At 45.6% G+C, this 53,466-nt stretch carries 69 protein-coding genes, 1 tRNA gene and 1 riboswitch (2 of these 71 only partly in view); of the genes, 18 read left to right on the forward strand and 52 right to left on the reverse strand.

Features of this window, described 5'->3' with window-relative positions:
• The 14 genes from accC to NQS30_RS04820 all read right to left on the reverse strand — a co-directional run.
• On the reverse strand, positions 1–392 hold the 5' portion of the coding sequence (accC, locus tag NQS30_RS04755) for an acetyl-CoA carboxylase biotin carboxylase subunit (protein ID WP_007408348.1). The gene continues 961 nt to the left of window position 1, outside the view; only the first 392 of its 1,353 coding nucleotides appear in the window; its start codon is at positions 390–392; its stop codon lies off the left edge, out of view.
• A gap of 14 nt (positions 393–406) precedes the next feature.
• Entirely contained in the window at positions 407–886 is a 480-nt protein-coding gene (gene accB / locus NQS30_RS04760) for an acetyl-CoA carboxylase biotin carboxyl carrier protein (RefSeq protein ID WP_007408347.1), read from the reverse strand.
• 153 nt (positions 887–1,039) lie between these two features.
• On the reverse strand, positions 1,040–1,690 hold the full coding sequence (locus NQS30_RS04765; protein ID WP_025284989.1) for a SpoIIIAH-like family protein: 651 nt from the start codon (positions 1,688–1,690) through the stop codon (positions 1,040–1,042).
• A gap of 3 nt (positions 1,691–1,693) precedes the next feature.
• The gene (spoIIIAG, locus tag NQS30_RS04770) at positions 1,694–2,386 is read right to left on the reverse strand and encodes a stage III sporulation protein AG (protein ID WP_033574142.1); all 693 of its coding nucleotides are present in this window, start codon (positions 2,384–2,386) and stop codon (positions 1,694–1,696) included.
• Positions 2,379–2,999 (reverse strand): stage III sporulation protein AF, encoded by a 621-nt coding sequence (gene spoIIIAF / locus NQS30_RS04775; RefSeq protein WP_218791294.1) that lies wholly within the window; start codon positions 2,997–2,999, stop codon positions 2,379–2,381. Before spoIIIAF ends, spoIIIAG begins: the two co-directional genes overlap by 8 nt.
• 16 nt (positions 3,000–3,015) lie before the next feature.
• Positions 3,016–4,224, reverse strand: coding sequence for a stage III sporulation protein AE (gene spoIIIAE, locus NQS30_RS04780; protein ID WP_003153145.1), 1,209 nt, complete (start codon positions 4,222–4,224; stop codon positions 3,016–3,018).
• A gap of 33 nt (positions 4,225–4,257) precedes the next feature.
• Complete coding sequence (gene spoIIIAD / locus NQS30_RS04785; protein ID WP_071392571.1) at positions 4,258–4,647, reverse strand: stage III sporulation protein AD; 390 nt, start codon at positions 4,645–4,647, stop codon at positions 4,258–4,260.
• Between the two features lie 12 nt (positions 4,648–4,659).
• A complete protein-coding gene (gene spoIIIAC / locus NQS30_RS04790; RefSeq protein WP_003153142.1) occupies positions 4,660–4,866 on the reverse strand; it encodes a stage III sporulation protein AC in 207 nt (68 codons plus the stop codon).
• Between the two features lie 22 nt (positions 4,867–4,888).
• Positions 4,889–5,404: a stage III sporulation protein SpoIIIAB gene (gene spoIIIAB, locus NQS30_RS04795; protein ID WP_007408343.1), complete on the reverse strand. Its 516-nt coding sequence runs from the start codon at positions 5,402–5,404 to the stop codon at positions 4,889–4,891.
• Entirely contained in the window at positions 5,398–6,321 is a 924-nt protein-coding gene (gene spoIIIAA / locus NQS30_RS04800; protein WP_007408342.1) for a stage III sporulation protein AA, read from the reverse strand. The genes spoIIIAB and spoIIIAA overlap by 7 nt, the downstream gene beginning before the upstream one ends.
• A gap of 77 nt (positions 6,322–6,398) precedes the next feature.
• A complete protein-coding gene (locus tag NQS30_RS04805) occupies positions 6,399–6,680 on the reverse strand; it encodes a YqhV family protein (RefSeq protein WP_003153124.1) in 282 nt (93 codons plus the stop codon).
• A 145-nt stretch (positions 6,681–6,825) separates the two neighbouring features.
• Entirely contained in the window at positions 6,826–7,383 is a 558-nt protein-coding gene (gene efp / locus NQS30_RS04810; RefSeq protein WP_003153123.1) for an elongation factor P, read from the reverse strand.
• A gap of 24 nt (positions 7,384–7,407) precedes the next feature.
• Positions 7,408–8,469 (reverse strand): M24 family metallopeptidase, encoded by a 1,062-nt coding sequence (locus tag NQS30_RS04815; protein ID WP_003153122.1) that lies wholly within the window; start codon positions 8,467–8,469, stop codon positions 7,408–7,410.
• A gap of 131 nt (positions 8,470–8,600) precedes the next feature.
• Positions 8,601–9,131 (reverse strand): YqhR family membrane protein, encoded by a 531-nt coding sequence (locus NQS30_RS04820; RefSeq protein ID WP_003153121.1) that lies wholly within the window; start codon positions 9,129–9,131, stop codon positions 8,601–8,603.
• A gap of 221 nt (positions 9,132–9,352) precedes the next feature.
• Between NQS30_RS04820 and NQS30_RS04825 the strand changes: the two genes are divergently transcribed.
• Both NQS30_RS04825 and NQS30_RS04830 read left to right on the forward strand, forming a co-directional pair.
• Positions 9,353–10,309 carry a DUF1385 domain-containing protein gene (locus NQS30_RS04825; protein WP_007408341.1) on the forward strand — a complete coding sequence of 319 codons (957 nt, stop codon included), beginning with the start codon at positions 9,353–9,355 and terminating at the stop codon, positions 10,307–10,309.
• A 34-nt stretch (positions 10,310–10,343) separates the two neighbouring features.
• Positions 10,344–10,739 carry an SA1362 family protein gene (locus tag NQS30_RS04830; protein ID WP_015240198.1) on the forward strand — a complete coding sequence of 132 codons (396 nt, stop codon included), beginning with the start codon at positions 10,344–10,346 and terminating at the stop codon, positions 10,737–10,739.
• On the opposite strand, the gene NQS30_RS04835 is transcribed toward NQS30_RS04830, so the two are convergent.
• The 3 genes from NQS30_RS04835 to NQS30_RS04845 all read right to left on the reverse strand — a co-directional run bounded on the left by NQS30_RS04835 (position 10,736) and on the right by NQS30_RS04845 (position 13,090).
• A complete protein-coding gene (locus NQS30_RS04835) occupies positions 10,736–11,611 on the reverse strand; it encodes a patatin-like phospholipase family protein (protein WP_012117971.1) in 876 nt (291 codons plus the stop codon). The two genes, NQS30_RS04830 and NQS30_RS04835, sit on opposite strands and share 4 nt — an antisense overlap.
• A 114-nt stretch (positions 11,612–11,725) precedes the next feature.
• Positions 11,726–12,154, reverse strand: coding sequence for a transcriptional regulator MntR (mntR, locus tag NQS30_RS04840; RefSeq protein ID WP_007408338.1), 429 nt, complete (start codon positions 12,152–12,154; stop codon positions 11,726–11,728).
• Positions 12,155–12,253: 99 nt separating this feature from the next.
• Complete coding sequence (locus tag NQS30_RS04845) at positions 12,254–13,090, reverse strand: lipoate--protein ligase family protein (RefSeq protein ID WP_167340752.1); 837 nt, start codon at positions 13,088–13,090, stop codon at positions 12,254–12,256.
• Positions 13,091–13,283: 193 nt separating this feature from the next.
• On the opposite strand from NQS30_RS04845, the gene NQS30_RS04850 reads away from it, so the two are divergent.
• A complete protein-coding gene (locus tag NQS30_RS04850; RefSeq protein WP_007408335.1) occupies positions 13,284–13,664 on the forward strand; it encodes a rhodanese-like domain-containing protein in 381 nt (126 codons plus the stop codon).
• A 52-nt stretch (positions 13,665–13,716) separates the two neighbouring features.
• Here the strand turns inward: NQS30_RS04850 and gcvPB are convergent, their stop codons facing one another.
• Genes gcvPB through gcvT form a run of 3 tightly spaced genes read right to left on the reverse strand, consistent with a single transcriptional unit; the run spans position 13,717 to position 17,646 of the window.
• Positions 13,717–15,192 carry an aminomethyl-transferring glycine dehydrogenase subunit GcvPB gene (gene gcvPB, locus NQS30_RS04855; RefSeq protein WP_007408334.1) on the reverse strand — a complete coding sequence of 492 codons (1,476 nt, stop codon included), beginning with the start codon at positions 15,190–15,192 and terminating at the stop codon, positions 13,717–13,719.
• Complete coding sequence (gcvPA, locus tag NQS30_RS04860; RefSeq protein WP_059368121.1) at positions 15,185–16,531, reverse strand: aminomethyl-transferring glycine dehydrogenase subunit GcvPA; 1,347 nt, start codon at positions 16,529–16,531, stop codon at positions 15,185–15,187. Before gcvPA ends, gcvPB begins: the two co-directional genes overlap by 8 nt.
• A 14-nt stretch (positions 16,532–16,545) precedes the next feature.
• A complete protein-coding gene (gcvT, locus tag NQS30_RS04865) occupies positions 16,546–17,646 on the reverse strand; it encodes a glycine cleavage system aminomethyltransferase GcvT (RefSeq protein ID WP_025284994.1) in 1,101 nt (366 codons plus the stop codon).
• 178 nt (positions 17,647–17,824) lie between these two features.
• Positions 17,825–17,925, reverse strand: a riboswitch (glycine riboswitch).
• A 144-nt stretch (positions 17,926–18,069) separates the two neighbouring features.
• Between gcvT and NQS30_RS04870 the strand changes: the two genes are divergently transcribed.
• The 4 genes from NQS30_RS04870 (at position 18,070) to sinR (ending at position 21,275) form a co-directional block, all read left to right on the forward strand.
• On the forward strand, positions 18,070–19,740 hold the full coding sequence (locus NQS30_RS04870) for a DEAD/DEAH box helicase (RefSeq protein WP_132105375.1): 1,671 nt from the start codon (positions 18,070–18,072) through the stop codon (positions 19,738–19,740).
• 21 nt (positions 19,741–19,761) lie between these two features.
• Positions 19,762–20,556, forward strand: coding sequence for a YqhG family protein (locus NQS30_RS04875; protein ID WP_208480294.1), 795 nt, complete (start codon positions 19,762–19,764; stop codon positions 20,554–20,556).
• 176 nt (positions 20,557–20,732) lie between these two features.
• Positions 20,733–20,906, forward strand: a complete 174-nt coding sequence (sinI, locus tag NQS30_RS04880) for an anti-repressor SinI (RefSeq protein ID WP_003153105.1) — start codon at positions 20,733–20,735, stop codon at positions 20,904–20,906.
• A gap of 33 nt (positions 20,907–20,939) precedes the next feature.
• Positions 20,940–21,275 carry a transcriptional regulator SinR gene (gene sinR, locus NQS30_RS04885; RefSeq protein ID WP_003153104.1) on the forward strand — a complete coding sequence of 112 codons (336 nt, stop codon included), beginning with the start codon at positions 20,940–20,942 and terminating at the stop codon, positions 21,273–21,275.
• A 47-nt stretch (positions 21,276–21,322) separates the two neighbouring features.
• On the opposite strand, the gene tasA is transcribed toward sinR, so the two are convergent.
• The 3 genes from tasA to tapA all read right to left on the reverse strand — a co-directional run bounded on the left by tasA (position 21,323) and on the right by tapA (position 23,400).
• Positions 21,323–22,108, reverse strand: coding sequence for a biofilm matrix protein TasA (gene tasA / locus NQS30_RS04890; protein WP_007408329.1), 786 nt, complete (start codon positions 22,106–22,108; stop codon positions 21,323–21,325).
• 64 nt (positions 22,109–22,172) lie between these two features.
• Entirely contained in the window at positions 22,173–22,757 is a 585-nt protein-coding gene (sipW, locus tag NQS30_RS04895) for a signal peptidase I SipW (protein ID WP_015240205.1), read from the reverse strand.
• Entirely contained in the window at positions 22,729–23,400 is a 672-nt protein-coding gene (gene tapA / locus NQS30_RS04900; protein ID WP_124692843.1) for an amyloid fiber anchoring/assembly protein TapA, read from the reverse strand. The genes sipW and tapA overlap by 29 nt, the downstream gene beginning before the upstream one ends.
• 258 nt (positions 23,401–23,658) lie before the next feature.
• Here tapA and NQS30_RS04905 point away from each other — a divergent pair, with 258 nt between their 5' ends.
• Positions 23,659–23,988, forward strand: coding sequence for a DUF3889 domain-containing protein (locus NQS30_RS04905; protein ID WP_012117979.1), 330 nt, complete (start codon positions 23,659–23,661; stop codon positions 23,986–23,988).
• Positions 23,989–24,027: 39 nt separating this feature from the next.
• Here the strand turns inward: NQS30_RS04905 and NQS30_RS04910 are convergent, their stop codons facing one another.
• The 9 genes from NQS30_RS04910 to NQS30_RS04950 all read right to left on the reverse strand — a co-directional run bounded on the left by NQS30_RS04910 (position 24,028) and on the right by NQS30_RS04950 (position 29,326).
• Positions 24,028–24,207, reverse strand: coding sequence for a YqzE family protein (locus NQS30_RS04910; protein WP_003153093.1), 180 nt, complete (start codon positions 24,205–24,207; stop codon positions 24,028–24,030).
• Positions 24,208–24,263: 56 nt separating this feature from the next.
• Positions 24,264–24,641, reverse strand: a complete 378-nt coding sequence (gene comGG / locus NQS30_RS04915; RefSeq protein ID WP_015240208.1) for a competence type IV pilus minor pilin ComGG — start codon at positions 24,639–24,641, stop codon at positions 24,264–24,266.
• Entirely contained in the window at positions 24,642–25,142 is a 501-nt protein-coding gene (comGF, locus tag NQS30_RS04920) for a competence type IV pilus minor pilin ComGF (protein WP_256994853.1), read from the reverse strand. It lies immediately after the preceding gene.
• The gene (gene comGE, locus NQS30_RS04925) at positions 25,051–25,365 is read right to left on the reverse strand and encodes a competence type IV pilus minor pilin ComGE (RefSeq protein ID WP_012117982.1); all 315 of its coding nucleotides are present in this window, start codon (positions 25,363–25,365) and stop codon (positions 25,051–25,053) included. The genes comGF and comGE overlap by 92 nt, the downstream gene beginning before the upstream one ends.
• On the reverse strand, positions 25,349–25,786 hold the full coding sequence (gene comGD, locus NQS30_RS04930; RefSeq protein WP_015240210.1) for a competence type IV pilus minor pilin ComGD: 438 nt from the start codon (positions 25,784–25,786) through the stop codon (positions 25,349–25,351). Before comGD ends, comGE begins: the two co-directional genes overlap by 17 nt.
• Positions 25,776–26,084, reverse strand: a complete 309-nt coding sequence (comGC, locus tag NQS30_RS04935; RefSeq protein WP_003153087.1) for a competence type IV pilus major pilin ComGC — start codon at positions 26,082–26,084, stop codon at positions 25,776–25,778. Before comGC ends, comGD begins: the two co-directional genes overlap by 11 nt.
• A 4-nt stretch (positions 26,085–26,088) precedes the next feature.
• Entirely contained in the window at positions 26,089–27,126 is a 1,038-nt protein-coding gene (gene comGB / locus NQS30_RS04940; protein ID WP_218791295.1) for a competence type IV pilus assembly protein ComGB, read from the reverse strand.
• Entirely contained in the window at positions 27,113–28,183 is a 1,071-nt protein-coding gene (gene comGA, locus NQS30_RS04945) for a competence type IV pilus ATPase ComGA (RefSeq protein WP_124692840.1), read from the reverse strand. Before comGA ends, comGB begins: the two co-directional genes overlap by 14 nt.
• Positions 28,184–28,375: 192 nt before the next feature.
• Positions 28,376–29,326 (reverse strand): magnesium transporter CorA family protein, encoded by a 951-nt coding sequence (locus NQS30_RS04950; RefSeq protein WP_007408319.1) that lies wholly within the window; start codon positions 29,324–29,326, stop codon positions 28,376–28,378.
• 145 nt (positions 29,327–29,471) lie between these two features.
• Here NQS30_RS04950 and NQS30_RS04955 point away from each other — a divergent pair, with 145 nt between their 5' ends.
• Positions 29,472–30,773 (forward strand): hemolysin family protein, encoded by a 1,302-nt coding sequence (locus NQS30_RS04955; protein WP_012117986.1) that lies wholly within the window; start codon positions 29,472–29,474, stop codon positions 30,771–30,773.
• A gap of 37 nt (positions 30,774–30,810) precedes the next feature.
• On the opposite strand, the gene NQS30_RS04960 is transcribed toward NQS30_RS04955, so the two are convergent.
• Positions 30,811–31,641: an STAS domain-containing protein gene (locus NQS30_RS04960; RefSeq protein WP_007408317.1), complete on the reverse strand. Its 831-nt coding sequence runs from the start codon at positions 31,639–31,641 to the stop codon at positions 30,811–30,813.
• A gap of 71 nt (positions 31,642–31,712) precedes the next feature.
• Between NQS30_RS04960 and NQS30_RS04965 the strand changes: the two genes are divergently transcribed.
• Positions 31,713–31,783: transfer RNA gene (locus NQS30_RS04965), tRNA-Gln, on the forward strand.
• Positions 31,784–31,847: 64 nt separating this feature from the next.
• Here NQS30_RS04965 and NQS30_RS04970 read toward each other — a convergent pair.
• On the reverse strand, positions 31,848–32,228 hold the full coding sequence (locus NQS30_RS04970; protein ID WP_003153079.1) for a Spx/MgsR family RNA polymerase-binding regulatory protein: 381 nt from the start codon (positions 32,226–32,228) through the stop codon (positions 31,848–31,850).
• 237 nt (positions 32,229–32,465) lie between these two features.
• On the opposite strand from NQS30_RS04970, the gene NQS30_RS04975 reads away from it, so the two are divergent.
• Positions 32,466–32,711, forward strand: coding sequence for a DUF2626 domain-containing protein (locus tag NQS30_RS04975; RefSeq protein ID WP_003153078.1), 246 nt, complete (start codon positions 32,466–32,468; stop codon positions 32,709–32,711).
• A gap of 38 nt (positions 32,712–32,749) precedes the next feature.
• Here NQS30_RS04975 and NQS30_RS04980 read toward each other — a convergent pair whose 3' ends face one another.
• Positions 32,750–33,388, reverse strand: a complete 639-nt coding sequence (locus NQS30_RS04980) for an MBL fold metallo-hydrolase (protein ID WP_015240215.1) — start codon at positions 33,386–33,388, stop codon at positions 32,750–32,752.
• 153 nt (positions 33,389–33,541) lie between these two features.
• Between NQS30_RS04980 and NQS30_RS04985 the strand changes: the two genes are divergently transcribed.
• Positions 33,542–33,715: a DUF2759 domain-containing protein gene (locus NQS30_RS04985; RefSeq protein WP_003153076.1), complete on the forward strand. Its 174-nt coding sequence runs from the start codon at positions 33,542–33,544 to the stop codon at positions 33,713–33,715.
• A 32-nt stretch (positions 33,716–33,747) separates the two neighbouring features.
• Here the strand turns inward: NQS30_RS04985 and NQS30_RS04990 are convergent, their stop codons facing one another.
• From NQS30_RS04990 to NQS30_RS05010, 5 genes are all read right to left on the reverse strand, one after another.
• Positions 33,748–34,062, reverse strand: a complete 315-nt coding sequence (locus tag NQS30_RS04990; protein ID WP_003153073.1) for an MTH1187 family thiamine-binding protein — start codon at positions 34,060–34,062, stop codon at positions 33,748–33,750.
• Positions 34,063–34,067: 5 nt separating this feature from the next.
• Positions 34,068–35,105: a YqgU-like beta propeller domain-containing protein gene (locus tag NQS30_RS04995; protein WP_072589382.1), complete on the reverse strand. Its 1,038-nt coding sequence runs from the start codon at positions 35,103–35,105 to the stop codon at positions 34,068–34,070.
• A 72-nt stretch (positions 35,106–35,177) separates the two neighbouring features.
• The gene (locus NQS30_RS05000; protein ID WP_218791296.1) at positions 35,178–36,305 is read right to left on the reverse strand and encodes a M14 family metallopeptidase; all 1,128 of its coding nucleotides are present in this window, start codon (positions 36,303–36,305) and stop codon (positions 35,178–35,180) included.
• An 82-nt stretch (positions 36,306–36,387) separates the two neighbouring features.
• Positions 36,388–37,350 carry a glucose kinase GlcK gene (gene glcK, locus NQS30_RS05005; protein WP_003153068.1) on the reverse strand — a complete coding sequence of 321 codons (963 nt, stop codon included), beginning with the start codon at positions 37,348–37,350 and terminating at the stop codon, positions 36,388–36,390.
• A 34-nt stretch (positions 37,351–37,384) separates the two neighbouring features.
• Entirely contained in the window at positions 37,385–37,594 is a 210-nt protein-coding gene (locus tag NQS30_RS05010) for a YqgQ family protein (RefSeq protein ID WP_007408313.1), read from the reverse strand.
• 197 nt (positions 37,595–37,791) lie between these two features.
• Here NQS30_RS05010 and nhaC point away from each other — a divergent pair, with 197 nt between their 5' ends.
• Positions 37,792–39,156: a Na+/H+ antiporter NhaC gene (nhaC, locus tag NQS30_RS05015; RefSeq protein WP_021494320.1), complete on the forward strand. Its 1,365-nt coding sequence runs from the start codon at positions 37,792–37,794 to the stop codon at positions 39,154–39,156.
• A gap of 75 nt (positions 39,157–39,231) precedes the next feature.
• Here the strand turns inward: nhaC and NQS30_RS05020 are convergent, their stop codons facing one another.
• From NQS30_RS05020 to rpmG, 3 genes are all read right to left on the reverse strand, one after another.
• Entirely contained in the window at positions 39,232–39,405 is a 174-nt protein-coding gene (locus NQS30_RS05020; protein WP_007408311.1) for a hypothetical protein, read from the reverse strand.
• A 70-nt stretch (positions 39,406–39,475) separates the two neighbouring features.
• Positions 39,476–40,030 (reverse strand): 5-formyltetrahydrofolate cyclo-ligase, encoded by a 555-nt coding sequence (locus NQS30_RS05025; RefSeq protein ID WP_085342193.1) that lies wholly within the window; start codon positions 40,028–40,030, stop codon positions 39,476–39,478.
• A 78-nt stretch (positions 40,031–40,108) separates the two neighbouring features.
• Positions 40,109–40,258, reverse strand: a complete 150-nt coding sequence (rpmG, locus tag NQS30_RS05030) for a 50S ribosomal protein L33 (RefSeq protein WP_003153056.1) — start codon at positions 40,256–40,258, stop codon at positions 40,109–40,111.
• 346 nt (positions 40,259–40,604) lie between these two features.
• On the opposite strand from rpmG, the gene NQS30_RS05035 reads away from it, so the two are divergent.
• Positions 40,605–40,958: a hypothetical protein gene (locus tag NQS30_RS05035; RefSeq protein ID WP_003153047.1), complete on the forward strand. Its 354-nt coding sequence runs from the start codon at positions 40,605–40,607 to the stop codon at positions 40,956–40,958.
• Positions 40,955–41,419, forward strand: coding sequence for an endolytic transglycosylase MltG (locus tag NQS30_RS05040; RefSeq protein WP_007408308.1), 465 nt, complete (start codon positions 40,955–40,957; stop codon positions 41,417–41,419). Before NQS30_RS05035 ends, NQS30_RS05040 begins: the two co-directional genes overlap by 4 nt.
• A gap of 98 nt (positions 41,420–41,517) precedes the next feature.
• On the opposite strand, the gene pstB (NQS30_RS05045) is transcribed toward NQS30_RS05040, so the two are convergent.
• The 9 genes from pstB (NQS30_RS05045) to NQS30_RS05085 form a co-directional block, all read right to left on the reverse strand.
• Positions 41,518–42,300 carry a phosphate ABC transporter ATP-binding protein PstB gene (gene pstB, locus NQS30_RS05045; protein WP_003153040.1) on the reverse strand — a complete coding sequence of 261 codons (783 nt, stop codon included), beginning with the start codon at positions 42,298–42,300 and terminating at the stop codon, positions 41,518–41,520.
• A gap of 11 nt (positions 42,301–42,311) precedes the next feature.
• Positions 42,312–43,118 carry a phosphate ABC transporter ATP-binding protein PstB gene (gene pstB, locus NQS30_RS05050; protein ID WP_032870592.1) on the reverse strand — a complete coding sequence of 269 codons (807 nt, stop codon included), beginning with the start codon at positions 43,116–43,118 and terminating at the stop codon, positions 42,312–42,314.
• An 18-nt stretch (positions 43,119–43,136) separates the two neighbouring features.
• On the reverse strand, positions 43,137–44,021 hold the full coding sequence (gene pstA / locus NQS30_RS05055) for a phosphate ABC transporter permease PstA (protein WP_025285004.1): 885 nt from the start codon (positions 44,019–44,021) through the stop codon (positions 43,137–43,139).
• Positions 44,021–44,950, reverse strand: coding sequence for a phosphate ABC transporter permease subunit PstC (pstC, locus tag NQS30_RS05060; protein WP_085342194.1), 930 nt, complete (start codon positions 44,948–44,950; stop codon positions 44,021–44,023). The genes pstA and pstC overlap by 1 nt, the downstream gene beginning before the upstream one ends.
• A gap of 48 nt (positions 44,951–44,998) precedes the next feature.
• Complete coding sequence (locus NQS30_RS05065) at positions 44,999–45,901, reverse strand: phosphate ABC transporter substrate-binding protein (RefSeq protein ID WP_007408304.1); 903 nt, start codon at positions 45,899–45,901, stop codon at positions 44,999–45,001.
• A gap of 155 nt (positions 45,902–46,056) precedes the next feature.
• On the reverse strand, positions 46,057–48,204 hold the full coding sequence (gene pbpA / locus NQS30_RS05070; RefSeq protein WP_015240224.1) for a penicillin-binding protein 2A: 2,148 nt from the start codon (positions 48,202–48,204) through the stop codon (positions 46,057–46,059).
• A gap of 101 nt (positions 48,205–48,305) precedes the next feature.
• A complete protein-coding gene (locus NQS30_RS05075; RefSeq protein ID WP_012118002.1) occupies positions 48,306–49,595 on the reverse strand; it encodes an MFS transporter in 1,290 nt (429 codons plus the stop codon).
• Between the two features lie 119 nt (positions 49,596–49,714).
• On the reverse strand, positions 49,715–50,320 hold the full coding sequence (gene sodA, locus NQS30_RS05080) for a superoxide dismutase SodA (RefSeq protein WP_003153025.1): 606 nt from the start codon (positions 50,318–50,320) through the stop codon (positions 49,715–49,717).
• A 165-nt stretch (positions 50,321–50,485) separates the two neighbouring features.
• On the reverse strand, positions 50,486–50,968 hold the full coding sequence (locus NQS30_RS05085; protein WP_015240226.1) for a DUF456 domain-containing protein: 483 nt from the start codon (positions 50,966–50,968) through the stop codon (positions 50,486–50,488).
• Between the two features lie 158 nt (positions 50,969–51,126).
• On the opposite strand from NQS30_RS05085, the gene NQS30_RS05090 reads away from it, so the two are divergent.
• The 3 genes from NQS30_RS05090 to ispG all read left to right on the forward strand — a co-directional run.
• Positions 51,127–51,891, forward strand: coding sequence for a DUF1189 domain-containing protein (locus tag NQS30_RS05090; RefSeq protein ID WP_014418394.1), 765 nt, complete (start codon positions 51,127–51,129; stop codon positions 51,889–51,891).
• 91 nt (positions 51,892–51,982) lie between these two features.
• Complete coding sequence (locus NQS30_RS05095) at positions 51,983–52,285, forward strand: LysM peptidoglycan-binding domain-containing protein (RefSeq protein ID WP_007408299.1); 303 nt, start codon at positions 51,983–51,985, stop codon at positions 52,283–52,285.
• 132 nt (positions 52,286–52,417) lie between these two features.
• Positions 52,418–53,466, forward strand: the 5' portion of a protein-coding gene (ispG, locus tag NQS30_RS05100; protein WP_169510269.1) for a flavodoxin-dependent (E)-4-hydroxy-3-methylbut-2-enyl-diphosphate synthase. The gene runs 70 nt beyond the window's last position; the window shows 1,049 of its 1,119 coding nt (coding positions 1–1,049); the start codon lies at positions 52,418–52,420; its stop codon lies beyond the right edge, outside the window.

The following is a 53,466-nucleotide window of genomic DNA, read 5'->3' on the forward strand; positions in this document are numbered from 1 at the left end:
ACAATCGGCACGCCCGCCAGCTGCATCGTGTCGCGCGCGATATCTTTTGTTCCCATTTTTGAAATGGCGTCCGCCGTAGGGCCGACAAACGTTACGTTTAATTCCTCGCACAGCTCGGCAAAGTCGGCGTTTTCAGCTAAAAACCCGTATCCCGGATGAATCGCATCCGTGCCGGTCAGCTTTGCGACGCTGACGATGTTCGTTACATTTAAATAGCTTTCTTTTGATGTTTTCGGCCCGATACAAAAAGCCTCATCGGCCATTTGGACATGCAGGGCGTCTTTATCTGCCTCAGAATAAACGGCTACAGTTTCAATGCCCAGCTCTTTGCAGGCCCGGATGATTCTGACGGCGATTTCTCCTCGGTTGGCGATCAATAGCTTTTTAATCATAATAGCAGGTCTCCTTACTCAGCTTTTACAAGAAATAGAGGTTGTCCGTATTCGACCAGCTGGCCGTTTTCAACTAACACTTCAACGATTTCTCCTTTTACTTCGGCTTCAATCTCGTTAAAGAGTTTCATTGCTTCTACGATACAAACAACTGTATTTTCGCTCACTTTTGAACCTTGGTTTACGTAAGGGCCGGCTTCCGGCGATGAAGAAGCATAAAACGTTCCGACCATCGGAGACGTAATTTTGTGCAGGTTTTCGTCTTGTTTCGGCGCTTCCTGAGCAGGAGCGGCTTCACTCGCTTCCGGTTTTGCAGCCTGCGGAGCAGGTGCGTAAGCGGCGGGAACGGCTTGGGCTTGTCCCGTTACATTCACTGCCGGCGCTTCATTTTTTTTCAGTTTGAGGCTTACGCCTTCAATTTCGTAAACAAATTCGTCGATGGAAGATTCATCGATTCTTTTTATCAGTTCATGAATTTCGTTGATTTTTAACATCAGTTTCCACTCCTATGTATAAAAAATAGAAATTTATGGGTTGCTACTAAAAGTACATACTATGTTTATCTTACAGGAGCGCTTGTGTAAATTCAACACTGATCTAAAATGACATCAGAAAAGCCCGCAGCGGGTGCGGGCGGTTCAGGTCTCTTACTTTGTCGGTTCAAACGTGACGGCGACGTCTTTCATCGTCTTGATTTCTTTTTCCACCAGGTCAATGATAGCGGAAGCTTTTGCGTTTGAATGTTTGTCAGACATGACGGTAATGTTGATTTTGTCTCCTTCAGCATCCACGAGCGCATCTTTGTAGCCTTGTGTTTTAATCAGCGTTTCCAGCTGTTTTTCCGTCCCTTCAGCATTGCTCAGCGCCGTCATTTTATCGTAGGCTTCGCTTTTTTCCTTTGCGGTCGCATCATCGCTTGAAACAATGCTGTTTAACTGTTCCCTTTCTTTGCTTCTCGCGTCTTCAAGCTCCATGCGGTATGCGGTAAATAAGTTTTCATCAGCTGTTTCTGTGGCGATCGTTCCGTCTTTGTCCGATGCTTCGGCTGATGTTTCTTTATCCTCTTTTGTGCCTTTAGAATCTTTCGTTCCTTTAGTGCCGTCTTCTTTTTCCGTGCCGCTTCCGCTCTTATCTTTCGTTTCAGGAGCCGGCGTTTTTTCAGTGGCGACTTCTCCGCTGCTTTTTTCGCTTTTCATCTGCACGGCATTTTTGCTTTCCGGCGACATAATATAATAAACACTTAATACCACGACGAGACTGAGCATTGTTAAAAGCCAAACCGTTTGTTTTTTCAGCATGATTTATGAATCCTCCTTGATTTTTTTAGGGGCAACCGCTACACGATAGCTCGGAACATCGAGCACCCTTGTGACGGCATCAATGATGGTTTTTTTTATTTGAACGTTGTCCACTCCCTGAGCGACAACGAGTACACCGCGGATATCGGGCTTTTTCGTCTGGACGACGACCGGGGTTTCCTGGTCCCCGTTTCGAATCATGACAATTTGTTCTTCAGAGGTTTGATCGGTTACGCTTCTTTTGCCGCCTTCTTTATCGGTTTCTTCAGTGGTGGTGTCTTTTTTCGTTTTATTTTTCTCAAACACTTTCAAAGATGTTGCGTCTACGTTTACGACAATTGAGACATCCTCCACACCGATAATCGTTTCAAGGATTTCTTTCAGCTGGTTTTCATAGTCTCTTTCGTAATCATCGATCGTGGTTTTTGCGCTGCCGTCTTTCGATGCCTTAAAAACGGGTGCGCTTTTTTGCCCGCTTTTGTCTTCCGTTCGGCCGGACATGACGGTCTGCACCGCTTGGTCCTTCCCGGTTTTCTCCGGTGAAGAGAACAGCTGGCTGACCAGCATAAAAGATACCCCGAGCACAAACACGAACAGAAAGTAATGATATTTTGTCAGTTTTGGTTTTTCTCCGTCTTTCGCCTGTCCGATCATCAGCTGTTTTTTGAGTATGGTCCATAGTCCGTTTTTATTCATGGCCGTTTTTCTCCCCGCCTTCCATATAAACCGTAATTTTCTCACTGCCGATTTCCCATATATCCGCAAGTTTTCCTTTGATGTCTGCGGCCTCTTTTTTGTCGGCTGCGCCTTCCGGTTCGTATTTGCGGTCTGTGCGGATGTCGATCGGTGCGACGGTTTGCACGGTTTTTTCAGAAGATGGGGCCATATACACGCTGATCGTTTTTACATCTTCTTCTGAACGAACCTGTTCTTCCGCTGTAAGGCGGATGTCGTCTATTTTGTATTCGTCATGACTGAACATCTCCTCCGCTTTCTTTTTTAGTTGGACAGCCATTTCTTCTAAAACATATGCGCGGTTTGATGCTTGTATTTCTTTTTTTTCTGATTTAATTTGATTTTTTATATCAGCGGATTGAGATTGCTCTTGTTTTGTCAAATAATCGAACATGATTTCCGGGTCTGTTTTGAAAAGTTTGAATATCGGGTTGAGCATGACAATGATTAACAGCAGGCTGACAACCATCTTGGCGTATTTTTGCATACTGGAGCTGGGCAGCAGCATGTCGATGACGATGGCGAATAAGATAAATAAAATAATGCTTGTCAGCCATTCTGTTAAAAAGCTCATATCCAATGGGCCTCCTTTATTTCATCATCATGGTGAGGTTGCCTGCTGTAATAATGACTGTGATGCTGAGGAAAAACATGAGAGAGACGATGGCGAGCGCCGCGAAAATATACAGTACGCTTCTGCTGATGACGCCGAGGCACGTAATGACGGGCCCGCCTCCGAGCGGCTGCAGAATAGCGGCCGCGAGCTTATAAATAAAAGCGAGCGAGAGCACTTTGATCGCCGGAAACGCGGAGATGCAGATCAAAATTCCGACTCCGAGGATTCCCACGGTGTTTTTTAATAGGAGCGAGGCGCTGATGACCGTATCCGTCGCATCCGTAAACATCCGGCCGAGCACGGGAATAAAATTGCCTGTTATAAATTTTGCAGTCCTGAGCGTAATCCCGTCTGTCACGGCAGCCGAAGCCCCCTGAACGGAGATGACGCCGAGAAACACGGTGAGGAATACGGCAAGCGCGCCGATCGCGATATTTCTGAGCAGATTGGCAAGCTGCGTGACTTTATATTGATCCGTCATCGTGCTGACGATGCTTAAAATCGCTGACAGGAAGATAAGCGGCATGACGATGTTTTGAATGAGAAGGCCGCTCGTATTCATCAGAAATAAAATAACGGGGTGAAAAAAAGCTGCGGAGACGGCTCCCCCGGAAGACGCCAAAAGCGCAAGTAAAAGCGGGATGAGCGCGAGAATGAAGCTTGTCATCGTCTGGATCGCTTCACTGGCATAATTGACGGCAACATGAAAGCTGTTTAAAGCGAGAATAATCAGCACCATGTAGACGATTGCATAAGCCACTTTGCTGACGGTGCTCTGCTGGAACGCATTTTGCAGGAGCTGCAGAATGACACAAAAAATGGTGAGAAGAATCAAAGTTCCCAGAAGCTTTCCGTTTGCGAGCACTTCATGAAACAAGTATGAAAATAAAGCCTTCAGCCATGCCTCCGGCGAGAACGTTTTTTCTCCGTTAATAAAGTCGATGATGCTTCCCTTTTGGCTTTCAGGCAGAAGACCGCCGTATTCTGTCATGATGTCGTCCCAAAACTTTCCGATGCCTTCTGTTTTCAGCGCTTCGGCCTGCTTTTTCGCCACTTCATCAGCGGATTCTTGGTGAACTGCGGTTTCCTGCGACGCACCGTCTGTTCCGGCAGCTTGTACACATTCAGTCTGAAAAAATAAGAGGATGAACAAAAAAGCTCCCGCCCACCGAAAGCGCTTCATTTTTTGTGCCCCCCCTTTCCATTTTATTTTTGATCAAGAAGGAATAAGTCCGAGAATCGTTTCAATAATGACGGTGAGTATCGGCACGGCCATTACCAGTATCAAAATTTTTCCGGCCAGCTCTATTTTCGAAGCAATCGCTCCCTGGCCCGCATCCTTTGTAAGCTGCGCTCCGAATTCAGCGATGTAGGCGATGCCGATAATTTTTAAAATGGTTTCCACATAGACCATATTGACATTTGCATTGACGGCTATTTTTTCTATCATTCTGATAATGTCGTAAATCTGGTCGATGAGATAAAGAAAGATCACGCAGCCGCTGAAGACGACAATCATAAACGCGAAAGTCGGTTTCTGTTCTTTTACGATCAGGGAGAGAAATGTGGCGATCAGGCCTAAACCTACAATTTGAACAATCTCAATCTGTAAGCCCCCCTATCCTTGGAATAGAAACACAGCTTTGATCTTTTTGAACAGGTCATCGACAATCGTCGCCACCATAAATAAAATATAGATAAAGCCAAGCAGCGTCACCCATTGGGCGTATTCTTTTTTTCCCATTTGGTCAAGTATGGTGTGCAGAAACGCAACCACGATACCGACTCCGGCGATTTGAAAAATGACATTTACGTCGACTCCCATTTTATGTTTGCTCCCCTCATGTTTACATCAATAGAAGAATGAGTAACAGTCCGGCTAAAAATCCTAAGCTTTTCACCATTTTTTCATTTTTCGCCTGCGCCCGTCCGGCATCCGCTTCCGCCGCTTCCAAATGTGTAAGCGCAAGCTTGATATGTTTCTGCTGAGAAACACGGTCATGGAGCCCGAGCGTCTCTCCGAATTGCTTCAGCACATCATATTCGCTTTTTTTCATCGCCATGGACGACCAATTATGTTTCAAGCTCTGTTCCCAAGCCGTTTTGGCGGAATCGCTTCCCTGCTCAAGCCTTCTGCTGAAAGCTTGAAACAATAACGATACAGGTTTGGAAAGCTGTGCAGCAATTTGTCCCGAGGCGGTATGCAGCGGTGTATGTCCGAACATGATTTCCGCTTCAAGCGATTGGAGCGCCGCGCGCAGCTGACGGATCTGCCTCGGCCTTTCTATATACATTTTGGCGATCTCAAATCCGGTCCAAGTCGTCGCTGTCAGAATAAACACGGCACCCAAAAGCTTCAGCATGTCATCACGCTTTCAGCATGTGGAACAGGTTCCCCATCCTTTCCGTACATCCTGCTGATCGTTCCCGGACCGCGGCGCCTTGACAGTTCAACATACCGGTCAAACACGTTTTCCTCCCAAAGCATTTTCAGCGACGGCCTCTTGACCAAGTCTTTCATATTCCACCCGTGCGCAGATACGATGACGGATACGCCCGCATGGAGCGCCTCCAGCAGCGCTTGTGAGTCTTCCATTCTCCCGATTTCATCCACAATTATGACATCAGGACTCATAGAGCGAATCATCATCATCAGCCCTTCCGCCTTCGGACAGGCATCAAGGACATCGATTCTGCGGCCGAAACTGTGCTGGGGAATGCCCCGCAGGCAGCCGGCAATTTCCGAACGTTCATCTACGATACCTGTCTTTTTTGCGGGAATGCGTTTTGATCCGGTGCTGGAAAGCCGGGCCAAATCACGAAGCAAAGTCGTTTTCCCCGTTTGCGGAGGACCGATGATCAGCGTATTCAGCCAGTTTTCTTTCCATAAGAAAGGAATGAGCGGTTCTGCGATTCCCAGCTTCTCCCGGGCGATTCGGATATTAAAAGAAGTAATATCCCGGAGTCCTTTGACGGCTCCGTTTTCGACGATGACTCTTCCGGCCAGCCCCACGCGGTGGCCTCCTCTGATTGTGATATATCCTTTTTTCAGCTCTTCTTCCAGCGTGTACATACTGTAATTGCTGAGCCGGCTGAGGATCAGCTGTGCGTCGCCGGCCGTACAGACATATGACAAATACAAAGGTTGTCCTTTTTGGATCAGTTCAACCGGCCTGTCGACGCGGATTCTGATTTCTTCTGTATCCCGCCTCGCTTCTTCGGGCACGGCGGAGATGGCATCTCTCAATAATTCAGGGAGAACCTCTGTAATCTCATTCAATAGAGTCTCCTCCTTTTTTACCGATTGGCTTCTTTAAAATGTATGATCCGGGACAGACTTTATGACACCCCGGCCCTCTATTTATGCACACCGGCCAAAATCAGCACCACTCCCGCAAAAATCAATATTAATTTTGCATATGAGAGCTGTCCGGCAATCTGATAAATGCCGATCGTCATTGTGATGATAAAGATCAGCGGGCCGACGATTGCCAAAATACTATTCACCACAACCGCCTTTCTGATGTCGTTTGTCAAAAGCATGATAATAGCGGCCGATAATTCAATGAGCGAGGACAAAACTCGTAAACCGGCCATCGTTAAAACAGTAGAATTGATTGAACCAAACAAAAATTTCATTGCAATCCCCCAACTTCAAGCATTTTGTTACACTATATGCTCTAGCTGACGGAAGTAGTCTCACTATTTTCATATAGAAGAAAGATTCAGGCAGAACGCAAAAAAAGCCTGCCCCGTAAAAGGAGCAGACTCCGAATTTCTTTGACTACGCTCTTGACACGTAAGAGCCGTCTGATGTATTTACAACAAGCGTATCGCCTTCGTTCACGAAGAACGGTACGTTTACGACAAGACCTGTTTCCGTTTTGGCAGGTTTTGTGCCGCCTGACGCCGTGTCGCCTTTAATTCCCGGCTCTGTTTCAACAACTTTCAGTTCAACTGTGTTCGGCAGTTCAATACCGAGCGTTTCAGACTGGTACATCATGATGTGCACAGACATATTTTCCAGAAGATATTTTAATTCTTCTTCGATTTGGTTTTCGTTCAATTCAAGCTGTTCATATGAGCTTGTATCCATGAACACGTGCTGATCGCCGTTGGCATAAAGATACTGCATCGTTTTTGTTTCGATTTGCGCTTTCGCGACTTTTTCACCTGCACGGAATGTTTTCTCCTGAATAGCGCCCGTGCGGAGGTTACGCAATTTAGAACGGACAAATGCCGCTCCTTTTCCCGGCTTTACGTGCTGGAAGTCAACGACGCGCCAAATGCCGCCGTCTACTTCAATCGTTAGTCCTGTACGAAAATCGTTAACTGAAATCATGTTTGGTGTCCTCCTATATTCCGATCACAAAATAATTAATTCTTTAGGGGAATGCGTAATTGTCCGGTTGCCGTCCTCAGTAATGATGATATCATCTTCGATTCTTGCGCCCCCAACTTCCGGTATGTATATGCCCGGCTCAACCGTTACCGCCATGCCGGGCTCAAGAACAGCCGATGACCTGAAAGACAGCCCCGGTGATTCATGGACTTCCATTCCAAACCCGTGTCCTGTCGAATGGCCGAAATACTGTCCGTAGCCTTTTGCGGTGATGTGATCCCTCGTCAGGGCGTCCGCTTCTTTTCCCGTCATGCCGGGTTTAATATGCAGGACACCAAGCGCTTGGGCATCGTATACGACCTGATAAATCTCTTTCAGTTTATCACTTGGCTCTCCGACCGCGACGGTGCGTGTGATGTCAGAACAATAGCCTTTATAATAAGCGCCGAAATCGAGCGTGACCAAGTCTCCCTTTTCAATCAATTTGCCGCTTGCCACTCCGTGGGGAAGGCTGGATCTGACTCCCGAGGCGACAATCATATCAAAGGAAGAGCCGTCTGCTCCTTGACGTCTCATATAAAATTCAAGCTCGTTTGCAACTGAAATCTCTGAGATGCCCGGTTTGATAAACGTCAGAATATGTTCAAACGCATCATCCGCAATCTTCGCAGCTTCCTCTAATATCTTAATCTCTTCACTTGACTTAATCAAGCGCAACTTTTCAACGGAATCCGCGACGGGAACCATCTCCGCTTCCTGCAGCACCGCTTGGTAGGATGCATATGTTCCGTACGTCATGCTGTTTTGCTCGAAGCCGAGTTTTTTAATGCCGTACTCAAGAATCGTATCCGCAGCCGTTTGGATTAAGCTTCCGCCGTGCTCGATAATGTCAAAACCCTTCACTTGCGTCTTCGCCTGCTCGGTGTAACGGAAATCCGTGATAAATGCCGCACGTTCTTTCGATATGACCGCAAGGCCTGACGAACCCGTAAATCCCGTCATATACTGCAGATTGGCGGAGCTTGTCACCAACATTCCGTCTATATCCAGCTGACCGAAAAGATTTCGCAATTTCTCAAGTTTCATTCCCTTTCTCCTCCTCGCCGATTCTTGACTGCCGCCTGACAACGCGGGAGCATCCCCGCCCGGTTTTCAGCATAAAAAATGTTCACTTCTCGTGAACATTTTACCATACCGGACAGGGATTATACACTTATTCACTTGTTGCCTAGCGCCCTTGCAAGCTTGTCTGACGTAAGTTCATTGTAGTTGAAGGAAATTGAGTAGCCGACAAACAAACCGTACAGAATGTAAAGGCAAAGCGTCGTCACGATTGTATCTGATTTCAATTCAGTGACGGATTTCACATCTTCGAAAATCGGATTGAATAAGAAAAAAACCGCACACCATAAAATGACGCCGTACACCATCCCCGGCCACATGGTTTTAAAACGCTTCAGGCAGACGAAATAAATAAACGCCCCGGCAATTGAAATGAATCCGATGACAACGATGCTGACCATCGTGCCGAGCCATTGTTTTTTCCATTCTCCGATCATAAACGGCTGAAGAATCATGTTGGGGCTGATCTCTGAAAAATGAAAGACATACCCGAGATAGCCGATCAAACTCCAAAATACACCGCCGGCAAATCCGATACCGCAAATTCTGCCGGTAAATGAAACAGGCTGCTGATCATCATCCTGCTTCTTTTTTTCTTCCTGTTCTGAATGTTTTTCGCTTGTCATCATGGCACCTCCAGTCATAGACTGCCCCAAAATTGAAAAGTCATAAAAAACTGCGCCATATTTTCATTCAATGAGTAAAATCTAAAGAAACGGGGTATACTGCATGTAGAAAAAGCATTGATTTTCCGGCTGTCTAACTAGAGGTTTACCGCGGTTTCCTGTACAATAGAGTGAAAGGAAATGGTTAGTAAATCCTAAAAAAACAGGCAGGTTGATAAACAATGTCCAAACAAAAAACGCCCCCTGCTTACGGCGGGCAGGCTGTCGTTGAAGGGGTCATGTTCGGCGGCAGAAAAAATTATGTTACCGCCATCCGCAGGAATGACGGAAGCATTGATTTTTTCAAGCTTCCGAGAGTGCCGAACGCGAAGCTTTCGGCTTTAAAAAAGATTCCTTTTTTGCGGGGAATCGTCGCCATCATTGAGGCGAGCGCCAACGGCACAAAGCATTTAAACTTTTCCAGCGAACGTTACGGGCTTGATCCTCAAGATGACGCCAAGCTGGAGCAGGAAGATAAGAAAGGTTCGGGCTTATCGATGTTTTTCAGCCTGGCGGTGATCGGCGTTCTGTCGTTTTTGTTCAGCAAATTCGTTTTTACGCTCGTCCCGGTCTTCTTAGCGGAGCTTGTAAGGCCCGTATTTTCCTCAGACGCCGCGCAGATCGGAATCGAAAGTCTGTTTAAGCTTATTCTGCTTCTCGGCTACATTTATTTTTTATCAATGACGCCGTTAATTAAAAGAGTGTTTCAATATCATGGAGCCGAACATAAGGTCATAAACTGTTATGAACAGAATTTGCCAATTACAATAGAAAATGTTCAGAAGCAGTCACGGCTTCATTACCGTTGCGGTTCAAGCTTTATTTTATTTACGATCATTGTCGGCATGTTCATCTATTTACTCGTTCCGACAGATCCGCTTTGGGTGCGGATTTTAGACAGGATTGCGCTTATACCGGTCGTTCTCGGCATCTCCTTTGAAGTGCTCCAGCTGACGAACAGAGTGCGGAATATCCCCGTTTTGAAAGTGCTCGGTTATCCCGGCCTGTGGCTGCAGCTTTTAACGACAAAGGAACCGGCGGATGACCAGGTCGAGGTTGCCATAGAAAGCTTTAACGAGCTTCTCAGACTGGAAGACATTTCAGAACAGAGCGAAAAGCCGTCTCACAACGTAATCTGAACCGTTACCGTTATTATTTTGGAGGTGGGCAGTTATGAATCATCGTGTACAACCTTTTTTTGCTGTATTGATAGCGCTTGGCGCATTCGGTTTCATTTATGCGGCGGTAACCAACCCCGGGCAGATGATTTCAAGAGCGATCACCGTTATTATCGCAGGCATCATTATTTATTTTATCGTGAGGACGGTCCTGAACCGCCGCACCGGCCGTGACGGAACCGCTTTCAGAAAAGCGGCCAGACAATCGCAGCTCCGAATGAAGGAGCAAAAAGCGAAGCACCGCGCCGGACACAGAGGCCGGGTCAGCCATTTGCGGAGCGTGCCGAGCAGCAGCAGACCGAAGCCGATGATTCTTAAGAAAAAAAGCCAGACCCAGCTTACCGTCATAGAAGGCAAAAAGAATAAAAAGAAAAACAGAGCGCTTTTTTAATAGCTCCATTGCTTCAAAAATTGCTCTGTTCTGCTTTTTCCTAGCTCAATGAGAGCTAGTTTTTTTTGCGGTGTGAGATGAAACTCCGTCGCCATCACATGTTCCACCGGAATAAAAATAATATTCTGTTCGTACTTTGTCGCGATATGCCTGGCATCATGAGCGTCTTTCATCGTTTCAAACAAAGCCCCGAACAGCTCAAAAGCGTTGCGGATTGATTTTTTCGGGCGCTCTTTTTCGTTGGGCGAAAGCGAAATTCCGATGACCGGCCGTTTGCGTTCTTTTGAATACAGCCAAATCGGGAAATTGCTTAACACGCCGCCGTCAACGACCGTTGAGGTGCCTTTTTCTGTCTTCAGTTTTATCGGTTCAAAAAAATAAGGAATGCTGCAGCTCATTCTGACGGCTCTGGCAACCGGGAACATCTCCGGATTTAATCCGTAGCGGGGAAGATCGTCAGGAAGCACGATCATCGTTCCGTTCGTCAGATCTGAAGCGATGAGACGGAGCGAGCCTTTTTTCAAATCGCCGAACGCGATGATGCCCTTCGCTTTTAATTTATCCGCAATCCACTTTTCCAGCATATCGCCTCTGTATAGTCCGAGGCGCCAATATATCGACACCCACCGCAGGATTTTCAGCGGGAGGAATGAGTATCTCTGATCAAGCAATTGCCTTCCGTCAACCTCATCTATGATGGAATGAACCTCTCTGCTCGTATAGCCCGCAGCGATAAATGCGGCAATAATTGCGCCGGCGCTTGTTCCGGCGAGTCTTTCAAAGCGAAAGCCCTTTTCTTCCAGCGCTTCATAAGCGCCGGCAAGCGCCACCCCCTTTATCCCCCCGCCCGAAAATACGCCGTCAATCTGCATAGCGCGCCCTCTCCCTTCCATCTCAAGGTGTATTATTATTTTAAGAAACGGCTGGGCGAAATAGACCAAAGAATGAAGACATTAAAAAAAGGGCGCCCCATTTCGGGCTGCCCTTTATTCACCGGGATTTTCGGTTTTTTTCTGTACGGATTTCAATTCTTTTTTCCGGCTTTCGTCATCTTCAAAATACTGAACGAGGTCGCCGATGCGGTCAATGCTGTTCCAGCTCAGATGATGTTCGATTCCTTCAACATCATTGTAAATCTTCTCTTCATCAACACCAATGATTCTTAAAAACTGCTCAAGCAATTCGTGTCTGTATACGAGCCGTTTGCCGATCTTTTTGCCTTTTGACGTCAATACGAGCCCGCGATATTTTTCATAAATCAAATACTCGTCTTTATCTAGTTTTTGAACCATTTTCGTTACAGAGGAGGGGTGGACTGCCAAAGCTTCCGCGATATCAGAAACCCGTGCATATCCTTTTTCTTCTATCAGCATATAAATCTGTTCAATATAATCTTCCATACTTGGTGTTGTCATAAGTAACCCTCCCAAAAAGCACCTTAACTTTATAAACCATTACAAGTTTACACTAACGGTCATGAAAAAACAAGGATGCTTCCGGTCTGTCAAGCCTTATCAGCGCTTATAATTCCATTCATCAGACGCGTATTTCGTCTCAGCCAGCTCATTGACAAATGCAAGCTCTTCAGACGTGAGTGTGTAAGGCTCAAGATGAATGTTCAGCCCTTCCTCAAAACCGGCTTTAAAAGCGATTCTGGCCTCATCCATCGTTACCCGTTTCGGTGCTAAGGCGTTGATGGCTACCGCTTTGTTTTTGAAATTCCGCTGCATGCGCTCACGGACTCTGTCGCTCGGATATAAAAACAGATCAAACAGCTTATCCTCATCAATGTCAAGCAGGATGGAACCGTGCTGAAGAATGACGCCTTTTTGGCGTGTCTGTGCGCTTCCGGCAACTTTCCGTCCTTCGACGACCAGTTCATACCACGAAGGCGCATCAAAGCAGACGGACGAGCGCGGATTTTTCAAGCTTTCTTTTTCTTTCTCCGTTCGCGGAATCGCAAAGTAGGCATCAAGTCCAAGGTTTCTGAATCCCTGCAGAATACCTTCTGAAATCACCCGGTACGCCTCTGTCACCGTGGCCGGCATTTCCGGGTGATCCTCTGAAACGATTACGCTGTATGTCAATTCTTTATCATGCAGAACACCCCGTCCGCCTGTCGGTCTTCTGACAAACCCGAGGCCGTGTTTATGTACTGCGTCAAAGTTAATTTCCTTCTTAATATTTTGAAAATACCCGACAGACAAAGCTGCCGGATTCCAGCCGTAAAAACGGATCACCGGAGGAATTTTTTTTTGGCTGTGCCAATATAAAAGCGCTTCATCCAGCGCCATGTTAAATGCCGGGCTTTCATTCCCTGAGTCAATAAACCGCCATGTTTCTTTTTCCATACACTGAACCCTTCTTTATCGTTTTAATAAAATCAGTTTAACAAACTGCCTTGAAAATGAAAAATATTTCGTTTCATTAAGGATGACAATCGCTTCATGCTTTACTATAATAGTATTTGTCCCAAAACGTCCGGTAAGCCTTGTTTTCAGGAAGCGGGGCTTTGATTTTATAAGCTAAAGGAGTAGAATCGCATTGTCTAATATGATTGCTTTAATTATTGTTGCGGCGTTTATCGTTTATATGATCGTGTCGTATTTTTACCAGCAGCGTTTAATGAAAACACTTACGGAAGAGGAATTCCGCGCGGGCTACAGAAAAGCGCAGCTGATTGACGTCCGTGAACCGAATGAATTTGAAGGCGGCCATATTCTCGGCGCGCGCAACATTCCGCTGTCACAGCTGAAACAGCGCAAAAGTGAAATCCGTCCTGATAAACCCGTTTATCTGTACTGCCAAAACAATGTCCGCAGCGGACGCGCGGCACAGACGCTCCGCAAACACGGCTGTAAAGATATTTACAACCTGAAAGGCGGATTTAAAAAATGGGGCGGAAAAATTAAAGCAAAAAACTAATCATAAAAAAGAGCTTCCGTATAAAACGGACAGCTCTTTTTTTTACACCGTGTCAGCGGCTGCCGTCAAGTGTACGTTCGTATTTTAAAACGGGCTTTCTTGCCGCCTTGGTTTCATCCATTCTTTTGACAACTGTTGTATGCGGCGCCTCCTGAACGATTTCAGGCGATTCCTCCGCTTCCCGCGCAATTTGAATCATGGCATCTATAAACGCATCTAGCGTTTCCTTTGATTCCGTTTCCGTCGGTTCGATCATGATGCTTTCTTCAACATTGAGAGGAAAATACACAGTCGGCGGATGATAGCCGAAATCCAAAAGCCGTTTGGCAATATCAAGCGTTCGTACGCCGAGCTTTTTCTGCCTTCTTCCCGATAACACAAATTCATGCTTGCAATGACGGTCATACGGGAGATCATAATAAGGCGCGAGTCTTCTCATCATATAATTTGCATTTAAAACCGCGTTTTCGGTCACAGCTTTTAAGCCGTCAGGCCCCATGGAACGGATATACGTGTAGGCTCTGACATTAATGCCGAAGTTGCCGTAATAAGGTTTTACGCGCCCGATCGACTGCGGCCGGTCATAGTCAAAAGTCAAACGGCCCTCTTTTTTCGTGAGAACGGGTTTCGGCAGATACGGAATGAATTCTTTTTTCACTCCGACCGGACCTGAGCCCGGTCCTCCCCCGCCGTGCGGCCCGGTAAATGTTTTATGCAGATTAAGGTGAACGACGTCAAATCCCATATCTCCCGGTCTTGCTTTACTTAAAACGGCATTTAAATTCGCTCCGTCATAATAAAGCTTTCCGCCGGCCTGATGGACGATTTCAGCCATTTCCGTAATGTTTTCCTCAAATAACCCGAGGGTGTTCGGATTCGTCAGCATCAGCGCCGCTGTTTCTTCGTTTACCGCTCTTTTCAAATCTTCAATGTCAACCAGCCCGTGCTCATTTGACTTAACGGTAATCGTTTCAAAACCGGCGACCGTGGCGGATGCCGGATTCGTACCGTGGGCTGAATCAGGGACAATCACCTTCGTCCGTCCGAAGTCTCCCCGCGCTTCGTGATAGGCGCGGATCATCATCAGGCCGGTCCATTCGCCGTGAGCGCCCGCCGCAGGCTGCAGCGTCACCTCGTCCATGCCCGTAATCTCCTCCAAGTGTCCGCTTAAATCGTATAAAAGCTCAAGCGCCCCCTGAACCGTGTCCTCGTCCTGAAGCGGATGAATGGCGGAAAAACCTGCGATCCGGGCAATTTTTTCATTTAATTTCGGATTGTATTTCATCGTACAGGAGCCGAGCGGATAAAAGCCTGAATCAACTCCGTGGTTCCTCTTAGAAAGAGCGGTATAATGCCGCATAATATCGAGCTCTGATACTTCCGGCAGCTTTGCGTCTTCATCGCGGATATAGTCACCGGGAAGAAGGCTTTCAAGCTCTGTTTCCGGCACATCAAGCTCCGGAAGGCTGTAACCGATACGCCCTTCGCGGGACATTTCAAAAATAAGCGCCTGATCTTGATTATTCATGTTGATCCCCCAATCCCGCAATAAGCGAATCGATCTCTTCTTTTGTTCTCAGCTCTGTGACGGCAATGAGCATATGCTGATTCAGTTCCGGATACGCAAGGCCTAAGTCATATCCGCCGATTATGCCGTCTTGCAGGAGCCGCCGGTTTGCTTCCTTGACGGGAAGATTCAGCCTGACGGCAAATTCATTAAATATCGGGCCGTCAAATGCTACGTGCAAGCCGGCTTTTTCCGCTTGGCGTCTCGCGTAATCAGCTTTCAATATATTTTGGCGGGCCATGTCTTTGACGCCGTTTTTTCCGAGCGCCGTCATCGCGGCTGAAGCCGCTAAAGCATTCAGCGCCTGATTTGAACAAATGTTAGACGTGGCTTTGTCTCTTCTGATATGCTGCTCGCGCGCCTGAAGAGTGAGAACAAAACCTCTTCGCCCGTTTTCATCCTCCGTTTGACCGACAAGCCGGCCCGGCACCTTTCTCATCAGTTTTTTCGTTACTGCAAAATAGCCGCAGTGCGGGCCGCCGAACGCCGCAGGTATGCCGAAAGGCTGCGCGTCCCCGACGACGATATCAGCTCCGTATGCCCCGGGCGGTGTCAAAATACCGAGCGCGAGCGGGTTTGAAGAAACAATCAGCTGGCTGTTTCCTTTATGTGCGAGCGGCTCAATGTCCTTTAACGGCTCGATTTGTCCGAAGAAGTTCGGATACTGGACGATCACGGCGGCCGTTTCATCACAAACGGCATGTTCCAATGCTTCAAGATCTGTGACGCCGTTTTTCGCGGGGACCTCTACAACCTCAATATATTGGCCCTTTGCGTATGTTTTCAAAACATCCCGCGATTCCGGATGAACGGCTGCGGAAATGACGATTTTTTTCTTTTTCGTATGTCCCGACGCAAGCATCGCCGCTTCCGCCAGCGCCGTTCCCCCGTCGTACATAGAGGAGTTTGCGATATCCATTCCCGTTAATTCACAGATCATCGTTTGAAATTCAAAAATCGCCTGCAGCTCTCCTTGTGAGATTTCAGGCTGGTAAGGCGTATATGCCGTGTAAAACTCTGATCGGGATATCACATGATCGACGATAACCGGCTGGTAGTGATCGTACACTCCTGCGCCCAGAAAAGATGCATATGTAACAGCGTCTTTATTTTTCGCCGCAAGCTTCGTCAGCTCTCTCGTCAGCTCTGTTTCTGATTTTGCTTTTTTAATTTGGTAGTCTTTTTGAAACCGTACATTTTCCGGAATATCGGCAAACAGTTCATCAATTGTTTCTGCGCCGATGGCTTTCAGCATTTCTTTTTTATCCTGTTCTGTCGCGGGCAAATATCGATGCTTCATATGACTCTCCTTTTTCAGCTCTGTTTTGGACGTTTATAAAACGGTGTGCGGACAATCTTCGCTTTTACCGTTTTTTTACGGATTTCCACTTCTACTTCCGTTCCGACTTCACTGAATTCCGTTTTGATTAAGGCAAGGCCGATATTTTTCTTTAAAGTCGGAGATTGCGTGCCTGTCGTGACTTCACCGATCGGAACACCGTCTTTTTTCACGGCGTATCCGTGTCTCGGAATCCCTTTTTCAATCATCTCAAGTCCGACCAGCTTTCGCGGAGCTCCTTTTTCTTTCTGTTCGCGCAATACAGACTTCCCGAAAAAATCGGAATCTTTCTTGTGTTTCACGGCAAATCCGATTCCGGCTTCAATCGGTGTAATATCTTTCGTCAATTCCTGACCGTATAAAGCAAGCTTCGCTTCAAATCTCAGCGTATCACGGGCGCCGAGGCCGCACGGAACGAGGCCTTCATGCTCTCCCGCTGCAAGTATCTCCTTAAATAGATGAACCGCATCTTCATTGCGGCAATATAACTCAAATCCGTCTTCACCGGTATAGCCTGTTCTTGAAAGCAGGACTTGTCGTCCGGCAACGTCCGCCCCATCAATAAACGTAAACGGCTTTAAGGAGGACAAATCACATTCAGTCAGCTTCGTAAGAACCGACTGAGCATTCGGCCCCTGAACGGCAAGCAGTGAAATCCCGTCAGACTGATTCGTCAGCGTGACATCGCCTTCCGCATGTTCCGTCAGCCAAGCGATGTCTTTTTCAATATTAGACGCGTTAATCACGAGCAGATAGCAGCTCTCGCTTTTCTGATAGATCAGCAAGTCATCGACCGTACCGCCGTCAGGATAACACATGGCGGTATAAAGCGCGTTTCCCGGCTTTAAATCGGCAACGTCATTTGTCATCATTTTTTGCAGAAAAGACAGGGCGTCTTTACCGGATACTTCAACTTCTCCCATATGGGACACATCAAACAGGCCCGCTTTTGTGCGGACGGCTTCATGCTCCTCTTTAATAGAAGAAAATTGAACCGGCAGCTCCCATCCTCCAAAATCAATCGTTTTTCCGCCGTATTCTTTATACACGTCATAAAGCGGTGTTCGTTTCAGCATCATCTTCCCCCTTCAGTCATTGGCGCATTGTAAAAACATATAAAAAAGGACAGAGAAACACCTCATGAAAATGAAGGTTTCTCTGTCCCGGCACCTGAAAGTTTACTTTATGAACATATCATAAAGACGTCCCCTTTGGTGGCCTGCTTCTTCTAAGTGCAGACACTCTCCAGAGTTGCGTCGAGCAAGAGTTCTTTTGCCTGAGAGATTCACTCCGCAGTTTGCTCCTTCGGCGCCCGGACGCCCATCTTTCGTCCGAGTCTCTCCCCTTGCTGTCATTCGCTCATATTTACCAATTTTATGGACATACTAAAGCAATATCTTTTAGTGAAATCATTACTTATATCCTACCACCCTCATTTACGTCCGGCAACAAAAATTATGATAAATCAGTTTTTTAAAAGAAAGGCGGTTTTGTTACATATGACAGCAGAGATCATATTTGATGCAAACTGGCCGGGAGAGTTTTCTGAGCGGCTGAAAACGGACGGTCCCTGGTCAAATTGGGAGATGTACAAACTGTCGGCTGAAGTCCAGCAGACCCTTGCCATTCCTGAATTTGAAGGGTTGAGGGCTCCTTTATACCTGCCCGATTTCACTCCGCTTCCCCATCAGCTTGAGGTCGCGCAGAAAGTCGTTGAAAAAATGAACGGCAAGGCGATTTTGGCTGATGAAGTGGGGCTCGGAAAAACGGTGGAAGCGGGCCTGATTTTAAAAGAATATATGATTCGCGGGCTGGCCAAAAAAATCCTGATTCTTGTGCCGGCATCACTCGTTTCCCAGTGGGTGAAAGAGCTTCAGGAGAAGTTTTTAATACCCGCTGTTGAACAGAAGAAAAGCTATGTGTGGGAACAGTGCGATATCGTCGTTTCTTCTATTGATACGGCCAAACGCTCGCCTCACAAAGACATTGTGCTTTCTATTCCGTATGATCTCGTCATTATTGACGAGGCGCACAAGCTCAAAAACAGCAAAACGAAAAATTATGAATTTGCGAGAAGTCTTGTGAAGAAATACTGCCTGCTTCTGACGGCGACGCCGATTCAAAACCGGATCGAAGAAATCTTCAATTTAGTGTCACTGTTAAAGCCCGGCCATTTAGGAAACGAAAGCGGATTTCAAGAAACCTTCAATCAGAAGGACGGGATTGACGCTCATGAGCATTTGAAAGAACTCGTCAATAAGGTGATGATCCGCAACACGCGGAGCGACACCGGCCTTACATGGACGAAGCGCCACGTGGAAACAGTGCCGATCACCTTTTCACCGACGGAACAGGCGCTTTACGATGACATCGTCGCACTGAAAAACGGCACGGAAAAGCCCGCAAGCGCATTTTCCATTATGACGCTGCAAAGAGAGTGCTGTTCAAGCAGGGAAGCCGTGTATATGACGCTCAAAAAAATGCTTGACCAAAAAGACAAACAAGCGCCCGCATTCGATGATCAGACGATCGCTAATTTAATGGACCGCATCAATCAAGTCACGCAAAACTCAAAAGCGATTCAAGTTGTTGACTTGATCCAAAAGATTAATGATAAAGTCATTATTTTTACTGAATACAGGGCGACACAGATTTACCTGCAATGGTTCCTTCAGCAGAACGGCATAAGCTCCGTTCCGTTCAGAGGCGGATTTAAACGCGGAAAAAAAGACTGGATGAAGGATCTCTTCCGCGGCAAAGTGCAGGTGCTGATCGCTACAGAAGCCGGAGGCGAAGGGATCAACCTGCAATTCTGCAACCATATTATCAATTATGACCTCCCGTGGAACCCGATGCGGCTTGAACAAAGAATCGGAAGGATTCACAGACTCGGTCAGGAAAGAGATGTCCATATCTACAATATGGCGACAAAACATACGGTGGAAGAGCATATTTTAAAACTTCTGTATGACAAAATTCATTTATTTGAAAATGTCGTCGGAGAATTAGATGACATTTTAACAAAAATCAAAGTGAGCAATTTTGAAGATCATTTGCATGATATTTTATGCCATTCGCTGACAGAGGAAGAAATGAGAATCAAAATGGACAATCTCACCTCTTTTCTGTCGTACGATACGGAAAAGCCCGCCAGAAAAAAAGGATCTTAATCTAAAAGGAGGAAGCGCGACATGAGACAGCAGGAGGTTCACGAATTTTTACTGCGCTTTTTTGAAGCGAACCACTGTCCGATTACAGAACACGGGCCGGGTTTTATGACGGTTCAGTTGACGGTCGAGATGGACAAACAAATTATGAACCGCCCGTTTTATTGGCATTGGCGTGAAAAAACGGGCGGCGAACCGAACCCGATGAAGATCACGTTCATCACTGATAAAGAAACGGCTCCGGAGGATATGGACGGCGAATTTATTTACTTTGGAGCCCCGCGCCTCTTTCAAATCTTTCAAGCAGTTAAACAAAATGGGAGATTTACAAGAATATATGAGAAAATTGTATCAGCCGGAGCCAGAGTGCCGCTTCAGCCCTGGCTTGGATTAAATGTAGTGATTTCATACCAATCCGACATGAAAAAAGACAGACTTTTGTCTTTAGGCCTGCATCTTGTTTCTGGAACAATTATAGAGGGGTTTCAGCAGAAGCTTGCACCGCTTCCGCTGACCTCGCAAATATCAGACTATTGCTTTACCATATCGCCGATGATTAAGCCGGAAAGCGGAATTAAAAGAATGGAGCATTACTTAAAAGACGCTGCCGCCAAAGAGCCGTCAGACTGGGCTGACAGCGCGATCGCCAGATGGAAAAAGGACCTCGGGCTGCTCGATCAGTTTTATGAGCAGACAGAGGAAAAACCTGAGGAATACCATTTGGAAAAACAAGCGCTGAAAGCCTTATATCAGCCGAAAATTCACATTCAGATTGAAAACGGCGGTTTATTTTTCCTGCAAAGTAATTTTTCTGGATAAGCGTTATCCATTCGACACCTTTCCCGTTTTTTCTGGAAATTCTATATTATAATAAAAGTATATAGAAAAAATTTCTGGCGTTTCGCATGCGATGAATCACTTCCAGACATGTAAAGATAAGGTCATGGGCGGATTGGCTGAAATACATAAACAAGTATTTTAGGAGGAGAAAATGCATGAAAAATGCAAAAATGGAATTTTCACAATTAGATAAGGAATGGGTTGAGCTGATATTAGAAGCCCAAAAAGCAAATATCAGCCTAGAAGAAATACGCAAATACCTGCTTTCGCATAAAAAGTCTTCTCAACATATCCAGGCAGCCAGAAGTCATACCGTAAATCCTTTCTGAATGTGCTATAATATCACAAGGAAGGTGATGACATTGATTGGCCAGCGTATTAAACAATACCGAAAAGAAAAAGGCTACTCACTATCAGAACTAGCTGAAAAAGCTGGGGTAGCGAAGTCTTATTTAAGCTCAATAGAACGAAATTTACAGACGAACCCCTCCATTCAATTTCTCGAAAAAGTCTCCGCTGTTCTGGACGTCTCGGTTCATACTTTACTTGATGAAAAACATGAAACCGAATACGATGGTCAATTAGATAGTGAATGGGAGAAATTGGTTCGCGATGCGATGACATCCGGGGTATCAAAAAAACAATTTCGTGAATTTTTAGATTATCAAAAATGGAGAAAAGCGCAAAAAGAGGAGTAGTGCCGCCATATGTGCACAACTCCTCTTTTAACTGTCCGACTTTCGGATTAGTTTTTATCCTCACTGTGAGCCTTTTCATTTTCCTTGACGTAACCGTCTTTATCCGTATGATCTTTCGTAATGGTCAAGCCGTTCCATTGCGTTGCTTCAAAAGAGAATTGAAGAGAAATCGCATTGCCTTGGAACTTGTTTTGCACACTTAATCCGTCCGCAGTTTTTGCGGTGTCATTTTTAAATTGGATTTCCATTCTCACCTGGTCATAATCAGCAGGCGTTTTCGGAACTCCGTCGTACTCAGGAGCTGTTTTGCCGTTAATGGTTGCTACATTGACTTTTCCGCTCTCACTCAGGAATTTCGGATCAATGTGCTTGCTGATCGCTTCGGCAGCTGCTTTATCCTGTTTTGTTGACATTAAGTATAAGTCTTTCAGGCTGGCCGCCTTCAAAATGATATTTTTAGGATAGCCGTTGCCCCCTTCTTTACCGACTGTCAGAACCGTAATTTCAAACTGACTGAGGAAATCCTCCGCAGATTCATTTCCTTTCTTTGCTCCTTTAAAGTCAGTAAAATTCAAAGCCATCAGCACTTCTTTAATAGCAAGTGAACCATTGTTTCTGAATTCAAAATCTTTCGTCAATTTATCACCTGGTTTTAAGTTTGACAAATTGACATTGGCTGATTGTTCTTTAGCCGATAAATCAAGTGTTCCTGACGCAAATGTAGCGTCTGTCGACTTCACATCATTAAATGCGGCCCATGTGCCTCCTCCTACTAATGCTAAACCGAGTGCGGCTGAGGCAACGCCCAAGCTTAATTTCTTTTTCATACCCATGTTTGTACTCTCCCCTTACTTTTTATTTTTGTTATCAAATCCTGTCGCCAGGTTGCAACCGTATTCATGTGGAGATGGTTCCCTTTTTCGCATGTTCTTCCAGCGCTTTCGTTTTCCGCTCAATATCGCGGAGGGCGCTGACGATGACTGTTATTGAGTAAATCAAAAGCATGACGCCGGGAACGATTAACAGAATCGCCGTTCCGATCGGCTGGCTGGCCAAATGGATGACATATCCGGCATACGGAAGCTGATATCCCGTATACTGGGCCGCCACTTTTTCAGCTTGAACGGGTGCGGCATCCGGGGCGGCATTATGGTCCCCTTTTGTCTCAAACAGCAGGTTCCCGTCCTTTTTTGTGATACCGATTATTCTGTGTGTGACGGCTGTTCCGTCATCTTGCGTAAAGGTGATCACATCCCCTTTTTCTAAGTCATTCACGTCAGAAATTTTCTTTACCGCTATGAGCGAACCCGTCTTAAATTCCGGGTCCATTGAACCCGACAGCACGGATTTCAGCGTATAGCCGAAGATGGCCGGCTCACCCCCGGAAGCCCGGGTCGAAATCACCGTTAACGTCAGCACAATAATCAAGCTGAAGATGACGGCATACAAAATATTACTGATCAGTTTCAGCGTTTTTTTCATGTTCTTCCCCGCTTTCTTTTACCGGCTCAGCCGGCTCTTTCTCCGTTTTCTTTAGATCGGAAACGGTCGCCTGTTCCCGGCATTTGACGAGTTTCATCGGTTTTGACCACTCAAATTTTTCTTCGTCCGCCGGATACCCTTCAGGCTTGTAAACCTTGAATGCGTATATGCCTGGCTTCAAAGACCGCTTTGACTTAATTTTATAAATCGTTTTGCTTTTTTTATCAGTAATAAGCCCTTTTTCCACAACATTGCCGTTTCGTAAAGGCTGCTGCTGAGAAGCGATTTTATGGAGCTCCCATTTCCAGTCAGAAACAGTCCGCTCTTTTCCCTTATTCTCCAGCTCGGCATAGAGCTGAAGCGGCGCACACACGGTGCCTGACGTATCAGTTTGATTTGTTATATGTAAATCACTTTGATCCCAGCGTTCGTCATAACGGCAATCGTCATCCGCATATTGAAAATCTCCGCACGTTTGAACCTGGAGACTGAAGCTTTTCACAACATTGAAGGAGGAACTTGTATCACCTGTGAACTGAGCACATATCGTCACGGACAGGCAAAAAATGAACGAAAGCCGTAAAAATAGCATCATCCGCCATCTCACCTTTCCCTTTTTTTCCATTCGCAACAATCGGAACATGCCTTACCCCCTGTAAAACTGTTAATAAATATGACAACCGTTCTCTTTAAAGAACTGTATGAACAAAGTATAATCAAGGATTATCGTCTTGAAAAATGTCAAAATCGGTCAAATTGTTCGTTTTTGAGAATGGTATCTTTTAAAAACAGCGTTTTGCTTCAAATTACACACCTTTTTGGAATTTTTTTTAATAAAACGTGAGAAAATAACGAGGTGCCTAGAACAAAATGGAAAGTATATACAGCGAAAGGACGAAGAATGATGATCAAACAAAGTCTGATTTGCCTTTCTCTTCTTGTTTTCGGGGTTTCAGGAACAGCTCAGGCGGAAACGGTGCCTTATTATGCTGTTCACCATAAATCAAAATGGGAAAAGTTAGCAGAAAAGGAAGCTAAAAAAAGATATCCTCTCGCCCAAACGTTATTTATTCAAAAGGTGTGGGATCGGAAAAGAACGGACGAAGCAGTCAAGCAATACCACTTGACATTGCGGGATGGCGCAAAAGAATTTGGCGTGTTTGTTACGATTTCTTTTAATCCCTACAGCCAAAAGGTAAATAAAATTGCCGTCATTGAGGAATACCAATAAGGCCCTCCTGTATCAGGAGGGCCTTTCGTGTGATTCACTTTATTTTTTCCGCTGCATCCACAGCTTAAAACTATACGGCAATATTCCGAACCAGTGCTGAGAAGCCGGCACTTTCTTTTCTTTCCGCACTTCTTTTCGCTCTCTCCGTTCCTGTTTCGGCGTATCGAAATATTTAACGAATTGCTCAGTCATATATTTTACATAATCATTTGTTTTCACGGCTCTCACCTCATAGTGCTGTCTTTACTATGAAGTGTTGTCCCGCCGCCTCTTTTTTATACTTCCGTCCATTGAATCAGCTGTTTCTTCTTCTGATCGAACAAAAGGTGAGCCCCCCGTCTCGTTCCGGTCGTTGTTTCCGCCTGAATTGTAACCTGAACCGTTTCCCGGCGATCACTCCCCGTGATGTGAAAAGAAACGGTGCCATACGGAAAACGCTGTGTACCAGTTTGGACCTTTTGTCCCTGTGTCATATGGCGGCTTGACAGCAGCACGCCGTTTTGGAGCAGATTCTCTCCGATCCAGTACTCCCCGGCCTCTTTTGCAAATGTTTTTCGGGTGATGAAATCAGACGAAGTATAGCTGATGACAAGTAAAACTGCGGCAGAAACAAACAGAACCGCGGGATATATAAAACCGTCAGATTTGTACATTTAATCACCTTTAAAAGAGCTGTAAACCGGAATGACCGCCTGATTCTTTTGACCTGCAACGCTTGAGATCTCTAATAAGAGCAGGCCGTTTTTCACATCAGCCGTTAATGATGCCGCGTTTTGCAGGATCGGCACGTGGCCTTTTCCGTTTACTCTTTTCCTTATCATCTTATGATAAATTTCAAAACGCACTTCTTCGCCTCCGGTTTTCCGGCATGCTAACGTCCGTCCGCCGTCCGCCGGCTTCACAGCCTCAGCCTGTTTACATTCGTTCATGATCTGCTGAACGGCAATTTGATGCTCCCGGCTGTCTAATCCGCCGTTATCGGCCCGGTTTGATAAAAACAGATGTAAAATCGGGCCCAAGGTGCCTGATAGGAAAAGACAGACTGCCAAGGAGAACAAAACATTAAGAAGCGTAAAGCCAGTCTGTTTTGAGAATGCTGAGGCACATTTCTTTTTCGCTGCGGTCAGCCGTACACACTTTGTAATACTCACCATCCTCCTTCCACTTCACACCGGGAGACGGCGGCTTTTTTCCGGTCATCATATAAGTGCTGATATGTTTCTGAAGAAGCTGGTACGCTTCCTGGCGATCTTCTATTTTCAGACCATCTGTCAGCATGCCCGTCCAGACCGGAATGATAGACGTCATAAGGAACAGCCAAATGGCCATTGCTGATAGTGTTTCAATAGTAGAGAACCCCTTATTTCCGTTTAGCATGAACATTTCCGCTCCCTAAGTAAACTGTGATCTCATAGGTGAACCCGGCGCTCTTCAATTGAATCTTTCCTCCCGAATTCGGATGGCCTTTTTCGTTAAATTCAAGGCTCTCCGGTAAAGTCACAAGTGTAATGTGAAGCGAATCAAAGGAACGCTCGAGAATCTTTCCGCCTGACTGCAGTTTGTATTTATGCTCTTTTGGAAGAAAAGTGATTTTTGTTCTTTTATGTTCTGCGATAGCCGTTTCCTGAGCAAGCTGAATATCTTTTTGGAGCTGCTCTGTTTTTTGCCGCACGGCAAGGTGGGTGTAGGCCGGCGGAACCGTCGTGAACAAAACCGTCAGCAGGACGGACGCCAGGCTTAACACAATCAGGCTTTCAAGAAGGGTAAACCCATTTTCTGTCCGCCTGTTATTGTTCAACTGTAACTTCTCCGCCACTAATTAAGATCTGTTTACCATTCGGGCAGGCTGTATTCTTTTTGATATACCCCTCTGATTGTAAATCGTTCATATCCGGCATTTTACCTTCATGATCGATTTCGTACGCCGTCACTTGGGCTTTCACCATATTCTGCAGTCCTTCACAGCCTTTATGCTGAATGCTTTGATTATGTTTTGTAACGTTAGGAATGGTGATTAAAAGCAGAATGGAAACGATAAATAAAACGATCAGCATTTCAATTAAAGTAAATCCATCTTGATTTTTCAGACGAAGCACTCCCTTACATTTGGTTCATCATCTGGTACATCGGCATCAGCATTGACATGTAGACAATTAAAATCATACCGGCCACAACACCGTAAATGACAGGCTGGAGAATGCCGGTATACTTCGCCGCGTTTTGTTCAAGACGCTCCATCATAAACTGGCTGTACGTATAAAGTTCGCGGTGAAGCCGGCCGTTTGCCTGTCCGTGGCTGACTGCAGCCGCAAGGTCTTTTTCATAACACGGATGCCCGGAAAGAGCGGATTCTATGGTTTCTCCGGCTTTCAGACGTGTAATGAGCATCTCTGCTTCTTCACGATAAAAAGGCAGAAAAGATTGTTCTTTAAAAGCTGTTAAGCTGTCATAGATAGATAGGCCGGATTTCAGAAGACTGCTGAGCTGTAAAGAGAAAAAGTAGCTGTTAAAAAGAACGGCCGCTTTTCCCAAGAGGGGTATTTTCACAACAATCAGCATTTTATCTTGCGGGGATTTTTTCTTACATAAGAACCAAACATACAAAAACAAGCAGAAAGCGGCGGACAGCGCCAGTGCGCAGGCTTCATGAAAATGCCCAAAAAATGCAAAGATGAAAGCAGTCGCACCGGATGTATTCATATTCATTGATTGATAAATCCCAGAAAACTGCGGAATAATTAAAGTTTGCAGGATATAAAACATGACGCAGACGGAAGATATTAAAAACATCGGATACCGGAGCATTTTTTTGATTTGATTCGTCTGCATAAGCTTTCTCTGTAACAAGTCGCCGCTTTGTTTCATCGCCCCCGGCAATTCCCCGTGTTTCTCCGCGAAATAGCAGATAGAGACGGCTTCTTTGTGAAAAGACAGTGCCTCAAGCACTTGGTAAAACGCATCACCTTCCCTCAGCCGGCGGATTCCGTCCGTCAGCTCTGCAAGCTGACGTTTATGCAGCTGGAGTTTCAGCAGCCTGAGCCCTTCAATCAGACTGTATCCTTTTTCTGTCATTTCACCGAGCCTTTTCAAAAAAGCCGCTTGATCCTTCAAGGGCCAGGTTCGTTTAATCCGCTTCATGATACACCCACCGATCGTAATTGTCGGTCGTGACATAGCCGAGTGCAATTCCTTTTCTGATCAGCCTGCGGAGCGTCTGATATTGAAAATTGGCGTGCTTTCCCTTTGCTTCCTGAAAGCATTGGGTGAGGTTTTTCCCGTAGAGCAGTTCATAAATGCCCGCACGGCGTGTCTGCCTGTACATCCGGCAGTACACGGAACAGTTTTCCTCTTTGCAGAACGGACATGTTAAATCAACCAGACGCTGAGCGGCAATGGCAATGACGGTTTGTTCAATTTCTGTCATGTTCACGCCGAACTCCAGCAGCCTGTATATGGCGCCCTTAGCATCTCTTGTATGCAGGCTTGAAAGAACGAGGTGTCCCGTCATGGCCGCGCGGACTGCGATTTCAGCCGTCTCGGCATCCCTGATTTCCCCTAAGATGATCATATCGGGATCATGTCTTAAAATCGCTTTTAAACCGGCGGAATATGTGACTCCGGCTTTTTCATTCACCTGAACTTGCAGCACATCCTCATCTCTTGTTTCTACGGGGTCTTCAAGCGTGACAATCCGCCGGTTGAAATGCCTTTTTGCATAGTTGACAAGCGAGTAAAGAGTGGTCGTTTTTCCAGATCCGGTGGGGCCGGTAAACAGAAGCAGACCGTGCGAATGCTTCAGAAAGGACAATAGTGCGGCGCCCGCCCCCCGAAATAAGGACAATTTATCCAGAGGGGGAATCTGCCGCTTAGGCAAAAGCCTGATGACAAGACTTTCATCATTCATTGTCGGCAAGGTTGACATTCTCAAATGAACGGTTTCCGTCGGAAGCGGCAGAGACAATGACCCGTTTTGCGGCTTACGTCTTTCTCCTATATCCATGGCCGATAAAAACTTAAAATGAGAAATTAGCCTTACGCATTCCTCTTTTTTTAAGACTCTTTTTTTCACAAGAGCATGGCCGATGCGAAAATGAATGAAAGCATCCTTTTCTCTCGGCACAATGTGTATATCTGAAGCCCTTGCCGTATAGGCCTCGTTTATGATGTTCCTGCTGTATGTTTCTATATTTTCCACAAGACTTCCCTCCTTCCGCACGTATTGTAAATCAGATACACAAAAGCCGGCAAAGGAGAGATTATGCGTTTTACAGTGTGTAAAACGTAAAAAAATAAAAAATAAGCCACCTGACATTGATTTACCGAATGAAATCCGGAACCATTCGGCCATTTTCAGCCATCAAAAAAAGCAGGCGTATGCCTGCTCTTCTTAGCGTTTCTTTTCTTTCCGCAAATATTTTTTTTGATGCTCCCTCAAAATGTCCCCTGTCCAGCCTTTCTGCCGCAGATAAATATAAATCAGCAGGGTTGATACAATAATGAGCACGATGGAACAGATATACGCATATTTCCAATGAAGCTCCGGCATGTTATCAAAGTTCATCCCCCAGAGAGCTCCAAGCGCCGTCATCGGTGTAAAGAGAGTTGTAAAGATCGTCAAGGCTTTCACAATTTCATTTCCTCTTTGGGAGGTAATGACTTCCTCGGCGTGCAGCAGATTGCTCAATTCCTGATCAAACTCATTGATATATGTAATTCCTCTTTCCATCTTTTGATGAGCTCTGAGGTAATCTTTCTGCCTGTCATTTTTCGGGAGAAAAGCTTCTTTTAAAGCCATTTCCACTTTTTTAGCCCCCAGTGTAAGGCCTTTCCAAATGAACAGCTCATGGCGCAGTTTATGCACATTTTCCAAGATTCCTTTGCTGTTGTCATCATGAATCTGCCATTTCAGCGTCCGCTGCTTGACTTCAAATTCATCCAGTCCGATCAGATAGGAATTCATCAGCTCTCCCAGCAGAACAAAAAAGCCTTCAATCGGATTTTCACAGGTTTGGATCTGCTGTGTGGCATGCTTTTCTTTTACACCGCGCAGCAGCGAAAAATCAAAATTAATTGTAAAAAAGAAGTCTCTCGTAATATAAAAGTGAAATACGGTATGGTTTTTTTCATCATCTAATCCTTGATGATAGATTAAAGAACCGAAAACCGCTTCATTATTCTGATCATTTGTATCTGAGCGCAGAAAGTTTATATGATTTTCATGTTCAAACCACTTTTCGCATTGCGGCCAGTGATTGTGATGAATCATTTTTTTCGCTTCTGTTTTTTCATGCGGACCGAGCTGGTACCACAGCCAGTCCGCACCCGAATGTACCTTCATCTCTTGTCATCCTCCAGTATCGCTTTCTTGTTTTATTACCGTAAATGAAGCAGGCTAAACCAGGTTCGATGTTTGAGCAGCTTTCTACAGTGGTATTATTCCGAAAAAAGGGAGGTGCAAGCCTTCCTTCGCGGAAGGCGTTACATTGTATATCATCAAACTGTCTGCCATCGTACTATTTATTTTATTAACGGCGTGTTTTGTCGCCATAGAGTTTTCAATCGTTAAAGCAAGGCGCTCCCGCATTAATCAGCTCATTGAGGAAGATGTAAAAGGAGCAAAAGCAGCCAAGCATGTCATTACCCACCTCGATGAATATTTATCGGCATGCCAATTGGGCATCACCGTCACCGCTTTGGGAATCGGCTGGCTGGGTGAACCGACAGTCAAAGCAATGCTTCAGCCGTTATTTTTAAAAACCGGAGTTCACGAAGCGGTTGCCCAAGTCCTGTCATTGATCATCGCTTTTCTGCTGGTTACATATGTGAATGTCGTTATCGGCGAACTCGCCCCGAAAAGTTTTGCTATCCAAAAAGCCGAGCGGATTACACTTTTGTCTGCCAGACCGATGATTTTGTTTTATAAGTTAATGTTTCCGTTCATCTGGCTGCTCAATCATTCCGCCCGCCTGATTACAGCCATGTTCGGCTTGAAGCCTGCTTCCGAACATGAAATGGCTTATACGGAAGAGGAATTGCGGGTGCTCCTTGCCGAAAGCTATCGAAGCGGCATGATTAAAAAAAGCGAGCTGCATTACGTAAATAACATTTTTACATTTGATAAGCGCACTGCCAAAGAAATTATGGTGCCCCGGAATGAAATGGTGAGTCTGCCGTTAGACAGCGGATCGGGACATATGCTCCGGGACATTATCAAAACAAATAAATATACCCGGTATCCCGTAGTAAAAGGAGATAAAGATCATGTAGTCGGCATCATCAATATAAAAGAAGTTTTATTCAGATTCCTGTCAGAAGGAGCGGCGTTTACAAAACACGAACTCAGCCCTTACATCCAGCCGGCGATCCATGTGATTGAGACGATTCCGATTTATCAATTATTCGTTAAAATGCAGCGGGAACACGCCCATATGGCCATTCTCATTGATGAGTACGGCGGAACCGCGGGATTAGTAACGGCGGAAGACATCATTGAAGAGATCGTCGGCGAAATCCGCGACGAATTTGATACGGATGAAACACCTTCCGTTCAAAAGCTTGGGAAGAACCGCTATCTCCTGAACGCCAAATTGCTGATCAGCGACGTCAATGATGTACTCGGAACAGAGATTACGGCTGATCAAGTCGATACACTCGGGGGCTGGTTTCTTACTCAGCATATTGACGCGAAGCCCGGGAGCACCATTGATTTTGAAGGCTACACATTTACGGTAAAAGAAATCGACAGCCATCATATCATTACGATTGAAGCTGAAAAAGCTGAATAGCTGAGGGAGACATCCCTCCCGGCCATTCAGCTTTTTATCATCTTAATGATTCTTTTACGATAAATCCGTTTTTTGCCAGCGCTTTCGCCAGACTCTGCTCCGTTTTCACCTGAGAAAAATCGATGCCGAGCTTCACGACGGTCTGCGCGATTTCCGGCCTGATGCCTGAGATTGTCGTTTCTATGCCAAGAAGTTTTGTGCTGTCAATCACTTTAAAAATCTGATAAGCGACCATCGTATCCACAATCGGCACACCTGATATATCTAAAAATAAATAAGAAAGACGGAGTGAAGAACATTGGTCAAGCACCGATTCCAAAATCATTTTTGCCCGGTAGGTGTCAATTTCGCCGACGAGCGGCAAAATTCCAATACCGTCGGCAATCGGCATAATCGGCGCACTTAGTTCGTTAATCATTTCTTTTTGGGCGTTTAATTGTGTAACCGTCACTTTATAATATTCCTCTGTAAATACTTCAATCATATGGTCAATTGCTTTGTTCAGCTTCTCTCCCCAATGGAATACCGCATTCGCCCCAGGCTTCTCAGACATTGTTTCACAGCACGTCTGTATGCGGTTCCAGACCAATCTCCGGAATTCTTTAAAGCTCGTGACGCTTTCATAGACCGGTACTTCATGGACGGCCCGGTCCCTTGCGAACTGAAGCGCCCATTTTGTCAGCTCCTCTTCCCCGCCGTCTTTTTCCGATAAAATGCCGGCAACGATTTCAATTAACAGACGGTGCTGCATTTCCGCTTTCTGATCATCTGAAGGCCGCCCCGATTTTGGTATGAGCAGCCACTGGCGTGTGATTTCACCTGATTCTTCAATTAAGGTTCGAGATAATGTTTCACTCAAATGTTTCACGTGTCTCCTCCATTCAAATTCCTTTGTATGTATAAATCGGCGCCGGACGCACATACTGTAATTACATCCGATGGGCTATAGCCAAGCGGTAAGGCAATGGACTTTGACTCCGTGATCGTTGGTTCGAATCCAGCTAGCCCAGTCCCGCAACCGCAAAAAACGAAGATTAGCTGATAAATTTTGATCAGCGGATCTTCGTTTTTCTCTTATGATACAGATTGATGTACCGTTTTTTTCTTCGTCAGCTTCATCAGTTCTCCCGGATTGTATCCGATAACGAGCTTATTTCGATCGATCAGAATCGGACGCCGCAGCAGTTTCGGCTTCTCAGTCAAAAGCTTCAGCACTTCATTTACAGTCATTTCTTCAATGTTCAGGTTGAGATTTTTAAATGTTTGACTTCTCGTCGCCAATATTTCATCAATTCCTTCAGTCGTTAATGATAAGATCTGCTTCAATTCATCAATTGTCGGTGTCTCCCTGAATAGATGGCGCTCTTGAAAGTCAACATTGTGGGCTTTTAACCAATGTTTCGTTTTTCGGCATGATGTGCAGCTCGGGTATGAATAAAAAATAAGTTCTTTCATTTTTAAAAATTCCTCCCTCGGATAATCCGTCTCTTTGTTAACATAAGTACCCTGAACTTTTTTTCATTAAACATATTTCCAAAAAGATTTTTCGGATCTTTTTCAGAGAGCGGCATAAGATATAAAACACAGGGAAAGACATAAATTCCACAATAAATATAATCATGAAAATGTTTACATTTTGAGTGCCGATCTATTATAATAAACTTCAGATAGACTCTCGGGAGGGGATAAGGAATGAATCGCATGTTCCGGGTGTTAGGATTTTGGACGGGGATATTTGCAGTCATGTTTTTTTTAGGGGGCATGAAAGACGCTTCACTTTTGTTTTTTGGACAGACGATCTTTTTCGTATTTCTTTCTTATTTGAATCTGACTGAGCGGATGTATATTTATATTTTCGGAGCTTACTTAACCGTATTTTTCGCCGGATTTACATATTACTCTATTTTTATTATGACACCGGGCGGCGGAACCCACTGACAGAAAAAGACAGACCGTTATGGTCTGTCTTTTTTCATTTACAGTGAAAAACCATTGATAAACGGGTTTCGCTCCTGCTCTGTCTGAATATCCGTTTCCGGCCCGTGCCCGCTTAACACAAGTGTATGTCCGGGAAGCGTGAGCAGTTTTTGATGAATGGAATCAAGCAATACGTCCTGACTTCCGCCCTGTAAATCAGTTCGGCCGATGCCTCCCTGAAAGAGCACATCACCTGAAATCACCAGATCCGCGTCCTTCACATAATAAGAAACGCTTCCCGGTGAATGTCCCGGCGTAAACAATGTCTCCAAATGGAAAGGCCCGATGTCCAAAATGCCGTCGCCTTCGATGAGCCGTTCGGCGGGCCGTGCCGTTACGGCGATGCCCCGCAATATGCCCGATCCGTTTAAGGAAGAGTCCTCCAGCCACTTTTCTTCATTTTTGTGAAGATATACGGGAACATCCCATCTGTCTCTTACTTCGTCAAGCGCGCCGATATGGTCAAAATGGGCGTGCGTCAGTAAGATGGCCAACGGCTTCAGATTGTTTTCTTTTATGTAATTGTTGATTTTGTCCGCTTCTCCGCCCGGATCAAAAATAAGACAGGACTGATCCTCACTGACAAGAAAATACGCGTTTGCCTGAATCGGACCGGCCGGCATTCGTCTCCATTTCACTTTCATCACCTCTTTATGTATATGCCCTTATTATGAAGGTTTTCTGCGGAAGATTCAATGAATGCGGCGGGAAAACGCTATCGACAAACAAAATGAAAACGGTTAAAATGAAATGGAAAGATTTTCAGGTTCCAATGACAAAGGAGGAGCATGATGTTACTTGTTGTAATCTTCGGCCTTGTCGCATTATTAGCTGTATTAGGAGTCCTGCGGGCTGTCAGACAGAGAAATATCCTGGGATTTTTGTTAGCCGCCGCCACGCTGGGCGTGTTTGGCTGGTTTACCGTAATGACCGTTGTAACCAGCGGCTATCCGACTGCACATTAAAAGCCTGTATCCAATGGATACAGGCTTATTTTTTATTGCTGCAAATGTTTGCTGACACTTTTGATTTTGCTCTCCAGTGTCGTTTCTTTATCACGTCTGTCATCAATGCGGATATTTGTCGCCACTCTGTGCAGCCCTTTTTGGAACGGGGCTTCGTGAATGTCCTGAATGACTGCGAATAAGTCGCTCAGCTCACCTTCAATCAAAGTGTTCATCGGCGTGAGCTGAAATTTGATTTTGCCGGCAGCTTTGTAACCCTCCAAAATGTTTTGCACATCCGCTACATACTCACTGACGCTCGGTGTTTTTGTTCCGATCGGAATGATTGTCACATCTGCAATTGCCATTTGGTTCAAACTCCTTTTTCATTTGTTATGATTGGTTCTGTCATGCCTGTTTTCAGTGAAATCAGACGGTCATACGTAAAGCCGTATAAAGCGTATTCCCCGTTCGGAGAGATCTGAATCGGCTCCATTTCCGTGTTTTTGAGCACCGTCCGCTCCCGTTCGTCTCCTAAGTCAAAGCTGATCAGATTGTAAGAGCGGCCTTCAGGCTTGAATATGTAAAACCGCTTGTGTGTCTGATCGTAATCATATTCCATCGGCGCAAAGCTCTGATACTTTTCTTGGAGAGGAAAGCGGTGCGTCACGGATGCCGGCTTTTGGAAAAGGAACTCGCCGTCTCCGTCCGATTGATCCGTTTGTCTGACGGCAATCGTCATGCCCGGGCGGGAATCGGCCCAGATGACGTGATGAAGCACTCTTTTTTCTTTTTTTGTCTGCAAGTCATAAGAATATAAAGGACCCTCTTCCTCCGTTTTTCCTTGCTTGATATATTGGAATTCATCAGTGGAGGTCCAATGGACAAAAGGGGCCTGAACGGGACTCTTTTTTAAAATGCCGTTGTTCATATCGGCCGTATAGGCTGTGAAGTCCCATGTTTCAGTAAAAACGGTAATCATCATTTGATACGGGTCATACGGATTCCAAGCCGTCTCCAGCTCATAAGAGTTAAAGGCTTTGTGATAAAGTCTTTTCCCCTGCTTGTTCATAAGCACAAGCTCAGTCTGACCGCTGCTTGTCACCTGTATGAGAATCAGCTGTTTTTTCCGGCTGATCTTTACATTGACAATATTGCCCTTTGTTTTATAGAGCCGTTCGGATTTTCCGCTGAAAAGATCATATTTCATCAGCTGATGATGTGCTGTATACAGGATCGTTCTGTTATCCAGCCATCCTTCCGTTTTCTCCGCTTCCTTTTTACTGAGCGGAACGATTTTCTGTTCTGCCGATTTTGCCGAAACGCCTGTGTCTTGCTGCTGATGAGATGGTTCACAGGCCGCTAAACACAGAACGAGTGCTGACAGCAGAACACAAACCAAGTATCTCACCAGCCTTCCCTCCATTCTTTTCTATTGTCCCATATTTGTTTATGTAAACAAATGAGAAATTTCACAGATGTCTCAAAAAACAAGCGACCTCCACAAAATACCTTCCGTCGCTTGATAAATATCAGCAAACTGATGAAAAGGCAAAGGGTTTTTTCCCTTCCCGAGCTCAATGGTATAGCCCTCTTTTCCATACTGCTGTATAAACCAATCCCTAAAACCGGCATGGCTGTCAATGGTTTTTACGCCTTGATAGCGGTTTCCACTTATCGCTTCAAACTCCCGAATCATCCGGGATGATTGCTCGGGTTCACATCCTTCGTATCCCCAATAAATCTCTTCTCCCTGCGTATGAAGCGCGATCATCCGGTCAGGCGGCTGTTCCGTTATCAGCCGGTGCATTGCCTGCGCCTCCGGTTCAGTGAGCGGCGCCGTCCCCGGAAAATCACGGTATGAAGGGGCTTTCGGTTTGCGCCTCTGTTCAATATCCCAATTGGATGGGAAATGTTTATTTAAATCCACACCGTTTATATTCGCCTTCCATTCGCGGAAATCCGGGCGGTGCTCATTTAATTGATTAAGAAATTCATTTTTTTCTGATAAATCTTCACATCCGTAAAGTACGAGATCAACACCGTCGGGATTTACGAGCGGAACGAATGACAATGATGTCAGGCTGAATATATCAAGCGCAGAGTGCCTGAAAACGGTTTTATTTTCGCATAATGCCGCGCAATATTCTTTACACCATTTAAGCGCGACCGAGGTGGTGATCCATTCATTGGCATGAAATGAGGCGTTTACATGGACTTTTCTTTCGGCCGTATCCGCACCTATTTTCAGCTCATATAGCGGCTTTCCCAATACGGAACTGCCGATTTTACGGCACGTGACAAACGGAAAGACATCCGTTATTTTCTCAATTTCTTCATAAACCGATTCGGAGCCGTACACCTTTTCTTCCTTCACCCATTGATCAGCGGAAAGAATCCTTTCACAGTGCCGGATGTATCGCGAAAGCCCGCTCAGCGTCTCAAGCGGCGGACCCTCTGACTGCCCGCTCACGGCAAAGGCGGGACAAAATAATTCATCGTTTTCCGCCGTTTTATCAGCGGCTTTCAACAGTTTTTCATCAATTGAAAGCACCTTTGCAATATCTTTCATATGCTGTTTCAATTCAGGTTTGACACGAATTCCCGCCATGTTCATCCCCCTTTTTTAAAAACTATATGACTGGGGAGATAAAAAAAGAAAGCCGCCCGCGATATGGGCAGGCTGACTTTCTTCAGCAGTTTTGATGTTTGAGCCATTCATTTTTGGCAATCCACGCCCCGCCGATGACTCCGGCGTCATTTCCAAGTGCCGCAATCGAAATATCGGCCGCTTCCGCAGAACGCGGGAACGCGGTGATTTTGAAAGTCTCTTCCACTTTTGACCGCAGGATTTCACCCGCTTTGGAGACGCCTCCGCCGAGCACGATTTTCGTCGGATTCATGGCGCTTGCCAGATTTCCGAGCACGAGGCCTAAATGTTTTGCGACATAATCGACGACTTCAAGCGCTGTCTTATCCTGCTGTTTAGCCGCTTCGAACACGTCACGTGCTGTCAGATCGCGCACTTGTAAGAGCGAAGAGTCGGAAACCGCCGCAAGCTTTTCTTTCGCGATGCGGACGATGCCGGTTGCGGACGCAATCGTTTCGATGCAGCCGGATTTTCCGCAGTTGCACGGAGCTCCTCCTTCCGGAATACTGCAAATATGACCGATTTCTCCGCCGGCCCCGTTTTTGCCGTGAACGATTTCTCCGTTGACGATGATGCCTCCGCCGACTCCGGTTCCGAGCGTCACTAAAATGACATCTTTAGCCCCGTCACCTGCACCCTTCCACATTTCTCCGAGCGCTGCGATATTGGCATCGTTTTCAATGACGGCCGGAATACCCGTTTCCGCCTCGAGATGGTCTTTCAGCGGATAGTTTTTCCACCCCATATTTGTCGTCTCATAGACCATCCCCGTCGTCATTTCCACGGGTCCGGGCGCTCCCATTCCGATCCATTTTACGATCCGTTTCGGCTTGTTCAGTTCTTCCAGCTTCTGGTCAAGCGCTTTGGCGATCGTGACCGTAATTGTGTTTCCTGATTTATCGGTCGGAACTTCCCATTTATGCTGAATTTCACCGTACATGTTGATAAAGGCCAGCTTGATGGTTGTTCCGCCAAGATCAATCCCCGCAAACCATGTATCTTCCATAATAATCTCCTTTTCTTATTAAAATCCTGCTGTGTTATCTGCCTTTGATCCGCTCCGATTCTCTCTGAAGAACTCCGGCGGCTTTTTGCCATAATTCTCTTTCAATCACGTTTGACAAGTACATTTCCTTTAATTCATCTTTCATAAAGTCAATTTCGGCTTGTCTGTCACCGAAATAAACGATATGTCCGAATGACTTAAACAGCTGCTGCACGTCATAAAATGAATTCATCTTCTTCACCATTTCTATTCTTCTTAGTATAAGCGTATTTCATCACTGATCCGGGCGTCAAGCAAAAAACGATTGGAGAAAATATCCTTGTATTATTTTCATAAATTGTATATTCACAATTGTAAAAAAACACTCATTTATGCGTTTTTCTGTTACAATACTTTCGTGCCCAAAAGCACAAAAGGATTAAAGTTTGATGGGGTGTTGTTTTGAAACAAGAAAAAAGGCTGACGTTCATCTCAGCCATCAGTTTATTTGTCTTGATGTTAGCAGTCATTATTTCCTGCCTGTTTTTCTTTCATACAGAGCCGCATATGCCGCTGTTCTTTTGCGTCATTATTCTGTCTCTGGCAGGTTTGTGGCTCGGTTTCTCGTGGGACAGTCTTGAAAAAGGAATTGTCAGCGGATTGAAAAACGGTGTGCAGCCGATTATCGTGCTGGCTTTGATCGGTGTGCTGATCGGCGCTTGGATGTACAGCGGCGCCATTCCCACCGTCACCGTTTATGCTTTGTCAATTATACAGCCGAGTCAGCTGCTTTTGACCGCATTATTTTCCTGCATGATTATCAGCACGCTTGTCGGCTCAAGTCTGACAACTGTCAGTACAATCGGCGTCGCGCTGTTAGGGGTAGCAAGCGCGGCGGGAGTTCCGCTCGAATGGACGGCGGGAGCAGTCATTTGCGGGGCTTGTTTCGGTGATAAAATGTCACCGATGTCCGACACGACGAATTTTGCCGCCGGAATCGGCGAAATTCCGATTTTTAAGCATATTCGCCATATGATGGGCACTACCGTTCCGGCACTTCTGATCACGATTGTTCTTTTTTATATTCTCGGTTCATCGGTTTCAATAAATGCCGCTTCAACGCAAAATATTGAGGCGGTCATTTCCGGAATAAAAGAGGCCGTGCACGTTACGCCTTGGTCGCTTCTTTCACCTCTGTTGGTGATCATTTTAGCTGTGAGACGGGTTTCCGTGATTCCGGTGCTTACCGCCGGTATTATTTCCGCAGGGCTTCTGACTGCTGTTTTTATTCCTGACAGCAGCATTCAAGGATTTATATCCGCCCTGCAAAGCGGGACGGCGTTTAAAACCGGCGACCAGGCTGTGGCCAGCATTATCAACAGAGGCGGGCTCCAATCGATGATGGGATCAGTCTCTCTGATCATGATCGCCTTTGCGCTCGGCGGCCTGATGGAAAAAACGGGCCTGATCGCGGCGCTGCTTCAAGGATTGATAAAAGGCGTGCATACGAAAGGACGTCTTGTCATGGCGACCGTCTTCTCAAGTATAGGCGTAAACCTTGCGACAGGTGAGCAGTATTTGTCGATCTTAATTCCGGGTCAATCTTATAAACCTTTATATGACAAGCTCAGCATTAAGCGGATTCACCTTGCGCGGTCGCTTGAGGACGGCGGAACATTGATCAACCCGCTGATTCCCTGGGGAGTAAGCGGCGCTTTTATGGCAAGCGCATTAGGGGTTTCCGTCATCGACTACCTGCCGTTTACCTTTTTCCTGTACATTTCTCCTATGATCTCAATTCTGCTCGGTTTCCTGAAAAAAAGCTGACAATACGAGAAAACCTGCCGTTTTTTACCGGCAGGTTTTCTTATGCAAAAAATCCCGCTGAAAAACGGGATTTGTTTAAAATGCCTGCTGAATGAATTTGTTTCTGATAAACGGTATTTTTAAAAAGAAATGAATGAATGACCGTCTGATCCCCGGCTGGCTGAGCACGCTGTTCATCAGACGGTAGCGGTTTTGGTAAACGGCTAAAACAGATACGGCGCATAATGAGTAGATCAACAATTTTTTCATCTTATCCCTCCTGCCCCTATCGTTTGTCAAACAGCGAGAATTATTCCGGTGCAAGAAGTTTTTTATGCGATTAAGCGATGGTTTCAGATTCAGTCACGATCATATCGACCGGAATATCGTGGGGCATGCGGGGAATGCGGTCTGTCAGCTGGCAGTCAAAGAGAAGCGACACGGTACGGCCTTTATAACCGGAGAGGTACCGATCATAATATCCTCCGCCGTATCCGATTCTGAAGCCTTCCCGGTCAAAAGCCACGCCGGGCACAATCACAAGGTCAATGTCTTTTTGGGCGGCTTTTTCCGTCTGGCTCTCGATCGGTTCACTGAGGCCCGCATATACGGTTTCCAGCTGATCATACGCAGAAAATGTACGGAACTCCATCGCTCCCGTCTGCGGAAAGCATTTTGGGATACAGACTTGTTTTTTCTCTTTCCAGGCCTGTTCAATAATCGGCTGTGTCGGAATTTCCAGGCGTGTCGAGATGGTAACGGCGATCACGCGGGCCTGTTTCCATTCTTTTAAAGAAAACAGCGTTTCACGCATGCTGCGGCATTTTTTCTCCCATTCACTTTCTGTCATGTCAGAAAGCTTTGCTTTTATAGCGGTTCTGATTTGTGCTTTCACGTTTCTCAAACCTCCCTGAAAGACAAAAAAGCCAGAACTTTATTGAAAGCTCCAGCTTTTTCCGCTGTTTTAAACAGCTTATTTTGTTTCACGGTGTAACGTAGATTTTTTATCACGTGGGCAATATTTTTTAAATTCAACGCGATCCGGATTGTTGCGTTTGTTCTTTTTAGAAATATAGTTACGCTCACCACATTCAGTGCAAGCCAAAGTAATATTAACGCGCATTATTTTCCCTCCAAACTAAATATCATTTATTTATTCAGACTTATATATAATACCACTATAATGGACGGAATGCTAGAGTGATTTACATGAAATGTTGTTTAAGTACAGAAAACATCAGTTTATGCTTCTGATCCTCTGAATGAGCTTGCGTCAGATGAAGGGAAAATATGACGAAACAGGACAAAAAAGGACTTTCTGATACGAAATCTATAGAGAAATAACCGTTTGCTCCCCGAATAAAAAAGATTTCCCGACAAAATTCCGTTTTTTTCTCTATTTCCTTTAGAATGGCGGCGTTTTATGGTATAAAAAAGAAGGGCAAATTAATAATAGAAGGTGATGAAACGTGGAAATTGCTATTATTGCGTTGTTTATCGTCAGTATAGCGCTTATTGCATTCTCATATTCTCAAAGAGATCCGATGAAAGACGTGGAACAGGAGCTTGAAACGCTTCAGCTTTCCGCCATGCAGGAAATTTACAAGTTGAAAAAGAAAATGACGGTACTTGAAGAAGAATTGCTGGAAACCAACCTCGTGATCCGCAAAGCCAAAAGCAGCGGCATTAACCAAAAAATCGCCAAACAAATCATTTCAAAATATAACAACGGAATGTCTGCGGAAGCTATCGCAAAAGCGGAGCACGTGTCTGTCGAGGACGTCAATACCATTATTAAAGATAATGAGAAGGTGCTCGTATGACAAAACGGGGCATTCAGGCTTTTGCAGCAGGCATGATTTTAGCGACGGCCGTTCTCGCCGCTGTCTTCTATTTGACTGACCATGACCAGGCAGCCGCCGTTAAAACCGAAAAAACAGCATTGACAGAAAAAGAAGTAAACAGCTACCTCGACGATCAGCAAAAAGTCTCCGTCAACCGAGATGACTATCAAAAACTGCTTGATTCTAAAGAAAAATCGTTAAACAACGACCAAAACACAGACGCCAAAAAGAAAAAAGTAACATACAAACTGACGATTAAAGACGGAATGAGCACTGCTGATGTGTCATCCATTCTTGAAAAAGAAGGGATTATTCCTTCAGCGAAGGACTTTAATGATTACGTCATTGACGCAGGCTACCATAAAGAAATCCGCGCCGGCCATTTCAAAGTCGACTCAGATATGAGCTTTAAAAAAATCGTCAAAACATTAACCCGCTAAAAAAGCTTGCAGGCATCGTCCATTCAGATGGATACGGCCGGCAGGCTTTTTTAATAGGCAGTATAAAACGGACCCGGTCAATGGCCGGGCCCGTTTTTTTATCCAAATTTTCCGGTGATATAATCATGTGTTTTTTGATGATCCGGCTGAGAAAATATTTTGCCCGTATCGCCCCACTCTACCAGTTCGCCCATATAGAAAAACGCGGTTTGATCAGAGACCCTCGCAGCCTGCTGCATGTTGTGCGTCACAATGACGATTGTATACTTTTCTTTCAATGTCAAAATCAGCTCTTCTATTTTCCGCGTGGACACGGGATCAAGAGCAGACGTCGGTTCATCCATCAGAAGGACGTCCGGTTTTGTGGCGAGCGCCCTTGCGATGCACAGCCGCTGCTGCTGACCGCCTGACAGTGAAAGCGCCTGCTGGTGAAGGCGATCTTTCACTTCATCCCAGAGCGCAGCTGCCTTTAAAGATTCCTCGGCGATTTCAAGCAGTTTCTTTTTATTTTTTTCGCCGTGAATTCTCGGACCGTACACGACATTCTCAAATATTGACTGGGGAAACGGATTGCCTTTTTGAAACACCATACCGATCTGTTTTCTTAATTCTGCCGCATCCGTCTTTTCTTTCAGCAGATTGCGCCCGTTATAGATCATGTCGCCTGTCACTTTGACATTCGGGGCCATTTGCAGCATTAAGTTTAATGTTTTAATAAAAGTGGATTTCCCGCAGCCGGACGGACCGATGATCGCAGTTACCTTCCGCTCCTCAAAACCGATCGTAATGTCTTTTAAAGCCTGGTGGGCTCCGTACCATACGTTCATGCCGTGAATATCAAATAAATTCTGTGTGTGCACCGCTTCCTTCACAAGGCTCACAGTCCTTCCCCCTATCCGAACTTTCCGTTAATGTAGTCATCTGTCTTTTGCGCTTTAGGACTCGTGAAAATTTGTTCTGTCTGCCCGTATTCCACCACTTCCCCGTTTAAAAAGAAAGCCGTTCGGTCAGACACCCTAAGCGCCTGCTGCATGTTATGCGTAACGATAATAATCGAATAATCTTTTTTCAGTTCTGTCAAAAGCGTCTCGATTCTGGCGTTTGAAATAGGGTCCAGAGCTGAGGCCGGTTCATCTAAAAGTAGCACGGCAGGTTTCATCGCAAGCGTACGGGCGATGCAAAGACGCTGCTGCTGGCCGCCTGATAACGAAAGAGCCGATGAATGAAGCCGGTCTTTAACTTCCTCCCAAAGCGCCGCCTTCGTTAAGCTTTCCTCGACCGCATCATCCAAAACGGCTTTCCTGCGTTCCCCCGCATACTTCAGCGCATGTGTGATGTTATTGTAAATGGATTTCGGGAACGGATTCGGTTTTTGAAACACCATACCGATCTCCCGTCTGAGAGACACGACATTAATCGCTTCCCCCAAAATATTCAGCCCTTCATAAAGGATCTCTCCCTCGCTTCTTGCCGAAGGAATGGCATCGTTCATTCTGTTAATCTGTCTCAAAAATGTTGATTTCCCGCAGCCGGAGGGACCGATCAGAGCCGTCACCGCATGTTTTTCAATATCCATGTTTACATCTTTAACCGCTTGTTTGTCACCGTAATAAATTGATAGATGCTTCACTTCCAAAATTGAAGACTCCGGCGAACGCTTTGTCTGTTCCGCATGTTCCCTGATGATGTGATCAATCATGTTTTCGCCTCTTTCCGATTAATTTGCCGTAAGCTTTTTATAAATGACAGATCCGAGCCATCTTGCACAAAGGTTAAACAAGAGCACCGAAATCACCAGCACCGCCGAGCCGCCGTTTGCAATCGCTTCGGCGTCAGGGATGATTCCCTGTGTATTGACACTCCATATATGAACCGCCAGCGTCTCAGCCGGCCTGAAAATGTTGAAAGGAGATGATTCAGAAAACGGGTTCAAATCCGTAAAATTCAGCCGCGGCGTTGTCAGTCCCGCTGTAAATAACAATGCGGCCGCTTCTCCGAATACTCTTCCGGATGCGAGAATGGCTCCGGTTAAAATCGAAGGAACCGCACTCGGAACCAGCACCGTTTTGACGGTATGCCATCTCGATACGCCTAAAGCGAGAGAAGCTTCTTTCAGCTCCTTAGGAACTGCAGTGAGCGCGCCTTCCGTCACCCGGACCATAACGGGAAGGTTAAAGACCGTTAATGCGAGCGCGCCCCCGATAATCGTGTAACCCCATCCGGTCAGGTTTACAAACATCAGCATGCCGAACATCCCGATGACAATGGACGGAAGCGAAGACAGCACCTCAATACACGTTCTGATAAAATCAGTGATTTTATTTTGGGGCGCATATTCAGCCATAAAGACGCCGCCCCCCACTCCAAGCGGTATCGTGATCAGCATGGTGATAAACAGAATGTAAAAGGAGTTAAAAAGCTGATCCCGTATTCCGCCGCCTGACGCAATGGCGCTCGATTTTGACGTAAGAAAATGCAAGGAGATTTCAGAGACGCCGTGAATAAGAATGTACAAAAACAATCCTGCCAAAATCGCCGCGATTACAGCGGCGCATAACCCGAATACACCGGTGGCCAATTTATCCGTTATTTTCCGGTTCATTACACTTCCCTCCTAGATGACAAGTAGCGTATGAGCAATATAAACAGAAACGACATGATGAGAAGAACGAGCCCCATAGACCATAACGTATTATTTTCAATACTGCCGTATGTGGTATGGCCCATGTTTAACGTAATAATCGTCGTTAATGTTCCCGCCGTATCAAGCAGGCTTTCCGGCAGAAGCTTTGTATTTCCGATAACCATCTGTACGGCGAGTGCTTCTCCGAACGCTCTTGCCATCCCGAGCACGACGGCGGTCAGCAATGTCGGAAACGCCGCCGGGATAAGCACCTTTCTGATTGTCTGCCACCTCGTCGCACCAAGCGCGTATGAACCGTCGCGAAGATGTTTCGGAAGTGACGCAAGCGCATCAGCGGAAATCGATGTAACAGTCGGCAGAATCATTACCGAGAGTACGATCGTCCCCGCCAGAAGGCTGTGACCCGTTCCGCTTGATTTAAATGAGCCGATAAACGGAACCAATACTGTAAGACCTATGAATCCATAAACGACGGACGGAATGCCGACAAGCAGCTCAATTACCGGCTGCAGCACCTTTTTTCCCCAAGTCGGCGCAATTTCCGTCATAAACACGGCACCCGCAATACCGAGGGGCGCTGCGATCAGAGCGGACAGAACGGTGACCGCAAATGATCCGAAAATAAAAGGCAGCGCGCCGAACTCAGGTTTTGCCTGGGTTGGATTCCAATTCAGACTTGTTAAGAACTCAATCGGGCTTACACCATTTACAAAAAAAGATTGCAGCCCCTTTATGCCGAGAAAAATTGTGATCGCCGCTGATGCCGCAATGATAATCGCGGCACACACAGACACAATCACCCTTCCGCGGACTTCATCCATTTGCCTGTTTTGTTTTGAGCTTATTAAGCGTTCGCTTACAGACTCTTTTTCTCTGTGATTTATCATTTGTTTACACTCCTATAAGGAAGAAGAGGCGGGGAGCCCGCCCTCCCCTCAGCTTTGCTTGCCGTTTGCGTCACGTGTGACTTTCATATCAGAGATCGGGATGTAGCCCTGATCTTTTACGATACTTTTCTGTACTTCATCGCTGTTCATATAGTCAAGAAACGTTTTTGTAAGGCCTGACGCTTCACCTTTCGTATAAGAGTGCTCGTAAGCCCAAATCGGATACTCGCCTGTGACGACGTTTTTCTCTTCCGGTTTGATGCCTCCGATCGATAAAGGCGTTACTTTGTCATCGTTTATATAAGAGAATGCCAGATAACCGATAGCTCCCGGCGTTTCCGCAATGATTTTTTTGACTGTATTGGAGGAATCCTCTGTAATGCCCTCAGCAGGATCTGCTCCGTCAAGCGCGTATTTGACGAACGTAGCGCGTGTTCCTGATGAATCAGGACGGTTCACGAGTGTAATTTTTTGATCTTTACCGCCAAGCTCTTTCCAGTTTTTAATTTTTCCTGTAAAGACGTCTGTCAGCTGTTTTTTGGTTATATCCTTTACGCCCGCACCGGGGTTGACCGCAGCCGCCATCGCCACTACCGCTACTCGGTGGTCTTTTAGGGCTTTTGCATCAATGCCTTCTTTTTCTTCAGCAAAGACATCTGAGTTGCCGATTTGCACTGCCCCTTCAGACACTTGCGAAAGACCTGTTCCTGAACCTCCCGCTTGCACCTGCACATCAGCATCCGGATGTTTTTCCATAAACTTTTCCGCCGCTGCCAGTACTAACGGCTGCATGGCTGATGAACCAGAAATGGTTAAAGAACCTGATGCTTTTTTATCCTCACTTGCAGATTGACTGTCTGTCTTGCCGCTTTCCTTTGCATTTCCGCATGCTGCAGCAACAATCATAACAGCAGCCATCAGAAGCATAAGCATCCATTTGTTTTTTTTCATTTCCTGAATTCCCCCTGCATTTAATGTGTAATTTGTCCTACAGGTCTAGAGTAAAGGGTTCTTGTAAAATGCGTATAAATCAAGTGTTAAGGTTTTGTAAATCCGGATGTTTTTTTGTATAAAAAAAACGCTCACAAGTTGTGAGCGTTTTTCTGTTAGTGATTTGTATTGCCGTTTTCAGCGTCTTCCTGAATTTTATCTTCGTTTTTCTGCTTCGTATTATTATCTTCTTGTTTCTTTTTCAGCTCAAAGTATTTGTCCAGAGCTGCTCTCCCTATATCATTCGTAATCGAATATCGATCGCTGTAATCAATATAGGCCCAAGGAACGACTACAGAAATAGCCACTTCCGGATTATCCGCAGGTGCATAAGCGACAAGAGTCGTATTATACGTTCCTTCACCCGTCTCTGATTTGTCCGGACCGTCATAGAAAGATTGCGCCGTACCCGTTTTACCGGCAGGACTGTATGTCGCCGTCGCAAAATCAGTTGCGGCTGTCCCTTTCGTCATGACGCGTCTGAAACCTGCCTGCACTTCTTTAATGTCTGCATTATTCATATCAATCTTGTTCAGTACTTGAGGCTGAACAGACTCTACAACGGCTCCGATTCCTTTTTTCGAATCAGGCTGCCTGACCTCTTTTACAAGCTGAGGCTTCAAACGATAGCCTCCATTGGCGATTGTAGATACATACTGCGCCATTTGCAGCGGTGTAAACGTATCATACTGTCCGATGGCAAAGTCTAACAGAAGACCGGAAATTCGCTGTGACCCTTGGTACCCGGTCGCTTCATTCGGGAGATCAATTCCCGTCTTAACTCCGAGTCCGAACTGATTGAAGTAATATCTGAAAGTATCGAATGCCTTCATATCAAGCGGCAGGGACTGGCCTTTTTTGTATTCCCCTTTACCGACGGCAATCGCCGTTTTGAACATGAACACGTTTGACGATTCCTGAAGCGCTTTTTGGATATCTACGGGACCTAAATTCGTCCATGATTTTTTCGGGTTTTTGCTTCCCTTGAAATACATAGGTTCATCCTGGAAAACGGTGTTCAAATTAATCGCGCCCGTCTGCAGTCCGGTCAACACCGTCGCTCCTTTGACCGCCGATCCCATTGCGTAGGAGGAAGTCATTGCGCCGAGGGCATAATCATTAATTTTGTACTTTCCATGGTCATTCGTAATCTGTTTGCCGGCCATCGTCAGCACTTCTCCGTTTTTCGGGTTCATCATGACGACGAAGGCCCGATCAAGAAGCTTCGTGCTCGGTCTCGCTTTTGCCGATCTTAAATTTTTCTCAATGATTTTTTCAACGGATTTCTGCAGGTCCATATCAATGGATAAAACAAGGTCTTTGCCGGCCTGTCCTTTTGAAATCACTTTGCTGCCCGTGACATTTCCGGATGAGTCGGTTAAGTTCTGCACTTTCTCTTTTTGACCCTGCAGCAGGCTTTCATATTGATATTCTAAATAGCTTTTTCCGACCCTGTCATTCCGGCTGTAGCCGAGTGACAGATAGTGATCCAGCAGGTTGGACGGAAGACCTTCGTTCGAACTGGATACACTGCCGAGCAATGTCCGGATCAGGCTTTTATAAGGATAAGACCGTTCCCAGTCAGACGTCACGTCAACTCCCGGCAGTTCATCTAAATGTTCGCTGACGACGGCCATTTCTTTTGCCGACACGCCTTCATTTTTGATGTATTGAGGCGTCAGGGAGTAGCCTGAATCCATCTGCCTTTTGATCGCAAGAATCTGCATGTCTTTTGAAGTGAGCTCATTCAGCTGTTTGTCTGTGATGCGTTTCAGCTGAAGCTGATATAAATCATCGTCAGACAGTTTTTTGTCTTCAGCTTTTTGCTTTTCTTCGGCCGTAATCAGTTTTTTCGCTTCATCAGGCCTCGTTAACATCCAATAGTCTTTTTTATCCCGCTCAGTCACCTTTTTGGTGCTTACCTTAATCATACCCGACAGTTTTTTTGCGATTTTCAAACGCTGCGCCTGGGTGGTTGAGGCTGAACGTGTATATGTAATCGCATTTAATGCTTTATTCGTTACGATGGGATTTAGGTTCCGGTCGTATATTTTCCCTCTCGGAACCGCCGTGCTGACATCAGACTCCTCCTGCTTATTAGCGGCGTTTTTATAATCATCACCCTGAACGATCTGCTTGATGCCAAGCTCGACGATAATCCAAGTGAAAATAAGAAACGCGGCCAAAAACAAAAAATTAAGCCGGATCGGCAGTGATTTTTTCTTTTCTTTGTTTACAGCTATTTTCTTTTTATTTCTCCTCATGACATCACCTTTTCTTATTTACAGAAAGAAATGACACCTTCTGTTCAGGTGCCATTTTTCATTCTAAAGGTTTTTTCGATATTTTTCTACAGATAACCCTTTTATCTTTCTCCTTTTATAAAATTCGGTTCCGCCGCCTGTTTTTGTCGGTCTTCTTCTACTGTTTCATCAGAAGTTTCCGTATCCAGTTTGATGTCTTTTATAAAGTAATAAATCAGCGGATGCCCGGCTCCGAGCAGCACGAGCGCCGCTGGTATCCCCACTTTTTCCTTGAATAATGTAACGATTACAAGGAAACAAAGGATGGAAACGATCCGGCCCGCATTTAAAAATAACTCCCTGAGCACAATGTATTCAATTCTGGCTTTTCTGGCAAGCCGCGCCCGGCCTATCACATCATATGTAAGCGAGACATACGGCACGAGCAGAACTGGATAGCCGATCGCAATAAACACTCCGTACAAAAGGAGCGTCGTGAAGCTCATTTTAAAAATTATGAGAAACAGGGCGCCGTACAAGATCAATCCGCCGATAAGAATCGCCTTTTTCCGCGCTCTTTTTTTGATGAGCCTTGATGCAAAATAATAGGCGAAAAAAGAAACCGCGGAATTGACGAGACCGAATGTTCCGAGCGCCAGCTCACTGTTTGTCGCAATGAATACAAATACGCTGATTAAAAAAACAAAAATCCCTTCTCTCAAGCCTTGAAAAAAGTGCGCGTTGGTAATCCGGCGCCAATTCAGATTCGTGTGGCGCTCATCAAAAACTTTTTTCAGCATAAACCGGCCTTTCGACTCCCTCCGCTTCAGGAAAAAGCTCATGACCACGGCAAGGGCAAATAAGCCGAGCGACAGGCTGAAAATGATTGTATAACCCGTATTGTTTTCAAGTCTTGAAATGACATATCCGGCCACAATCGGACCGATCATGCCCGCCGATGAAGACAAAATGCCTAAAAACCCGTTAAAAAAATCTCTCGTTTCCGGTTCCGTGATTTCGAAAGTCAGCACATTAAAAGCCAGCCAGTAAAAGCCGTATCCAACTCCGAGCACGGCCCCTATCAAAACGAGACGGGAAGCCGCAGTTTCTCCGGCAAGCAGCACACTTAAATAAAAAGCGGCCAAAAAGATAACGCCGAACCTGAGAATAAACACCCTGTCAATTTTTTTAGCCAGCCGGCCCGCCAGCAGAAAGGTAACCGGCTGCATCGTCACGACCGACAAATTGTATATGGCCAAATCAATAAATTTTCCCGACTGCTTCCACAAATACACGTTGACAAATGTATTTGACAGCGCGATGCCCAATGAGTAAAGGCCGCCAATCGTCAATAACAGCAGCAGCCCTTTATTTATTTCGATGTCGCCGATAATTTTTTTTATTTTGCTCATCATTGACTCCCCTTTACTACACATTAGTTTGTCTCACTCAAACTGAGATATGTAAAAGGAATCAAAGTCAATAAAAAAACAAGGCCTCCCGCGGGAGACCTTGTGATCATTCAACTCAATTATTTTGCTTCGCTGTAAAGACGGGCAACTTCATCCCAGTTCACAACATTCCAGAAAGCTGAAATGTAATCAGGACGGCGGTTTTGGTAGTTCAGATAGTACGCGTGCTCCCAAACATCAAGACCGAGAACAGGTGTTTTACCTTCTGAAAGCGGTGAATCTTGGTTTGGCGTGCTTGTAATTTCAAGTTTGCCGTTGTTTACAACGAGCCAAGCCCAGCCTGAACCGAAACGGCCTGCAGCTGCCGCGGCGAATTTTTCTTTAAATTGATCGAAGCTTCCGAACGTGCTTTTGATCTCTTCAGCAAGCTCACCAGTCGGTTCGCCTCCGCCGTTCGGAGATAAAAGAGTCCAGAATAAAGAGTGGTTTGCATGTCCGCCGCCATTGTTGCGGACTGCCGTGCGGATGTCCTCCGGCACTGCGTTCAAATCAGCAACAAGCTCATCTACAGATTTCTCTGCAAGCGCTGATCCTTCGATCGCTTTGTTGAGGTTTGTCACGTATGTGTTATGGTGCTTCGTATGGTGAATCGTCATCGTTTCCTTATCGATATGAGGTTCTAAAGCATCATAAGCGTAAGGCAATTCTGGAAGTTTGTAAGCCATAATTTTTTCCTCCTTTAAATATATGTACTGAAATGCCGCTTAACGCGAACTTTTCTAATCTCAATGTAACAAAAGAAAGCGTGGTAATCAATGAAAAAGCTCACAATCCGGCGATTCCAGCAGACATATTACACTTTATCCGTTCACAGCCGAAATTAAACCTTTCTAAAGCACCGTCCATAAGAAATATCCGATCATAAAGAGCTGAATGACGCCTTTTGCCGCGACGCTTGTTAAAAAGCCGATTAACGAGCCGAGCCCCACTTTTGCCGCGGACTTGATATCCTTTTGATGAACAAACACCTCAGCGCAGAGAGCACCGATAAACGGGCCTAATATAATGCCTGCCACGGGAATAACGAAGGGCCCGATCAATAATCCGATCGTGCTTCCCCAGATTGCCGCCCTGCTTCCTCCGTACCTTTTAACGCCAAGTAAATTTGACACATAGTCAGCTGCGAATAAAACGGCCGCAAATACCGCCTCAATGAGCCAAAACAGGTAAGAATAAGGGCTGAAGGAAAACAAAAATCCGTAGAGAAGAAAACCGGCCACAATAAAAATAACGCTTGGAATCACCGGATATACAAGTCCGATAAAAGCAATGACGAAGACCGCAATGATAATCAGCCAATACAAAACACTCATGACAAAAACACCCTCCTTTGTTTTGCGGGCGATCACAGCTTCCCGCTTTGTCTTATTATGTATGATTCCTTATCACCGCTTTAAATACTCTCACTTGTGTTCATCCCCTGTGAACGATACAATAAGCAACATATACCAGTTTAGGCTAGGAAGTGAAGATGTTGAACATATTTACGGCTTTATTGAAAAGTACATACTCTCCGGCGGATATTGCAAAAACACGGTTTCAGGGGATAGGAAAAGCGATCCTTTATGTATTTTTGCTGTCTGTCCTTTTTACGCTGCCAAGCGCTTATTACCTTTGCTCCGGCACCGTAAACTCAATGAACGGTTTCAAAACCGTGTTAAAGAAAGATTTCCCTGATTTCAGCATTTCAAACGGAGAATTGCAGACGAAAGCGTCCGCCTCTAAGGAAACGGAAGCGAACGGGTTCGTCATCGTGTTTGATCCGACAGATGCTTACGGCGCGAAACAAATAGCGGCGAAACAAAACGCGATCGGCATTTTGAAAAATAAAATGGTGCTTGCTGTAGACGGACAGGCGACAGAAATGAATTATTCGCTGATGCCTGCTGATATCACAAAAAAAGAAATCATATCAGCATTAAACCAAAATAAAACAATGATCGTCACCGTCCTGTCCGTTCTGCTGTTCATCATGACAGCGGCCGGAAAATTCATTGAAGTATCATTTCTCGCCGTCATCGGACTGATATTGAAAAATGCGCAAAGAAAGACATTGAATTACCAGCAGCTCTGGAAGCTTTCGGCTTATTCCATTACACTTTCGACCATATTCTTTACAATCATGCGCGCGCTTGTTATTACGGTGCCGAGTGAATTTTTAGTGAATTGGTTTGTAAACTTTATCATCCTTTTCCTCGTCTTAAAAGAGATACCGCCAAGAAAAACAGCTGTGTAACAAAGACTGCCCCCGGCGGTCTTCTTTTTTGTCATGAACAAAATGGGACAAGCATACAATGAAGTAAAAATGTATGCGGGAGGCGGTTGGAATGAAGCGGCTTACTTTTGTATTCGGCAGTTTATTTGTGATATTCATTATCTTTTACGATCTTAAAATCGGCACGATCCCTTCTCAAGACCTTCCAGCATACGCAGCGGCGGCACAGCCAGCCCGACAGGAATCTTCATACAGAACGGTTACGGTCAAAAAAGGCGATACGGTGATGTCGATAGTCGGCGCACATAAAGCGCCAGATGATATTGCGCAAGATTTTGAAGCGCTGAATCCGAATGTAAAAGCAAACGCCATTCAGGCAGGCACCGCTTATAAATTCCCCGTCTACCGCAATTAAACGTTAATTTCTTGTCAGTTCGGCAAATACACTGTTACAATATAACATGTAAATAGAAGTTGCCTGACATGTAAAAGGCTCAGCCTGCAAAAGCGGTAACTACAATTAAGGAGCGATTGACAAGTGAGTGAAATCACACATCGTACAAAAACGCGTCCCGTCAAAGTGGGACCTTTAACAATAGGCGGAAATAACGAAGTCGTCATTCAGAGTATGACGACGACCAAAACACACGACGTAGAAGCAACAGTTGCGGAAATCAACCGTTTAGCCGAAGCCGGCTGCCAAATTGTCCGGGTGGCATGTCCGGACGAACGCGCCGCTAACGCGATTGCCGACATCAAAAAACAAATTTCCATCCCTCTCGTTGTCGATATTCATTTTGACTACAAGCTTGCATTAAAAGCAATTGAGGGCGGGGCCGACAAAATCAGAATCAACCCGGGAAACATCGGCCGCCGCGAAAAAGTGGAAGCCGTCGTAAAAGCAGCGAAAGAAAAAGGAATTCCAATCCGGATCGGCGTAAACGCGGGTTCTTTGGAAAAACGCATTTTAGAAAAATACGGCTATCCGACTGCTGACGGAATGGTTGAGAGTGCGCTTCATCATATCAAAATCCTGGAAGACCTTGACTTTCACGACATCATCGTCAGCATGAAAGCGTCTGACGTCAATCTAGCCATAGAAGCATACGAAAAAGCATCAAAAGCATTTGATTATCCGCTCCACCTCGGAATTACAGAATCGGGCACGCTGTTTGCCGGAACGGTAAAAAGCGCGGCCGGACTCGGAGCGATTTTAAGCAAAGGAATCGGAAACACGCTCCGGATCTCTCTGAGCGCCGACCCGGTTGAAGAAGTAAAAGTAGCCAGAGAACTGCTGAAATCATTCGGTCTCGCTTCAAACGCGGCTACGCTTATTTCATGCCCGACATGCGGACGGATCGAAATTGATCTCATCAGCATCGCGAATGAAGTGGAAGAATACATTTCTAAAGTCAAAGCGCCGATTAAAGTAGCCGTTCTCGGATGTGCCGTTAACGGACCGGGCGAAGCAAGAGAAGCTGATATCGGGATTGCCGGCGCGCGCGGCGAAGGACTTCTTTTCCGCAAAGGCCAAATCGTCCGCAAAGTCCCTGAAGAAACCATGGTCGAAGAGCTGAAAAAAGAAATCGACAAGCT

This window comes from Bacillus sp. B1(2022) (assembly GCF_040259625.1).
In the GTDB taxonomy this organism is placed as follows: domain Bacteria; phylum Bacillota; class Bacilli; order Bacillales; family Bacillaceae; genus Bacillus; species Bacillus velezensis.

What these genes read in the sequence shown, in the direction of transcription:
- NQS30_RS04985 (WP_003153076.1), top strand. Translation starts at nt 33,542, where the DNA reads ATGTTACTTGTTGTAATCTTCGGCCTTGTCGCATTATTAGCTGTATTA.
- NQS30_RS05065 (WP_007408304.1), bottom strand. Translation starts at nt 45,901, where the DNA reads ATGAAAAAAAACAAATGGATGCTTATGCTTCTGATGGCTGCTGTTATG.
- NQS30_RS05000 (WP_218791296.1), bottom strand. Translation starts at nt 36,305, where the DNA reads ATGGCGGGAATTCGTGTCAAACCTGAATTGAAACAGCATATGAAAGAT.
- pstA (WP_025285004.1), bottom strand. Translation starts at nt 44,021, where the DNA reads ATGAACCGGAAAATAACGGATAAATTGGCCACCGGTGTATTCGGGTTA.
- sipW (WP_015240205.1), bottom strand. Translation starts at nt 22,757, where the DNA reads ATGAAAAAAACGCTGAAACTGATCAGTAATATTTTGTATGCCGTCATC.
- NQS30_RS04805 (WP_003153124.1), bottom strand. Translation starts at nt 6,680, where the DNA reads ATGAAATTTTTGTTTGGTTCAATCAATTCTACTGTTTTAACGATGGCC.
- NQS30_RS04875 (WP_208480294.1), top strand. Translation starts at nt 19,762, where the DNA reads ATGAGACAGCAGGAGGTTCACGAATTTTTACTGCGCTTTTTTGAAGCG.
- NQS30_RS04845 (WP_167340752.1), bottom strand. Translation starts at nt 13,090, where the DNA reads ATGGAAAAAGAAACATGGCGGTTTATTGACTCAGGGAATGAAAGCCCG.
- NQS30_RS04975 (WP_003153078.1), top strand. Translation starts at nt 32,466, where the DNA reads ATGAATCGCATGTTCCGGGTGTTAGGATTTTGGACGGGGATATTTGCA.
- efp (WP_003153123.1), bottom strand. Translation starts at nt 7,383, where the DNA reads ATGATTTCAGTTAACGATTTTCGTACAGGACTAACGATTGAAGTAGAC.
- NQS30_RS04765 (WP_025284989.1), bottom strand. Translation starts at nt 1,690, where the DNA reads ATGCTGAAAAAACAAACGGTTTGGCTTTTAACAATGCTCAGTCTCGTC.
- glcK (WP_003153068.1), bottom strand. Translation starts at nt 37,350, where the DNA reads ATGGAAGATACATGGTTTGCGGGGATTGATCTTGGCGGAACAACCATC.
- NQS30_RS04830 (WP_015240198.1), top strand. Translation starts at nt 10,344, where the DNA reads ATGAATCATCGTGTACAACCTTTTTTTGCTGTATTGATAGCGCTTGGC.
- NQS30_RS05040 (WP_007408308.1), top strand. Translation starts at nt 40,955, where the DNA reads ATGACAAAACGGGGCATTCAGGCTTTTGCAGCAGGCATGATTTTAGCG.
- NQS30_RS04950 (WP_007408319.1), bottom strand. Translation starts at nt 29,326, where the DNA reads ATGAAGGTACATTCGGGTGCGGACTGGCTGTGGTACCAGCTCGGTCCG.
- accB (WP_007408347.1), bottom strand. Translation starts at nt 886, where the DNA reads ATGTTAAAAATCAACGAAATTCATGAACTGATAAAAAGAATCGATGAA.
- comGE (WP_012117982.1), bottom strand. Translation starts at nt 25,365, where the DNA reads ATGCTAAACGGAAATAAGGGGTTCTCTACTATTGAAACACTATCAGCA.
- NQS30_RS05020 (WP_007408311.1), bottom strand. Translation starts at nt 39,405, where the DNA reads ATGAAAAAATTGTTGATCTACTCATTATGCGCCGTATCTGTTTTAGCC.
- NQS30_RS04820 (WP_003153121.1), bottom strand. Translation starts at nt 9,131, where the DNA reads ATGACAAGCGAAAAACATTCAGAACAGGAAGAAAAAAAGAAGCAGGAT.
- pstB (WP_032870592.1), bottom strand. Translation starts at nt 43,118, where the DNA reads ATGATTGATCACATCATCAGGGAACATGCGGAACAGACAAAGCGTTCG.
- rpmG (WP_003153056.1), bottom strand. Translation starts at nt 40,258, where the DNA reads ATGCGCGTTAATATTACTTTGGCTTGCACTGAATGTGGTGAGCGTAAC.
- NQS30_RS05090 (WP_014418394.1), top strand. Translation starts at nt 51,127, where the DNA reads ATGTTGAACATATTTACGGCTTTATTGAAAAGTACATACTCTCCGGCG.
- NQS30_RS05085 (WP_015240226.1), bottom strand. Translation starts at nt 50,968, where the DNA reads ATGAGTGTTTTGTATTGGCTGATTATCATTGCGGTCTTCGTCATTGCT.
- spoIIIAE (WP_003153145.1), bottom strand. Translation starts at nt 4,224, where the DNA reads ATGAAGCGCTTTCGGTGGGCGGGAGCTTTTTTGTTCATCCTCTTATTT.
- mntR (WP_007408338.1), bottom strand. Translation starts at nt 12,154, where the DNA reads ATGACAACACCAAGTATGGAAGATTATATTGAACAGATTTATATGCTG.
- gcvPB (WP_007408334.1), bottom strand. Translation starts at nt 15,192, where the DNA reads ATGAATAATCAAGATCAGGCGCTTATTTTTGAAATGTCCCGCGAAGGG.
- comGF (WP_256994853.1), bottom strand. Translation starts at nt 25,142, where the DNA reads ATGGTGAGTATTACAAAGTGTGTACGGCTGACCGCAGCGAAAAAGAAA.
- gcvPA (WP_059368121.1), bottom strand. Translation starts at nt 16,531, where the DNA reads ATGAAGCATCGATATTTGCCCGCGACAGAACAGGATAAAAAAGAAATG.
- spoIIIAC (WP_003153142.1), bottom strand. Translation starts at nt 4,866, where the DNA reads ATGGGAGTCGACGTAAATGTCATTTTTCAAATCGCCGGAGTCGGTATC.
- comGG (WP_015240208.1), bottom strand. Translation starts at nt 24,641, where the DNA reads ATGTACAAATCTGACGGTTTTATATATCCCGCGGTTCTGTTTGTTTCT.
- NQS30_RS04815 (WP_003153122.1), bottom strand. Translation starts at nt 8,469, where the DNA reads ATGAAACTTGAGAAATTGCGAAATCTTTTCGGTCAGCTGGATATAGAC.
- spoIIIAG (WP_033574142.1), bottom strand. Translation starts at nt 2,386, where the DNA reads ATGAATAAAAACGGACTATGGACCATACTCAAAAAACAGCTGATGATC.
- NQS30_RS05010 (WP_007408313.1), bottom strand. Translation starts at nt 37,594, where the DNA reads ATGGTGAAGAAGATGAATTCATTTTATGACGTGCAGCAGCTGTTTAAG.
- pstC (WP_085342194.1), bottom strand. Translation starts at nt 44,950, where the DNA reads ATGATAAATCACAGAGAAAAAGAGTCTGTAAGCGAACGCTTAATAAGC.
- pbpA (WP_015240224.1), bottom strand. Translation starts at nt 48,204, where the DNA reads ATGAGGAGAAATAAAAAGAAAATAGCTGTAAACAAAGAAAAGAAAAAA.
- tasA (WP_007408329.1), bottom strand. Translation starts at nt 22,108, where the DNA reads ATGGGTATGAAAAAGAAATTAAGCTTGGGCGTTGCCTCAGCCGCACTC.
- gcvT (WP_025284994.1), bottom strand. Translation starts at nt 17,646, where the DNA reads ATGCTGAAACGAACACCGCTTTATGACGTGTATAAAGAATACGGCGGA.
- sinI (WP_003153105.1), top strand. Translation starts at nt 20,733, where the DNA reads ATGAAAAATGCAAAAATGGAATTTTCACAATTAGATAAGGAATGGGTT.
- NQS30_RS04835 (WP_012117971.1), bottom strand. Translation starts at nt 11,611, where the DNA reads ATGCAGATTGACGGCGTATTTTCGGGCGGGGGGATAAAGGGGGTGGCG.
- tapA (WP_124692843.1), bottom strand. Translation starts at nt 23,400, where the DNA reads ATGTTCCGATTGTTGCGAATGGAAAAAAAGGGAAAGGTGAGATGGCGG.
- NQS30_RS04970 (WP_003153079.1), bottom strand. Translation starts at nt 32,228, where the DNA reads ATGAAAGAACTTATTTTTTATTCATACCCGAGCTGCACATCATGCCGA.
- spoIIIAB (WP_007408343.1), bottom strand. Translation starts at nt 5,404, where the DNA reads ATGCTGAAGCTTTTGGGTGCCGTGTTTATTCTGACAGCGACGACTTGG.
- NQS30_RS04905 (WP_012117979.1), top strand. Translation starts at nt 23,659, where the DNA reads ATGATGATCAAACAAAGTCTGATTTGCCTTTCTCTTCTTGTTTTCGGG.
- NQS30_RS05095 (WP_007408299.1), top strand. Translation starts at nt 51,983, where the DNA reads ATGAAGCGGCTTACTTTTGTATTCGGCAGTTTATTTGTGATATTCATT.
- NQS30_RS04990 (WP_003153073.1), bottom strand. Translation starts at nt 34,062, where the DNA reads ATGGCAATTGCAGATGTGACAATCATTCCGATCGGAACAAAAACACCG.
- comGB (WP_218791295.1), bottom strand. Translation starts at nt 27,126, where the DNA reads ATGAAGCGGATTAAACGAACCTGGCCCTTGAAGGATCAAGCGGCTTTT.
- NQS30_RS04870 (WP_132105375.1), top strand. Translation starts at nt 18,070, where the DNA reads ATGACAGCAGAGATCATATTTGATGCAAACTGGCCGGGAGAGTTTTCT.
- spoIIIAF (WP_218791294.1), bottom strand. Translation starts at nt 2,999, where the DNA reads ATGAGCTTTTTAACAGAATGGCTGACAAGCATTATTTTATTTATCTTA.
- NQS30_RS05075 (WP_012118002.1), bottom strand. Translation starts at nt 49,595, where the DNA reads ATGAGCAAAATAAAAAAAATTATCGGCGACATCGAAATAAATAAAGGG.
- NQS30_RS04825 (WP_007408341.1), top strand. Translation starts at nt 9,353, where the DNA reads ATGTCCAAACAAAAAACGCCCCCTGCTTACGGCGGGCAGGCTGTCGTT.
- sodA (WP_003153025.1), bottom strand. Translation starts at nt 50,320, where the DNA reads ATGGCTTACAAACTTCCAGAATTGCCTTACGCTTATGATGCTTTAGAA.